Origin of the sequence: Ruegeria sp. TM1040 (assembly GCF_000014065.1) — a bacterium.
Lineage (GTDB): Bacteria > Pseudomonadota > Alphaproteobacteria > Rhodobacterales > Rhodobacteraceae > Epibacterium.
On the sequence record NC_008044.1, the window covers coordinates 1,959,697 to 2,015,502 of the forward strand.

Below are 55,806 nucleotides of genomic sequence, written 5' to 3' on the forward strand. Positions count from 1 at the left end.
GCTGGCGCTGCTGCATCGCTATCGCAACAAGCGTCAGGGCACCCATTTTGAGCATCTCTATGATCTGCTGCCGTCCGAAAAGCAGAAAGAGGCGGAAATTCTAGGCAAGGCGATGCGCTTTGGCGCGATGCTGATGGTGGGCGAGGATCAGGACATTGGCCGCCTGCGCTGGCAGCCGCGCAAACGCACGCTGCATGTGGAACTCCCCGCAGAGAGCGCGGCGCTCTTTGGGGAGGTGGCGCAGTCGCGGCTGATGTCCCTCGTCAACACACTCAAGGCCGAAGTCCGTGTGAGCGTTGCAGGCCGACGCGGCGCGCTGCTGGAAAAAGACGCGCGCGACTGAGCGCGCCCTTTGCACCCCGCACGCTCCTGAGTTTCACGCAACGGAGTTTCACGCAACAGAGCGCTGTTCAGAGCTCGATACTGTCGTCGGGCTGAGGGGCTGGCGCGGGCTCGGGTTTGGGGTCCTTGCGGCGGATGATGATGTCGCCATTGGGCAGGATTTCGGGCATCTCGTAGACGCTCCAATCCTCCACCTGATCCGCAATCTCCGCCAGCGCGGGGCCCATTTCGGCCAGAAAGCTGCGCATCGAGGGGCCGACCTCCGAAAGGAGGCGCGCGGCCTCTTCGAGGGTCGGCTCCATCTCGCGCCGCAGCCCCTCAAAGAACAGCTCCATCCCGCGCTCCATCAAACTGGGGCCGTCAGCCCCGTTGTTCTCTGTCGGCGCCTCCTGCGCCGAGAGCGGCGGACCCGCAAGCGCGAGACAGACCCCAAGCGCAAGGCCCAGGCGAGAGGTGATATGTCGATGCTGTATCATGAGCCAAGTATAGCGCGCCCGCACGAGCGTCATAGGTGAGAGTTTCCAGACCTGCGTCAGATCTGCAAATCCCCGCCATCCTCGGGGCGGCTGGCCTGCGTGAGGTCCAGATCCAGCGTGACCGGAAAGTGATCCGAGGCCGTCAGAAGTGCGTGGCACAGGCTCGGCGTGCCATAGCAGGCGGCATCCTCGAACGGGTGCCAGATGCGCCAGCGCGGCGCGCAGGCCTGCAGCGGCGGCGAGATCATGATGTAATCCAGAAGCGCCTGAAAATAGCGCCCTTCCAGATGGTTATAAAAGCGGGCTGATGTGGGCAGACCTTGCTGGTTGGGCCGCAGGAGATGCCGCGCGTGCGGGTCGAACAGTTCTTGTCCCATGATGATCTCTACCGAAGAGCGGCCAAAGAGCGCCTCATAGGCGTCAAGGCCGGGCCCGTCGTTCAAGTCCCCCATCACCACCAGCGGCGCGCCCGCCTCCAGACGGTCCTCCACCCGCGCACGCAGCCAGACCGCCTGCGCCAGTTGCTTGCGACGGTTGGCGATGGACATGGCGCGGGCCTCCTCCGGGGTGCGCGCGCCATGCGGGGCCTTGGATTTCAGATGCGCGCCGATAAGGTGAAAGGGCGGACCTGTGCGCGGCGTCACCAGAAGTTCCATCGGGGGTTTGGAGAACCGCACCAGATCGGCCTTGGCGTCCACGTCGAGATCCATTTCAAACGTGCCGTCAAAACGCGGCGCGCGTGCTGTGTCCAATGGGGCATGTTCGGCCGTCAGCACATTGGAATCAAACAGGAACGCGATTTCCTGACGGGTGTCATTGGCAAAGCCCATAACCACGTCGCGGGTGCGCAGACCGGCCCATTCGGCAAAGCGCACAAGGGCACGTTCGGTGCTTTGGTGTTTGCCGCTGTTGGGGGCTTCGATGATGACAATGCCATCGGCGTCGATGGCGCGCAGCACATCCGCGATCGCTTCGGCCTGCGCGCCGCGGCTGATCTCGTGTCGGGCCGAGGGCGCGCTGTCGAGCTGCAATTGGTCCTGCGCGTCAAAGAGCGCTTCGAACCACTCGATGTTATACGTGCTGAGGCGCATGATCGCGGGCCTGTGCCTTGCCGCTGATCTCTTCCCAGGCGCGGTTGATGTCGATCATGCGTTTCTCGGCCAGCTGCACCGCCTCCGGGGGCACGCCCCGTGCCATCATCGCATCGGGGTGGTTGTCGCGCACCAGGCGACGCCAAATGCGGCGGATGTCCTCAAGCGGGGTGCCGGGCGAGACGCCGAGCACCTCGTGGGGGTCCTTGGGCGCATCCTCGACAAAGCGCGCCCGAAGCGAGCGAAACTGCGCATCGGTCTGCCCGAAGATACGGCTGACTTCTTCGAGGAACACATCCTCGTTGGGGTGGTAGAACCCATCGGCAATGGCGATGTGGAACAGCCCCTCCATCAGGTCGCAGAGCGTTTCAGGATCGTCCGAGAACATCGCGCGGATGCGGCGGGCATAATCGTCGTAGCCCGCGATGTCCTGCCGCGCGAGGTTGAAGACCCGCGCCGCCTGCGCCTCATCCTCGGCTGCGATCTGGAACACCTCGCGAAAGGCGGCCACCTCGTCGCGCGTGACCTGCCCGTCGGCCTTGGCCATCTTCGCGCCCAGCGCGATCACGGCAATGGTAAAGCCGACGGTGCGTTCAGGTGGCGTGCGCAAACGGTCAAAGACCTGCGCAAGGCTTTCCCCCTGCGTCAGCGCCGCAAGCGCTTCGGTTATGCGAGTCCAGATCGACATATCTGCAGTCTAGCGGGAACGCTGCGCGCTGTCAGGCGGCGCAGTCCCCTGCTCACGCAGAATTTTCTGCATCAGGATCAGATCCAGCCATTGATCCCATTTGCGCCCTACCTGCGGCATCCGCCCTACCTCGGCGTAACCGCAGCGCGCATGAAACCGCGCGGCGGCGGGATTGGCGCTGCTGATGGCGGCGACCATGACGTGAATACCGGCGGCGCGGGCACGGTTTTCAAGCTCTGAGAGCAGCTTATGCCCCACGCCCTGTCCACGCGCGGCCTCGGTCAGATAGATCGAATGCTCGCCCGTGTGGCGATAGCCCTCGCTGGAGCGAAAGCCCGAGTAGGTCGCATAGCCGAGGAATTGCCCGTCCTCAGCCTCTGCCACCAAAATGGGCGGATCCCCATAAAGGATGTCGTCCTGCCAATCGCTGAGCGAGCGCCCCTCGGTGGCAAAGGTCGCAAGGGTGGTGTCGATGATGTGGCGCTGCAGGTGGGTGATCGCCTCGGTGTCGCCGTCACGCGCAGCCCTGATCCGGGGTGCCATCAGAGGTGACGCAGCCCATGCGGCGTGTCGATCTCTGCCCGGAGCGCGGCGGGGCCCAGTTCAAACACCACGCGCGCGTCCCGAAGCGGCAGCATCTCGGCGAGCGCGCGGGCCTCGGGGTGGGCCACCACAAGGCGGCGCAGGCTGCAGCCCTGTTGCGTGAGGCGCGGCGCGGGATGTGGCCCCTGCCACCGCATCAGCGCAGGAAAGACATTGTCAAAGGGCAGGCACCCGGTGGCCGGCACGGCCATCTGCCACGCGAGATCCCCGCGCGTAAGTGCAACCGGCGTGCCCGCCTCCACGGGAAGCGCCGCCAGATCGGCCTCCAGATCGGTGCTGCGGCAGATCCAGTTGGAAATCCGCGCCGCGCCCTCAAAGCGGTCGAGATCAAACCAGCGCGGCTGACGCTCCGGCGTGGCCTCCGGGTCGATGGCGATGGCCTCCAGATAGAGCCCTTCGGCAAGCCCAAGGAGCCGGTTGTGGGTGCCAAAGACCTGATGCGCGCCCCCCGGCTGCAGGGGCACGCCAAGCGCCTCCTCGACATAGGCCGTGGCCTCTGAAAGTGTGGGGGCGGCAATGGCAAAGTGATCAAGTTCCATGGCGATGTCCTTGTGGCGCGGCGCATATCTCGGCGACACCCTAGCAAATCCCGCCACAATGAAAAGCACGGACCTGCCAATATCGTCAGTTCAAGTCGCTAGCCTAACCCGATGCCGTGTCGCGATATTTTACGCTTGATCTAAAGTGAGCTTGAGGAATTACGGTGTTCCTGCCGCCCCGCGTGTGACCCGCAGAGCCGGGGCGGGCAGATCTGAGACTGGAGCAGAGCGATGAATACCCCCCAAACGCCCGAGGATTGGGCCGCTGAGCATATCCTTGGCATATACGAGACCCACCTGCCCGTGCGCGACCTCGACCGTTCGCTGGCGTTTTACACCGGGCAGCTGGGGCTGAAGCTCGCTCGCCGCCTACCCGAACGCGACGTCGCATTTCTGTGGACCGGCCCCAAGGAGGTGGGGATGCTGGGGCTATGGGGTGCGGGCAGTGCGCCCCTTGGGATGTCCCTGCATTTTGCCTTTCGCGCCACCAAGGCGGCAGTGCTTGGCGCCTGCACGCAGTTGCCGGCGCAGGGCATCACACCGCTGGGGTTCACCGGAGATCCGATCACAGAGCCGGTGGTGCTGGGCTGGATGCCCGCGATCTCGGTCTATTTCAAGGATCCTGACGGCCACTCGATCGAGATGCTGCATATGCTGGAGGACGCGGCGGATCCGGCCTTTGGCGTCCAAAGCTATAGTGATTGGCAAAACCGGGCGTCACAGGCGTAAATCTTGGGCTGATCTCTCGGCGCGAGACTGCTGGGCAATACCCGGTACGGCTCCCGCCCGCCCTGGTGGCATGGCACATGCCACTACGCCCGTTGGGCGTGGCGCGTCGCACCCATAGGGTGCGACGCGCGCAGCCGACCCTCGCAAGGAGGGTCGGCTGCCACCGCCAAGATGAGACCCAGCGCCTAATCTTCGGTGACTTTATACTCGCGGCGTATGCCCTGCGTTTTCTGCCCCCAGAGGGAGGCCCCTGCCCGCAGCTGATGCGCATCAAACGCCGCGCGGTCGGCAAACCATTCCTCCACCCGCCAGACGGAGGGATCATCGGTCTACGTCACCTCAAAGGACAGACACCCCGGCTCCGCCCGCGTGAGGCGGATGTGCTCCGGCAGATATTGCTCCACCAGGGCCTGCTCCTGCGCCGAAGCGCAGAAGAGGTGACCCGAGAGGTACACGCGGCCTTTGAAGGCTGGATCGCGCATCTTGCGGCCCTCGCCTTAGCTGCGCGCTTCGCGGATGAGTTCGAGAATATCCTGTGCCGCGGTGGAGATATTGGTGCCGGGACCAAAGATCGCTTTGACACCCGCCTTGTAGAGGAAGTCATAATCCTGCTGCGGGATCACCCCGCCACAGATCACGATGATGTCCTCCGCCCCGGCGGCTTTGAGTTCGGCGATCAGCTGGGGGGCGAGCGTCTTGTGACCCGCCGCCTGGCTGGAGATACCGACCACATGCACATCATTGTCGATGGCATCCTGCGCGGCCTCTGCCGGGGTCTGGAACAGCGGTCCCACATCCACGTCAAAGCCAATGTCAGCAAAGGCGGTGGCGATCACCTTGGCGCCCCGGTCGTGACCGTCCTGCCCCATCTTGACCACCAGAAGACGCGGGCGGCGGCCCTCTTCCTCGGCAAAGGACTCGATGGATTTCTGGATCGCGGCAAAGCCCTCGTCGCCCTCGTATGCGGCGCCGTAGACGCCTGCGAGGGTTTTGACCTCGGCGCGGTGACGACCGAATTCTTTTTCCATTGCCATGCTGATTTCCCCCACAGTGGCGCGCGCGCGGGCGGCCTCGACGGCTGCTTCCAGAAGATTGCCGCCCTCAGACGCGCGGCGGGTGAGTTCGGCCAGCGCCGCCTCGCAGGCCGCCGCATCGCGGCTGGCGCGGATCTGTTCAAGCCGGGCGATCTGACTCTCGCGCACCTTGACGTTGTCCACATCGAGGATGTCGATGGGGTCTTCCTTGTCCTTGCGGTATTTGTTGACGCCGACGATCACCTCTTCGCCGCGGTCGATCATCGCCTGACGGCGGGCGGCAGTTTCCTCGATGCGCAGTTTCGGCATGCCGGAGGCCACGGCCTTGGTCATGCCGCCCATCTCCTCCACTTCCTGCATCATCGCCCAGGCCTTGTCGACGAGCTCTGCGGTGAGGCTCTCGACATAATAGCTGCCGGCAAGCGGATCGACGACATTGGTGACGCCGGTTTCTTCTTGCAAGATCAACTGGGTATTGCGCGCAATTCGGGCAGAGAAATCGGTGGGCAGCGCAATCGCCTCATCCAAAGCGTTGGTGTGCAGACTTTGCGTGCCGCCCAGAACCGCGCTCATCGCCTCATAGGCGGTGCGGATCACGTTGTTGTAAGGATCCTGCTCCTGCAGGCTCACGCCCGAGGTCTGGCAATGGGTGCGCAGCATCTTGGAGCGGTCGGATTTGGCGCCGAATTCCGTCATCACCCGATGCCAGAGCGTACGCGCGGCGCGCAGCTTGGCCGCCTCCATGAAGAAGTTCATGCCAATGGCAAAGAAGAACGACAAACGGCCTGCGAATTTGTCCACGTCCATGCCCGCCTCGATGGCGGCTTTGACGTATTCGCGCCCATCCGCCAGCGTATAGGCGAGTTCCTGAACGAGGTTCGCGCCCGCCTCCTGCATGTGGTAGCCGGAGATCGAGATGGAGTTGAACTTCGGCATCTCGTTCGAGGTGTATTCAATGATGTCCGCGATGATCCGCATCGAGGGTTCTGGCGGATAGATATAGGTGTTGCGGACCATGAACTCCTTGAGGATGTCGTTCTGGATGGTCCCGGAGAGGAGCGCCTTGTCGTGGCCCTGTTCTTCACCTGCGACGATGAAGCTCGCCAGGATCGGGATCACCGCGCCATTCATGGTCATGGAGACCGAAACCTGATCGAGCGGGATGCCGTCAAACAGGATCTTCATATCCTCGACACTGTCGATGGCAACGCCCGCCTTGCCGACATCACCGACGACGCGCTCGTGATCGCTGTCATAGCCGCGGTGGGTGGCGAGATCGAAAGCCACCGAGACCCCCTGCTGACCAGCGGCAAGGTTGCGGCGGTAAAAGGCGTTGGATTCTTCGGCCGTGGAGAAGCCCGCGTATTGGCGGATGGTCCAGCGGCGGCCTGCATACATGGTGGCCTTCACCCCACGGGTGAACGGGCCAAAGCCCGGCAGTGTGCCCATATGGCCAAGCTCTGCGGTGTCCTCGGCCGTATAAAGCGGTTTGACGTCAATGCCCTCGAGGGTCTGCCAGGTGAGATCCTCGAGCGGGCGTCCGCGCAGTTCTTTTTCAGCCAGTGCCCGCCAATCGTCCGGTGTCTGGGTCATGCATTCGTCCTCTTGTCAGATCTTCCTGCACCACAAGATCGGGCGCAGGGGGAGTTGCGGTCGCGTCCGCTTTGTTTGGATCTTCGACCAGTTCAGCGAGGCCATCGGCACCGCCGACCAGCCACATCATGTCGTCATAGTAACTCTCGCGCAGGCGCGCGGCCTCGGCCTCCGAGAAAGGCATCCAGCGCCCTTCGTCCTCGGGCAGAAGCTTGGCAAGCCGCGGGGGCAGTTCGGCGCGCAGTTCCGGCAGGCGTGCAGAAGCATTGAGACGGAACGCCCCGCGCGCATGGGGGCAGTCCACCCCGGTCACCGCCGAGAGCTGCGCCTCGGGCTGGGTGGCAAACACCTCGTAGGGGAACACCCGGATGCGGGCACCGGGCATGGCGCAATAGATGTCCTGGATAACATCGCGCCAGCTGCGCGTCGCCTCTGCGATCCGCGAAAGCGTGGCGGCATTGGGCATCCGCAAGGAATGTTCGAGCCGCACCGCCAAGGCAGAGGCCCAGAACATCTCCGGGCTGCGAATATTGAGCATCACATCGCTGACCGCCCCGTCAAAAGCATGATCGAGCCGCGCCAGATGTTCGCCAGCGGCGGGATAGAGCGCGCCAAGGGCAAAACACTGCTCGAGCGGTTGCAGCATGGACGCATCCGAGATCACCACCGAGGCCGTGCCCGCGTTCTGCAGACCCGCAAGCTGCAGCGCGATCCGGCCCCGCGCGCGCGCCATCGGGTCGCGTCCGGTGACCGAAATGGCGCCCGGCTGGATCCCGTGCAAGAGCCCGTTGCGGGTGCGCTCCGGCCCCATGAAGGCGATGCCATATTGCGATAGCGTATCGCTTTTGCGGGTCATGTAATTCTGGAAGCTGCGGGTGGCGCAGCGGTGGGCACCGATGTGCAGAATGACTTTCATCGCAGGTTCTCCTTGCGCAGGCGTGAAGCTCTGCCCAAAACCATGCGCGAAAGGGGTTCCCTCACGCTTAACGAAAGGTGATTTTTTTGTGGCCGCAGGGTTTCAGCGGTCGCTTTTACGTCGAGAGCACATATATTTACGCTCAAAGGAGTGCCCATGAACAGATTGCAACGTCTTACGCTGCTCGCCGCCCTGACCGCCTTGCCGTTGGCCCAGTCCGTTTCTGCGCAAGAGGCCGAGGGCCAAAGCCCTGCCCCGGATGCCACCTTGAGCGAAGATGCCGCGCCTGCGGATCTGAGCGCCGAAGAGGCCGCACCCGCGTTTGAAATCCGCGACGGATATGACGTGGATATTGCCGAGTACCAATGGACCCACCGCCCGGTGGTGGTCTTTGCCGACAGCCCCGCAGACCCGCGATACCAGGAGCAGATCGACGAGCTGTTGCAGGACATCCCGGCGTTGATGACGCGGGATGTGGTGGTCTTTGTCGACACCGACCCGAAGGCGCGCTCGGCGCTGCGCAAAAAGCTGCGCCCGCGGGGGTTTATGCTGGTGCTGCTCGGCAAGGACGGCGGCGTGAAACTGCGCAAACCGCTGCCCTGGAGCGTGCGCGAATTGAGCCGTACCATCGACAAGATGCCCATGCGCCAGCGGGAGATCGAAGCGCGCCGGGAAGGGTAAGCCTCGGCGCTGCCGCGTGTATGTCGCGCCGCACGCCGCCCGCAGCAAGCCACGTCATGTGTCGCGACACTGTCCTGTTTCGCGCCACTCTCTTGTGTCGCACCTCTTGGTGCGCCTCCTAGGAGGTGCGCCCGCGAGAATAGAAGATGCGCCGGTTGCGCCGGTCGAAGACCACGGTGAATTTGGCGGTCGGGTGATAGATCAGCGCCGATGTGGGATCCAGAAGCGCGTTGAAATAGGCCTCTTCCATTTCGATCGCCATGCAGTCCTTGCCGCCGGTGCCAGAAGAAAGAACCCCGATCCCCATCGGCAGATCCCGGTTCATGATTTCTTCCGTGACCTCGGTGGGCGACAAACCCTCCACCTCGAAGGCAACGGCGATCTCCTCGGAGATTGCGCGCATGCCCGCTTCGACGTCGCGGACCTTCTTGACCTTGGAGCTGATCCGGCTCGCCTTTACCTCGAAGAGGGCGGCGGTGCAGTTGACCCGCGAGAAGAAATAATAGGTCTCGCCGAGTTTCACCCAATCCTGCACCTGCGCGCGCACCTGTTCCTCCTGGTCGAGACTGCAGGAGCCTGTCACAACCGCGGCCAGAGCCACCCCGGCGAAGGCACGCAGCAGACGGCGTGGACGAGACGGAGGGTGAGGCAAGGACACGAAAAATCTCTCCGGCAGGATCGGCACAATGAGCACATTCGCAGGCCAAAGCCTGCAACAAAGCATATGGTTCAGCTTTATGTGCGGCCCCTTCAGAAAGCCTTAACGCTGCTGATTCAAAACCGAAATTTTGCTGCAAATTTGGCCCGCTCTCCCATAGCAGCCCACCGCCGCGAGGCGGCGGGCTGTCAGGGGAGGATATGCGGGCCAATCGGGTCACAGGATCATTCGAATTCGATGATCACATCGTCCACCGCGAGGCTGTCGCCTGCCGCCGCATTGATTTTGGAGACCACGGATTTTTTCTCGGCGCGCAGGATGTTTTCCATCTTCATCGCCTCGATGGTGCAGAGCGCCTGCCCCTCCTGCACTTCTTCGCCCACCTCGACGTTGATCTTCACAACAAGACCGGGCATTGGGCACAGAAGCATCTTGGAGGTATCGGGCGGCAGTTTTTCGGGCATCAAGGCGGCCAGTTCGGCCTGACGCGGACGGCGCACATGCACCTTGAGGTCCGCGCCCCGGCTGCGCACGCGGAAGCCTTGGGTGATCTTGTCGACCTTCAGCACCAGAGGCGTGCCATCCGCATCCACATGGGCAAGGCTGTCACCCGGCGTCCAATCGGAACTCACGCGGATCTCGCTTTGATCCTCAAAGCGCACGGTTGCGCCTTCGGGATCGGCGGCAACACGCAGCTCATAGGTCTGCCCGCCAATGGCCACCACCCAGGTGTTGCCCACCCGGCGTTCGTGGTTGTCCATGCGGCCCGAGACCTGCGTGCGGCGGATTTCGGCAACCCGGTGCATGGCCGCACAAGAGGCCGCGATGCGCTTCAGATCGCTTTCCGGCAGATCGACGCCGTCAAACCCCTCGGGGTATTCCTCGGCGATAAAGGCGGTGGTCATCTCGCCCGAAACAAACTTCGGATGATCCATCACCGCCGAAAGGAACGGCAGGTTGTGACCGATGCCTTCGACCTCGAAACTGTCAAGCGCCGCGCGCATCGCCTCGATCGCCGCATCACGGGTCGGTGCCCAGGTGCAGAGCTTGGCGATCATCGGGTCGTAATACATTGAAATCTCACCGCCTTCATAGACGCCGGTGTCGTTACGCACGACCACATCGCCCGCATCTCCGGGCGCGACGCCGGGCGTGTAGGCCGCGGTTTCTGCCGGGGGACGATAGCGGGTGAGACGCCCGATGGAGGGCAGGAAGTTGCGATAGGGATCTTCGGCATAAAGGCGGTTTTCAATCGCCCAGCCGGTAAGTTTGACATCATTCTGAGTGATCGACAGCTCCTTGCCGGCGGCCACGCGGATCATCTGCTCCACAAGGTCCACACCAGTGATGAGTTCGGTCACGGGATGTTCCACCTGCAGGCGGGTGTTCATCTCGAGGAAGTAGAAGTTCTTGTCGCCGTCGACGATGAATTCCACGGTGCCCGCAGAGGCATAGCCCACGGCCTTGGCCAGCGCGACGGATTGCTCGCCCATGGCGCGGCGGGTCTCTTCATCGAGGAAGGGGCTCGGCGCCTCTTCGACGACCTTCTGGTTGCGGCGCTGGATGGAGCATTCGCGCTCGCCCAAGTAAACGCCGTTGCCATGGGCATCGCAGAGCACCTGAATTTCGATGTGGCGCGGTTGCGTCACGAATTTCTCAATGAAGATCCGGTCATCGCCAAAGGAGTTCGCGGCCTCGTTTTTGGAGGACTGAAAGCCCTCGCGGGCCTCTTCGTCGGTCCAGGCAATCCGCATGCCCTTGCCGCCGCCCCCGGCAGAGGCCTTGATCATCACCGGATAGCCGATCTCGTTGGAGATCTTCACCGCCTCATCGGCGTCCGCGATCAGGCCCATGTAGCCGGGCACGGTCGACACGCCTGCTTCCTGGGCGATTTTCTTCGAGGTGATCTTGTCCCCCATCGCCTCAATCGCGCCTTTGGGCGGGCCAACAAAGGCGACGCCTGCGGCCTCCAGCGCCTCGGCGAATTTGGCGTTTTCCGACAGGAAGCCATAGCCCGGATGCACCGCCTGCGCGCCCGAGGATTTGATCGCGGCCATCACATTGTCGATGACGATGTAGGATTGGTTGGCAGGCGCAGGGCCCACATGCACGGCCTCATCCGCCATCTGCACATGCAGCGCCTGACGGTCGGCGTCGGAATAAATGGCGACGGTCTTGATGCCCATCTTGCGCGCGGTCTTGATGACGCGACAGGCAATTTCCCCCCGGTTGGCGATCAGGATCTTCTCAAACATGGGCTGTCCCTTGTGGTCCGTGTTGATGTGTCAGACGCGCGCACAAAAAACCGCCGCGCACGGGGATGTCCCGTGGCGACGGTGCGCCCGCATCAAAGCGAGATGTCATAGCGGCGCGGAAGGCCCGCGCGCCCGAGGCCGGATTAGCAGCGGCCTGGGTTTTCCTTGCAGTAGATGAGGTTGCCCGCAGCGCCAACGGCCGCGCCGGTGACAAGGCTGCCGTTGAGCAAGGCCGCCCCTGCGGCCCCTGCCCCAGCACCATAGAGCACTTGTTCGCCGGTGGTGTCGCCACAGGCTGCAAGCGCCGCGGTGCCCGCAAGCAGGGCAGAAATGAGTGTTTTACGCATCGGGATGCTCCTTTGGGTCTTTCAGCACGTTTGGCTGCAAATGTGCCAATACGACGCAGATCGTCCAGATCCGTTGAGCACATATCATCCGCATGGGCGAGAGATCGCCCGTCACATCCGCGTGAAAGGCGAGCTTTCGCGCAAATCCGGGGCGCATCTGCGCGCTGCTGGCGGGACAAATATGTCGTCGCAAGCGCAGGCGCTGCGCGCAGGGGATAGGAGCGAGGAAGCCGAGACGGTCTGAGCCCAAAAGCGGGCAGCTGGCGCGGGGGGGCGCACAGCTGCCCAGTCAGGTTTTGGGGCCAGAACAGCAGCCAGAAGGGACGAAAAGGCTGCGTAGGCCGGTCCAAGGTGACAGCACCGGCGGCCCGTGCAAATGGCTGCGTTGCCGCCTCGGGATTTTTGGCAGCAGGCCGCGCAAATTCCCAAGCCGGTAGCAAAAAGACGCCGACACACGCCTGACGTGTCCATCCGCACGCGGATTTCCGCTGCCCTGACGGAGCCGTATCGGTGATATGACGCTCTTTTTGCAGCATTTACCCCTCAAAGGCCTCGGGGAAGGAACGCCGCGCCACCTCAACGTCGATCACCAGGAGCGACTCATAGCTTTCGGGATCAAAGGGATCGTCGACCGCAACCACCTCGCGCCCGAAGAGCCAGCTAAGCCGCCCTGCGTCGAGATTGCCGCGCTCAAACGGCTGATCGCCAAAATTCTCCCACAGCGCCTTCATAAAGCCCGCATCAGCACGCCGATCGGCAGGCTTGCGGTCCCGAAAGCGTTCGCGCCGGGTGATCGGCGTGACCCCTTTGGGATTGGGGCGACGGATGACGAATTGGAAATCGGTGCCGGGTAAACGGCCGGGAAAGCCGCGATGTTTCAACATGAGAGTGCCTCCGGTCCGGCACCCCGCAGGTCGGAAAGGTCCGGCCACAGGGCCGGACCCCTGAAGTGTTTACTTGTACTTGCCGGTGTAGACCGGCTCTTGCGAGATCGGCTCGGGCTCAACCACGACGAACTCTTCCTCGCGCTGACCGGCACATGCGGCGACGGCGGCCAGAAGACCTGCAAGGGTGATGAATTTGATGCTCTTGGACATGTCTGTCTCCTAAGATCATAATTGAAACCTGCGCGGGCATGCGCCCGCACCTCTGCCAGCCCAAAGGAGACACCCCCAAAGGGCCGAGGCGCATATTTGCGTCCCGTGCGCAGCATAGCGCCATTGGTTTCAAGGATATATGTATATTCTGCGCTGCAAACGCCCTGTGGCGCGAAAATCGCAGAAAAATGCCGATATCTGGGGGCTGCCATCCTCAAAACCCCTCCCAGACGCAGGCGGCGTCCTCGATGCGGTAGGTTTCAAAGTATTGGGTCACATCCGGGGCGCGCTGGCCAAAGGGCAGGTTCTGATCCGAAAAGGACACCACCACGCGCTCGGCCTTGATGTCATGATAGCTGAGATAGGGCACGGCAACGGCGGTACAGAGATGCTCCATATCCGCAAGGCTTGTGGTCTGGTCGGCCATCTGCGCCATTTCAGGCGCGACAAAGCGAAAGCGGGCCCAGAGCGCGCCGGGCGCATCGTCCAAGAGCACCTCGGAGAGTGTCACAGGCTGCCCAGAGGGCACCGGGAGGCTGGCCTGCGCCTCATCGGACGCTGTCGCCCCGCCGTCCGCCCCTTCAGCCCCCTCGGAGGCTGCATGCGCCTGCGACAACGGGGAGGCGCAGACCAAGGCAAGCAGGAGTGCGCATTGCAAACGCGCCGTAAAAAGACCGACGCCTGCGCGGCGCAGAGCACGGGTCGTGACAGGCGCTGGTTTCGCGCCGCCAAATGTCCCGAAGACGGACCCCAAAACTGACCGGGGCGTTGCTGCGGTCCCATGTCCTGACGACTGAGCAAGCACCGACTTCACAACCCGAAGATGTATGAAAGCCCGGACCAAATTGCCGCAGCCCCGACCCCAATCAGATTGGGCTCCTCCTGCCGGGGCTGCGGGCGCAGCGCCTAGGGCGCGCGCTATACTCGGTCTGGATGAGCCGGAGCATGCAACTGATTCGGCCTCTGTGTCAAATACTGTTAGATTTTTGTGCAGCAGCAGCGCGCAGCGCCCGTTCTGCGCGCAGACTGCGAACTTGCGGTCTCCATCCGGCGCGATCCCTGCGAAAGCGCTGGAGTTTTGACGCAAGTGCCCCGTGGTTTTACGCAAGCCTGTGATTTTACGCAGGATCGAGGTCATCAGAGCCGCCTCCCAGACCGCGTGGCCTGTGCCACCCACCGGGCGCGATGCGCCGGGCACGCCAAGAGATCTGCGATTTCACCGCTCAGACCCGGCGCCACCGGCGCGGCGACTCGCCCGCCCGCCTCAACGCGAATCACGTCACCCTCTCGGGTGAGCTGCACCACCGGGGAAAACCCCCGCACCTTCTGCAGCTTGCGCCACATATCCTGCCGGATCTGGTGCGCCAGCCGCAGGGGATCGCCCTGAGGTAGAGTGGTGCTGGCCACCACATCAAAGCGCGCGGGCATTTGACGCGACAGCGTCAGCCCCCCCGCCCCGCGCGTGATATGCCAGCGCGCACTCATGCCTGCCCCCGATCGGACGCCGACAAGGCGAAGGCGCGCGCACGGCCCTGCGGCGCGCGCCTCCAGTGATATGTGGCACCTGCCACCATTACCGCGAGCGCACCCCGAAATGGCGCAGCGCGCTGCATTTCTTTGTCATCGCCGCCGCTTGATTGGGAAAGCGGTGGTCCAGGTTCGACAGACCTTCTGCCGCTGCTTTTTCGGGCCAAAGCATGCTGACAATGATGTTTCTGTCGCGTGTTCGGCCCGCAAAGAGGTCCGGGGATTTTGAACGCATCACCTGACAAATCTCTTTCATCCGCTTTTCGCTGGTCCCCATGCGCTTGGAAAAAGCACCATTCATGGCGACCACAAAAATATGCGCCTGACTGGAATTCGATTTCGAGTTTCCATCATCCCGCGACAGCGTCGAGGTCAGTGTGGTTTTATCAGAGTGCAGCAAGCACCAGCTGCTTCCATCCGACAGCGCGTAAGACTGCTGCCCCTTGCAGGCTGCCGAAGGCTGTGCGGCAGCGGCAGGCAAGGCCGCCGCTATCAAAAGACACGCGAAAAGATAACGCATAAATCGCTCCTTGGTTGAATAGAGCTTTTGCCTAGCGCAAAATGGCTCAGAGCGGAATATTGTCGTGCTTTTTCCACGGGTTCGCGAGCTTTTTGCCACGCAGGCTGGCAAAGGCGCGCGCCACGCGGCGGCGGGTGGATTTGGGCTGGATCACCTCATCAATGAACCCGCGCTCGGCCGCCACAAAGGGATTGGCAAAGCGGTCCTCGTAGTCGGCCGTATGGGCGGCGATCTTCTCGGGATCATTGAGATCGGCGCGGTGGATGATCTCGGTTGCGCCCTTGGCGCCCATCACCGCGATCTCGGCAGTGGGCCAGGCATAGTTGAAATCACCGCGCAGGTGTTTGGAGGCCATCACGTCATAGGCACCGCCATAGGCCTTGCGAGTGATGACCGTGACCTTTGGCACCGTCGCCTCACCATAGGCAAACAGGAGCTTGGCGCCGTGCTTGATGACGCCGCCGTATTCCTGTGCGGTCCCCGGCAGGAAGCCCGGCACATCCACAAAGGTCAGGATCGGAATTTCAAAGGCGTCGCAGAAGCGCACAAAGCGTGCCGCCTTGCGAGAGCTGTCAATATCAAGACAGCCTGCGAGCACCATCGGCTGATTGGCCACCACGCCCACGGTCTGCCCCTCAAGGCGCACAAACCCGGTGATGATGTTCTTGGCGAAGTCTTCCTGGATCTCGTAGAAATCGCCCTCATCCGCCACTTTGGTGATGAGTTCCTTCATATCATACGGCGTGTTGGCGTTTTCCGGGATCAGCGTATCGAGGCTGTCCTCAATCCGCGCGGGGTCGTCAAAGAACGGGCGCACGGGCGGCTTTTCACGATTGTTGGCGGGCAGGAAGTCCACCAGACGGCGCACTTCGGCCAGCGCCTCGACGTCGTTTTCAAAGGCACCATCGGCGACGGAGGATTTCTTGGTATGGGTGGAGGCCCCGCCCAGCTCCTCGGCGGTAACCTGTTCGTTGGTCACGGTTTTTACAACATCCGGGCCGGTCACGAACATGTAGGAGGTGTCCTTCACCATAAAGATAAAGTCGGTCATCGCGGGGCTGTAGACCGCACCACCGGCGCAGGGCCCCATGATGACGGAGATCTGCGGGATCACGCCGGAGGCCATGATATTGCGCTGGAAAATCTCGGCATAGCCCGCCAGCGCGTCGACGCCTTCTTGAATACGGGCGCCGCCAGAGTCGTTGAGCCCGATGATCGGCGCGCCGTTCTGGATCGCCATGTCCTGAATTTTACAGATCTTTTGCGCGTGGGTTGCGGACACCGAGCCGCCCAGCACGGTGAAATCCTGCGAGAACACATAGACCTGACGGCCATTGATGGTGCCCCAGCCGGTGATCACACCGTCGCCTGCGGGCTTGTTGTTCTCCATGCCAAAATCCGTGCAGCGATGGCTGATGAACATGTCGAACTCTTCAAAGCTGCCTTCGTCCAGCAGCAGTTCGATCCGCTCGCGGGCGGTGAGTTTGCCGCGTGCGTGCTGCGCATCAATACGTTTCTGTCCCCCTCCGAGGCGCGCGTTTTCGCGGCGTTCCTCGAGCTCGGCAAGAATATCCTTCATGGCAAATGCCCCCTGATCAGTTTGGGCCCACGGTTTCAAACGGGTTGAACCGGGTTCTTTGTGTGCGACCCTAGCCTGACGCAGGCTGGCACCCAAGGCAAATGTGGCAAATTTGCAAATACAATGCATAACCCTCGTGCAAAATGGCAAATCTGCTAATTACCCGTCACGAACCGGGCGGGCACCGGGCAGGCACCGGGCAGGCACCGGGCAGGCAGCAGCGCGAAAGCCGGAAGAAACGTGCCACTCCGTGATCTGCAACACAGACGTGCTAGGTGAAGCGCGTCTAGATTGTACCCTTCGGGCAGCAATGTTGGACAAGCCGCCCGCCGCAGCCTAAACGGTTAACACGCAAACTAAACCGAGACGTATAGTGACACGCAGCACCCCACCGACCATCTGGACCCTGATCCTGCTCTCCGGCCTCTCTGCCCTTGGCATGAACATCTTTCAGCCGTCCCTGCCTGGTATGGCGGCCTATTTTGGGGTCGAGTATCGCCTGATCGCGCTTTCGGTGCCGTTTTACCTGGCCGCAAGCACGGTGATCCAGATCGTTGTCGGGCCGATTTCGGACAAGATGGGCCGCCGTCCGGTGATGATGGTCTCCTTGCTGCTGTTTCTGCTGGCCACGCTGGGCTGTATTTTTGCAACCACGGCCGAGGTGTTTCTCGCTTTTCGGATGGCGCAGGCGGTGGTGGCCACCTGTATGGTATTGAGCCGCGCCGCGGTGCGCGACATGTATGAAGGGCCCAAGGCCGCGAGCATGATCGGCTATGTCACCATGGGGATGACGGTGGTACCGATGGTGGGTCCGGCACTTGGCGGGATCTTGGATCAGGCCTTTGGCTGGCACGCAAACTTCTGGCTGCTCTTTGCCACCGCGGCGGTGACGCTGGTGATTTTCTACGCCGATTTCGGCGAGACCGCGACGGCGAGCGGCAAGCCGTTGATCGCACAGTTTCGCGAATACCCAGCACTGCTGCGCTCGCCCCGCTTCTGGGGCTACTCGCTCGCGGCGGGCCTGTCGTCAGGTAGCTTCTTTGCCTACCTCGGCGGCAGCCCTTTTGTGGGCACCAATGTCTATGGGCTCAACAGTGCAGAACTCGGGATCTATTTCTCCGCGCCTGCGGTGGGCTATTTCCTCGGCAATTTCCTCTCCGGACGGTACTCGGAGCGCTTTGGCATCAACACGATGGTGTTCTGGGGCGCGATCGTGAACATCTTTGGCGTCGGGCTTTCGCTCAGCATTACGCTTGCGGGCATGGACACGGTGTGGACCTTCTTTGGACTGATGTGTTTTGTCGGCCTTGGCAACGGCATGGCGATCCCCAATGGCACCACCGGTGCGATCAGCGTCCGCCCGCATCTGGCCGGCACAGCGGCGGGACTGTCCTCGGCGATCATGATCGGCGCCGGTGCGGCGCTGTCGGCCACGGCCAGCTGGCTCCTGGTGCCCGGCTCCAATGCCGCACCTCTGCTTGAGATCATGTTTGCCAGCGGTTGCCTTGGGTTGGTGGCCATTCTTTACGTGATGCGGCGCGAACGCCAGCTTGGGCTTGCGGCCTGAGATCGGAACGCCCCGACTGAACATAAAGTGTTTCGCTTCGGGCTTTGCCCGAAGCGACCCGCGCGCAAGCGCGCCCCGGTAGGGGCGCGCTTGCGCGCTTGGCCCAACTGCGGGCCTTGCTTTTTCAAAGCAGGGGCCGTGGGCGGGAGGTCTCCCCTCGCCCTTTCGGGGAGCTCAATATGGGCACGGTTATAACCAGTGCGGCTTGCCAGAGTGAGTTTGCAGTTATACAAATGAACTCAGCTCAATTTGCAAAGGCAAGCCACATGGCCACCCAAAAGCTCTATGCCGGGGCGAAGCTGCGCGAGATGCGCAATCGGATCGGCCTCACGCAAAAGGACTTTGCCGCCAAGCTCGGCGTCTCGCTGCCCTATCTGAACCAGATGGAGAACAACAACCGGCCTGTGTCCACCACGGTCGTCCTGGCGCTGGCGCAGGAGTTCGGGCTGGATGTGACAGAGCTGTCGTCTGGAGATAGCGAACGGTTGATCTCTGACATGCGCGAGGCCATGGCCGATCCGGTCTTTGCCGATGATGTGCCGCCCCTGGCCGATCTGCGCCTCACTGCGTCAAACGCCCCCGCCCTCGCCCGCGCTTTCCTGAGCCTGCACCGCGCTTACCGTCAAACCCACGAGCGGCTTGCCTCGCTGGATGAGGCGCTGGGGCGTGCCGATGCGCGCATTCAGGCCAGCCCCTGGGAAGAGGTGCGCGACTTCTTTCATTACTGCGACAACTATATCGACGCCGTGGACCGCGCGGCCGAGCGGTTCTCGGGCAGTGGCGACACCCGCCAAAACGCGGAGACCGCCCTGCAAGAGATCGGCGTGACCCTGACCCTGCGCGACATGGAGGGGTTGCGCGCCTATGATCCCGACACCAAAGTGCTGGCGCTGTCGCATCGCTCCGCGCCGCAAACGCGGCTGTTTCAGATGCTCTTGCAACTGGCGCTTTTGCGCTACGGCGATCTTCTGGAGGCGACGCTCGATTTTGCAAAATTCCAGACCGATGAGGCCCGTTCGATTGCAAAGATCGGCCTTGCAAATTACTTCGCCGGCGCAGCCCTGATGCCCTACACAAGGTTTCTGGAGGCGGCACAGGCCTGCCGGCATGACCTGGAGCTGTTGTCGATCCGCTTTGGGGCCTCGATCGAGCAGGTGGCGCATCGCCTGTCGACCCTGCAACGTCCCGGCGCCAAGGGCATTCCGTTTTTCTTTGTGCGCGTCGATCAGGCGGGCACGATCACCAAGCGCCATTCGGCCACACGGTTGCAGTTTGCCCGTTTTGGCGGCGCGTGTCCTTTGTGGAACGTCCACCGCGCCTTTGAAACACCGGGGCGGTTTTTGCGACAGCTCGCCGAGACTCCCGACGGGGTGCGCTATATCTCGCTGGCGCGGGATGTCTCCAAACCGGGCGGATCCTTCGGCGCACCGGTGCGGCGCTATGCGATCTCGCTGGGCTGCGAAGTCAGCCACGCGGATGCGTTGGTCTTTGCGGATGGGCTTGATGTGACGCAGGCCTCGGCCTTTGAACCCATCGGCATCTCCTGCCGGATTTGCGAGCGCCAGCATTGTCACCAGCGCTCGGTGCCGCCGCTGGAGCGACGACTTTCGGTGGACACCAACGAGCGCAGCGTGTTGCCCTACCGGGTCAATTGAACGCAAAAAGGCCACCCCGCGTGAGGGCGGCCCGTGATGCGTCATCGCCTGAGATCAGGCTTTGGCCAGAATGCCCCAGATCTCATCCTTGAGAGCAGCGCGTTTTTTGCGCATGTCGTTCTCGGCCTGCTCGGACACCGGTTCCACATTGGTTTCGGCCCGGTGCACGGCGCGGTTCACCTCGTGGTACTCATCCGCAAGCTTGGCAAAATGCGCGTCCGACTGCTTGAGTTCGCTCATCAGAGCGGCTTTTTCGGGGAATTCCTCGGCCAGTTCATGAGGGGTATGGGACATCTTGTTTGCTCCTTCAATGCGTTGTTTGACAGGAGCTTAGAAGATGACTCGCAGACGAACTTTGACCGGGATCAAGTTTTTGGGGAATTCCAAACCCCAAATGACGTGCGGCCAGCATCGCTGCGATATCCGGGCCTCAAGTCAAGGTGCCGCACCAGCGCCCGATTTGAAGCACCGCAACATATTATTCCCTGTGGTGGCAAAGGTTGCAGCCGTGTGAAGAGCTGTGCAGCTGCTCCACCCCACTCCGACAAGGAGCAGATCTCTGATCGGGCACAGGGAGAGGAGTAAAAGGACAGCTTTCAAATCGGGGTGGTCTGCTTTGAGCCCTTCACAGCTATAAAGCGTTGTTCGCTGGCTCGGATTATGCGAGCCGTTTCTTCCATGACAGACCTGTATTTGACCGAGCCTGACTTCGAAGCTGAGATTACGATCCTTACCGAAGAGCAGCGAGGGCGCCAAACGCCGCCACACAACTACATTCGCTGGGATTTCGGCTATGCAGAGGACAATCCTCTAGAGCCAGAGCGCAATCTGGATGCAGAAATCTACATGATTTGGCCAAATTTTCTGGATACCGAAGGCACACCTATTCAGAAGGGCATCCCGCTTGTAGGAACATACAAGGCTTGGATGCACATCTTGGTGAGAGAAATGGTGTGCTACCACCGGAAACGGATATCGGTTGGTCTAAAATTCAATTGCTATGAAGGCGGCCAGATCGTGGCAAGAGGGGTCGTAACAGAGCTTCGGGCCATTTCGCTCAACGGCAACTAAATACCGCTTTCCGACCACAATGACTTTCAGGCATGTCTATAAAAAACCGCCCCTCTGCGGATGCAGGGGGCGGCTAGGCGTGACTAACAGTGCAGGGTTCAACGCTGCGAGGTCTGCCAGTTCGGGTTGAACCACGGCTCGGCATTCGACGAAGGCAGACGGCGCCCCAGAATGTGATCGGAGGCTTTCTCGCCGGTCATGATCGAGGGCCCGTTGAGGTTGCCGTTGGTGATGCGCGGGAAGATCGAACTATCCGCCACCCGCAGCCCCTCGACGCCAATCACCCGGCATTCGGGGTCAACCACCGCCATCGGATCATCCACCGCACCCATCTTGCAGGTGCCGCAGGGGTGATAGGCGCTCTCGACATGTTCGCGCAGGAATCCGTCGATCTCCTCGTCCGTTTGCAGGTCGGTGCCCGGCTGGATCTCGTGTTTCACAAAAGGCTTCATCGCATCCTGTGCAAAGATCTCACGCGTGAGGCGGACGCATTTGCGGAAATCGATCCAGTCCTGCTCGGTAGACATGTAGTTGAACAGGATCTTTGGCGCGGCGTTGGGATCGGCGCTGGCCAGCGTTACCTCGCCGCGCGACTGCGAGCGCATCGGGCCGACATGGGCCTGAAAGCCGTGGCCCTCGGCCGCCGCCTGCCCGTCATAGCGCACGGCGATCGGCAGGAAGTGATACTGGATGTCGGGATAGTCGATCCCCTTGTCCGAGCGAATGAAGGCCGCGCTCTCGAACTGGTTCGAGGCCCCGAGCCCGGTCTTGGTAAAGAGCCACTGCGCCCCGACCAAGGCCTTGCCGAAGAGGTTCCAGTATTTATAGAGCGTGATCGGCTTCTTGGAGGCAAACTGGAAATAGAACTCCAGATGGTCCTGCAGGTTCTGGCCAACGCCGGGCCGGTCCGCGATGACGTCGATGCCATGTTCGGCCAGATGTGCGGCGGGGCCAATGCCCGAGAGCATCAGGAGCTTGGGCGAGTTGAGCGAAGACGCCGCGAGGATCACCTCGATATTGGCGCGGATGACTTCGATCTTGCCGCCGCGCTCGACTTCGACACCGACGGCGCGGCCATCCTCGATCACCACCTTGCGGGCCAGCGCGCGGATCAGATCGCAATTGTCGCGCTTGAGCGCAGGTTTCAGATAGGCATTGGCGGCAGACCAGCGGCGGCCCTTGTGGACGGTCATCTCCATCGGGCCAAAGCCCTCTTGCTGCTGGCCGTTATAATCCTTGGTGACCGGATACCCCGCCTGCTGCCCGGACTTCACAAAGGCATCATGTAGCGGGTTGTCGCGGGGGCCACGGGTGACATGCAGCGGGCCGTCGGTGCCGCGCCAGTCGGGATCGCCGCCATGGCCGCGATCATCCCAGGTTTCCATACGTTTGAAATAGGGCAGCACGTCGGCATAGGACCAGCCGGTCGCGCCCGTTTCGGCCCAGTGGTTATAGTCGCCCGCGTGGCCGCGCACATAGACCATGCCGTTGATCGAAGAGGATCCGCCAATGACCTTGCCGCGCGGCGTCACCAGCTCGCGCCCGCCCAGATGCGGCTCGGGCTGGGATTTGTAACCCCAGTCATACATCGACATGTTCATGGGGTAGCTCAATGCGCCGGGCATCTGGATGAAGGGGCCCGCATCCGTGCCACCATGCTCGATCACCAGCACCGATTTGCCCGCCTCGCTCAGACGGTAGGCCATGGCGCAGCCTGCGCTGCCCGCCCCAACAATCACATAATCCGCGTTCATCGCGTCTCTTCTCCTATCACCGGCTGAGACCCTGCCCTGCCCCGCCTCACGGCGCCGCAGGACATAACCTCTCTGGTCGCCCGCGTCCTTTTGGGGGACGGGGCGGGTGGGTGGGCGGCGCCCAAAAGGACGCGCCCTTACAGTTGTGTGTCGCCTTTAGAAGGCTGCTTCGCAGTCGCCCATGCGCACGTAGACCGACTTCACCTGGCTGAAGTGCTTGATCGCTTCCTTGGAATTTTCACGCCCCACGCCAGAGGCTTTGACGCCACCAAAGGGCGCCTCGACGGGTGCGTCATTGTAGGAATTGATAAAGCAGCTGCCGGCCTCAAGCTGACCGATCACCCGGTGCGCGCGGGTGAAATCCTTGGTGAAGACCCCTGCCGAGAGACCAAATTCGGTATCATTGGCGCGGGCGATCACCTCGTCTTCGCTCTCGAAATCCAAAACGCACATGACCGGGCCAAAGATCTCTTCGCGGGCGATCACCATATCGTCTTTGACATCGGCAAAGACCGTGGGCTCCACAAAAAAGCCATCCATATCAGCGCGGTTGCCACCACAAATCAGGCGCGCGCCCTCGGATTTGCCCTTCTCGATATAACCGAGCACGATCTCCATCTGGCGCTCGCTGACCATCGGGCCAAAGTTCACGCTCTCATCCATCGGATCGCCCAGTTTGGCTGTCGCAGTGCGCTCGGCCAGACGGGCGAGGAACTTCTCCTTGATGTCCTTGTGAACAAAGACGCGGGTGCCGTTCGAGCAGACCTGACCCGAGGAATAGAAGTTGCCGTTGATGGCACCGGAGATGGCGCTCTCGATGTCGGCGTCTTCAAAGACGATCATCGGGGATTTGCCACCCAGCTCCATGGTTACATGTTTCATGCCCTCAGCCGCAGCCGCATAGACCTTTTTGCCGGTCGGAACGGAGCCGGTGAGCGAGACCTTGTCGACGCGCGGGTCCGTGACCAGTTTGCCGCCCACTTCGCCCATGCCCTGAATGACGTTGTAAAGCCCGGCTGGCGCGCCGGCCTCCATCAGGATCTCGGCCACCTTGAGCGCGCAGAGCGGCGTGGTCTCGGAAGGTTTGAACACCATGGCGTTGCCACAGGCCAATGCCGGTGCGCCCTTCCAGCAGGCGATCTGGGTGGGGTAGTTCCACGCGCCGATCCCCACACAGAGGCCAAGCGGCTCGCGCACGGTATAGACCCAGTCTTCGCCAAGCTGGATGTGCTCGCCGGTGAGGCTGCCCGCGAGGCCCCCGAAATATTCAAGTGCATCCGCACCAGAGGTGGCATCCGCGACCAGGGTTTCCTGCAGGGGCTTGCCGGTGTCATAGGTTTCCAGCACCGACAGTTCGTGATTGCGTTCACGCATGATGTCGGCGGCGCGGCGCAGCACCCGGCCGCGCTCGGTGCCGGACATCTTGGCCCATTCTTTCTGCGCAGCCTCAGCGGCGGTCAGCGCCTGCTCGACGATTGCAGGTGTGGCCGCGTAAACGGTGGCGATGGTCTCGCCAGTGGCAGCATAGATCACCGGGATCGGGGTGCCGGAGGTGTCTTCGACATATTCGCCATTGATGAAATGGCTGGCTTTGGGCTGGGCCGGATGTGTCATGTCTTTCGCCTCATTCATGTTCGAGGTCAACGGAATGCCCCGCGAGGGTGCGGAGCGCTGTCAATAGGCCTTCGCGGACCTCTCGGGCACGCGAAGCTGTGCGGTTTCTTTCGGGGACCGGCACATGCAGGAAAGCCGCCGCGGCGTCTCTCGTGAATGGGTCGGACGGCAGCGCCCCACATGCGGGGACGCTGCCAGCGTGTTTAGTGTACGGTCTCGATCTTGGAGAAATCGAGGTCGTTTTCTTCGGGGCTGGCTTTGATCGCCATGACCTCTTCGCGCTTGTTGACGAAGATATAGATCAGACAGGCCACATAAAGACCGATCACCACGGCACCGATCCACTGGATCTGCAGCCACTGGCTCTGGAAGGCGACGGTCAGCGCAAAGAGCACAACCGCATTGCCCAGGATATAGGGCAGCTTGCCAAAGCGTTTGCTGGTGAGGTTCAGGTTGTCGGTATAGAGGCGGATCAACGAGTCAAACGAGTTGATCACAAAGATCACGCCCACAACCACCATGGAGATATTGATGACGAGCGTCGTCGGGATCTCGTTGAGGTGGTAGTAGTAGAGCACCGAGAACCACACGCCGAGCGGGATCGACGGGAAGATCAGCAGCGCGGCCAGCACCTGCCAGGTCTTCAGACCACCCACAAAGCGCGAGGTAAACTGACCGATCATGATCGACCATGCAAACCACCAGAACAGGTAGAACTCATGGTAGTCGGTGAGTGGCAGCACGAACTTGTGGATATTGGCGAAATAGCCGCCGATGTTGGAGGCGGTGCCCGCAAACTCGCCCAGCCCCATGCCGGAATAGGCCCACATCCCGAGGATCAGCAGCGCAAAAAGGCCGGTGGAGCCCAGCGACAGGATGCGCACATATTTGATGTCGGTCGAGGAGAAGGCCGCAAACAGGATCACCAGGAAGGTGATGACGTAGAAGGCCGGGATCACCGTCTCGCCGTCGCCCATGAAGGTGGCGTAATAGGGCAGATAGATCAGGAACAGCGCACCGGTAAAGGCACAGGTGCCGATGATGACGATGTTGTTGATCCACTTGACCACCGGGATCTCGAAGAACTTCACGCGCGGTTCGATCACGCAGAAGTAGAAGGTGGTCAGGAAATAAAAGCCCCAGATCAGGAAGCCCCAGAACCCGAATTCAAGCGCCAGCGGGTTTGTGAACCCATAGGCGGGCTCGGTTGCGGTGTCGGCATAAAGCGGGAAATCCCACGCCAGCGGAAACATCACGAGCCCGACGTCGAGGCCGGATGTGAACAGGATTGCGATGAAAGTGAACAGCGGCACGGGCGTGACACCGACCACCTCCAGGTTCCACCACTTGATGACGCAGAATGCCACCAGCGCAAAGGCCAGCAGAATGCCTGCGGAGATCAAATAGGTCATTCGTTTTTCACCTCCCAGTGAAGTTTGTCGCAGGCGGTCCCTCTGGTGCCCGCGTTGAGCGATGTTATTGTTATTGGCAGCGACGGCCTGGAACGCCCTCGCCTGAATAAACTAACCAAATTTTGAATGGTCATTCAAGTTTTGGTTTTTCGAGGACAAATATTGAATAATCCGCCGCAGTGGCGCAGTCTGATTTTATGGCACGTAAACGCATTCGCGACATCCGCAACGAAGAGCTTATTGAAGCAACGATCATCACCGTCCACAAACGTGGCTACGGGACTGTAACCATGGCGGAAATCGCGCGTGAAGCCGGGGCTTCGGCAGCGTCGATCAGCTATTATTTCGGCTCCAAGGAAGGGCTGATGGAAGCCACAATGCGACATCTGTTGCGCAAGCTGCGCAAGGCGATGGTCGAGGGCTATGCGCAGGCCCGATCACCACTGGAGCGGCTCTATGCAGTGATGGATGCGAACTTTGCAGATTCGCTGTATAGCGTGCCGCAATGCAGCATCTGGATGCAGTTCTGGGCCAATGCGCCCTACTCTCCCAGTCTTGCCCGGCTGCACCGGATCAACCGCGCGCGGGTGCGCAGCCATTTTGTCGCCGAGTTGAGCCAATTGGTGCCCGCCGATCAGGTGGAAACCGCGCGCCAGGCCCTGCAGAGCTATATGGATGGCGTCTGGCTGCAGGCCGCGCAATCGGAACAGCCGCTGGACACTGAGGCGGCCCGCACTGCGGCGCATCGGGTGGTGGATCTCGTCACCTCGCGCGCGCTGGCGGCCTAAGCGCAGGGCGCAGCCCATGCGCCGGGGCGCTGCCCCGGACCCCGGGATATTTGAGGTTAGAAGAAGGCCGCGGGCTCAGCCCTCGCGGCGGTAGACCAGTTCGGTCCCGCGCGGAAGGTAGATCAGCGCCAGTTCGGTGTCAGTGAGGCGGGCAATGGCGTAGCACAGGCTGGTGCCGGAATTGTTGTCCCAGGTAAAAAGGAAGGGACCCACGTCGCCCGCCTCGGCGCAGGGTTTGTGCAATGAGAGGTATTCGACCGATGTTTCCGCCCCGGCATAGGCGTTTATGCGCTCGGCCCCGCTGACGCGAAAGCTGTCATTGGGATCGATGGTGGAGCGCCAGAGACCCTGCAGGCTGGCCAAGAGCTGATCCGAGCGATCCTCGGGCTCTGGTCGGATGGCGCGCAGAACCAGTTCTGACGTGGTGTCAAAAAGATCCTCTCGCAAACCCTCGAGCGTGTAGCGTCGCCCGCGGATGGCTTGCTGGATCTCCTGCCAGAGCGCGGCGGAGGTGCGCCCGTCGTCATAAACCAGATAGCGCCGCCCGGCGCCGATGAAGGTGCAAAAGCTGGCATAGGCGGTGGTTTCCGCATCACAGCCTTGAAACACGGCTTTGGTGCTGAACCCGGACTGAACCACATGGCGCGCCGGGACGTCGGATTTGATCGGAGTGAGATGGGCGCTGAGGTGGTGTGTAAAAGTCCTGCGCGCGGCGTCGGACCCAGTGTCCGGATCTGCGGCTGGCCGCGTCTGGGCTGTTGGGTCGGGTGCAGCGGCGCCCCTGGTGTCGATCCGTGCGAAATTCTCCTGGCGAAAGCCACGGCGCGCGCACCCATCTTCGCCCTTGATTTCAAAATCCGTGTCAGCAACGCAAAACCCAAGCCTGTCATCGGTGAAGGCCCAGCCCTCGGTCTCTACCCGCAGATAATAAAACCGGCTTGTCGACGCGGAAGAGAGCACCTCTGTACAGCTGCCAGCAGGCAGATCCCACCAGCCTTTTGAGGTCCAGTCGCCCGCCTCCTGAAAGCCGATTGCCACCCGCTGCGCCGCGGTGGTGTCGTTGCACAGGTCAAGCGCCGCCTGCCCCGCAGACGGCAAGGCGAGCGTAGCGGCCAGCAGGCACAGGCGCCTAACAGCCGGGAACGACATGAGGGATCATTTTGTACATCACGATGCAAACATCTATGACAGAAGTGTAACACTCTGACGACAGGTGCAGCGGCCCTTAACGGGCTTTTTCCATGATATTACGGTGATATATCGTGATCAGGACTTTGTGGCATGCGGGGCGGGGGTGATGGCGCGCCGCTTTACCATCGCCTCGCGCCAGGTGATGAAGGTCACCGCGCCAAGGATCATGGTGCCGCCCACGACCACCCAGACATCGACGCTTTCGCCAAAGGCCAGCGCGCCAAGAAGCGTGGCCCAGATCAGCTGCAGGAAGGTCACCGGCTGTGTCACCGTCAGCGGCGCCGAGGCAAAGGCCAGCGTCATCGTATAGTGGCCAGCGGTGGCAAAACAGGCGACCCCAAAGAGCAGCGCCAGTTCAAAGAGGGTCGGCGTGACCCAGTTGGCCAGTGCAAAGGGCGCAAGTCCGATGGTCACCCAGATCGACAGCATCGCCACCACAACGGTGGGATTGGTGCGCCCGACCATGGTTTTGGCCAAGAGGTATGAGAGTCCGAAGGCAAAGCCAGTGATGAGCATTGCCAGATGCCCCGGCGACACCTCGCGAAAGCCCGGGCGCAGGATCACCACCACCCCAAGAAGCGCCACCCCGACGGCTGCAATGCGGCGAAAGGCGAGTTTTTCGCCCATAAAGATCGCCGCTCCCAGTGTCACATAGACGGGCGAGAGGTAATTCATCGCTGTGACCTCGGCCAGCGGGATGCGGGTCATGGCAAAAAACCACATGATCACACCGAGCGCATGGACCGCGCCGCGCAGCGCAAAGAGACCATGCAATTGGGACGTCCACTCCACCGCCTTGATCGAGCGGATCATCGGGATCAGGAACACCAGCCCCAGCAGATAGCGCAGAAAGGCACTCTCGGCGGGGGGAATGCGTGGGCCCATGTATTTGACGAGCGCCGTGACCGCGACAAAGTTCAGCCCCGTCACCAGCATCCAGAACACGCCGCGCATCGGATTGGAGGTGGGCTCTGTGGCCGGGGCTTTGGTCTGGGATACATCGCTCATGCGCGCAAAAAGACACCTATTGCGGCGGCAAGACAACCCTTCACTTGTGAAATATTGTACCCCTTTCAGGGATGCAATTGTGCGTCGGCCTGACCGGCAGCTGCGCGGGGCCCAGCACTGACGGCGCCCTGGCAGGCGGCTTTCTGCCTGACGTGATGTTGCATCGATGGGTGCTTGCCTTTGCGAAAGAGGCGCATATAGTTCTGGTCGTAACCAGCAGAGGAAGACCCGATCCATGATCCAGACCCTTGCCGCATTCGCCCTGTTTGTGTCGCTGCACGTGGTCCTTTGTCATGTCCTCTCCCTCCGCTTGCGTCCTGCTCGACGGGTTGCGCTGGTCCGCCGCTGACGCGCGACCGCTTTTCTCTGATCTTACCCTTCATCTGCAATCCGGACGGATGGGTCTTGTCGGCCGAAACGGCTCTGGCAAGACAACACTTCTGCGTCTGATTGCAGGCGACCTGCCCCCTGAGGGCGGGCGCGTACAGGTCTCTGGCCGTCTGGGATGGATGCGACAGGAGGTGGCCAGCGCGGCGCATCTCACGGTGGCTGATCTCTTTGGGGTAGCCCCTGCCCTTGCGCGGTTGCGGCGTATCGAGCGCGGCGTGGCCACGGACACCGACCTGGCCGAGGCAGATTGGACGCTGCCCGCGCGCATTGAGGCAGCCTTGCAACGCTGCGGGGTGTCCGTCGCGCCAGAAGAGCCGCTCGCGCCGCTTTCGGGAGGGCAGCGCACGCGTGTGGCGCTGGCCGCGCAGATCTTTCAGGCACCCGATATTCTGCTTCTGGATGAGCCCACAAACACGCTTGATGCCGAGGGGCGCGCCATGGTGCGGAGGCTGCTGCGCGACTGGCGCGGCCTTGCGCTGGTGGTGAGCCATGATCGCGCTGTTTTGGAAGAGATGGACGCGATCGTGGAGCTGCGGGCGGGTGGCGCCCAGCGCTATGCAGGCCCTTACAGCCAGTATCGCGCCGAGCGGGACATGGAGCTGGCTGCGGCCTATCAGGACCTTCATGAGGCCGAGAAGACCCGCAAGGAAACCATGCGCCGCGCCCAGGACGCCACAGAGCGCAAGGCCCGGCGCGACAGCCAAGGCCGGGCGGCGCGGGCGTCAGGAAGTCAGCCCAAGGTGTTGCTGGACAAGGCAAAAGAACGTGCCGAGGCCTCCAAGGGAGCGGGCGTTCGGCTGCGCGAGGCCCGGCGCACCGAGGCCGAGGCCGCCCTTGCTGATGCGCGTGAGCGCATAGAGGTGCTTGAACCGATCCAGATGGAGATCCCCGCAACCGGCCTGCGGAACCAGACGCGCCTCGTCGCGCTGCAGCACATCACCGCGGGCTATGGCCCCCATACGGTTTTGCGGGATTTTTCACTGGAGATCACCGGGCCGGAGCGGATCGCCGTGATGGGCCCCAATGGCTGTGGCAAGACCACGCTGTTGTCACTGATCCTCGGACATCTTGAGCCACACGCCGGGCACATCACGCGCCCGGCAGAGGCGGCACTGCTGGATCAGCATCTGAGCCTCTTGAAGAGCGACGAGACGCTCTTGGAAAATTACCTTCGGCTCAACCCCGGTGTGGGAGCGCAGGATGCCCATGCGGCGCTGGCGCGGTTTCGGTTTCGCGCCTCCGAGGCGCTGTGGCAGGCCGCGGCGCTCAGTAGCGGGCAGCGGCTTCGGGCGGGGCTCGCCTGCACGCTGGCACGTCCAACTCCGCCGCCGCTTCTGGTGCTGGACGAGCCGACCAATCACCTTGATTTTGAGGGGCTGGAGGCACTGGAGGCGGCGCTTTTGGGGTATGACGGTGCGCTCATCGTGGTGAGCCACGACAGCGCGTTCCTTGACCGGATCGCTCTCACCCGCCGCCTCGTGCTGCCGTCTCAGCGCTCGGGCAGCGGGATAAATTCACTGTCATCGCCCGGTGGCAGCTGAAAGCGGGGATTGCTGGCAAAATCGCCGCGCGCCCAGGCCTGTTTGGCCTCTTCGATCTTCTCCTTGGAGGAGGCGACGAAGTTCCACCAGATGTGGCGCGGCCCGCCCATGGTCTCACCGCCGAGCGCCATCAGCCGCGCGCCTTCGGGACCTGCGGTGACCGTGATCGCATCACCGGGGCGAAAGACCATCATCTGCCCGGCGCCAAAGGTCTGGCCTGCGATCTCGACTGCACCACGGGTGATATACAGCCCGCGGTCCTCGTGGTTGTCGGGCATCGGCAGCTTTGCCCCCGCCTCCAGGATCACGTCCGCGTAGAAGGTTTCCGAGTGCATGGTGACAGGCGCGGTCTCTCCCCAGGCGGTGCCGAGGATCAGGCGCACCTCTTTGCCTTCCCCCAGCAGATGCGGCAGGGCTTCTTTGCCGTGATGCTCAAACACTGGCGCCATGTCTTCCTTGTTTTCCGGCAGCGCGATCCAGGTCTGGATGCCAAAGAGGCTGCTCTGGCCCTTGCGGGTGGCTTCCGAGGTGCGCTCGGAATGGGTGACGCCGTTGCCAGCCACCATCCAGTTCACCTCGCCCGGATAGATCATCTGATGGGTGCCGAGGCTGTCGCGATGCTCAAACTCACCCTGATAGAGGTAGGTTACGGTGCCAAGGCCGATGTGAGGGTGCGGGCGCACGTCGATGCCCGCGCCGGTGAGGAATTCTGCCGGACCCATCTGATCAAAGAAGATGAACGGCCCCACCATCTGCCGCCGGGGCGCAGGCAGGGCGCGGCGCACTTCGAAACCACCGATGTCGCGCGCGCGGGGCACCACCAGCGTCTCGATACTGTCGAGATTGCCCGCTTCGGGGCACATGGGTTCAAGTGTCGGGTTCCAGCTCATGGATCTGTCCTTTCCTCGCCGCTTTCCTTCAAGCTAGGCGAAAGACAGCGTTCTGGCAGCCCTTTGCTTTTGCACAGGGTCTGCGCAGGGTCTCACATCAGCGCGAGCTTGACCGCAAGCGCCAGCATGACCACGCCGATCAGCGCGTCCAGCACCTGCCACGCGCGGGGGCGGGCAAAGATCGGTGCCAGCAGCCGCGCTCCATACCCGAGCGTGAAAAAGAACACAAAAGAGGCCGTCACCGCACCAAGGCCAAAGACCCAGGCCGGCGTATATTGCGCCGAGATCGCGCCCAGCAGCACAACCGTGTCGAGATAGACATGCGGATTGAGCCAGGTGAAGGCGAGGCAGGTCAGAACCGCTGGCCAGAGCGCGGTCTGAACCCCCTGCCCCTCGGTCGAAAGCGCAGCCCCGCCCGTCCACGCCGAGCGCAGCGACCGCAGCCCGTAGCCGGTCAGGAACAGCGCGCCGCCGATGCGCATCACGGGCTCGAACCACGGCAACGCAGAGGTCAGCGTCCCAAAGCCCGCAACCCCCGCCGTGATCAGCAGCGCATCCGACAGAGCGCAGGTCAGCACGATTGGCAAGACATGCTGGCCGCGTATCCCCTGCCGCAGCACAAAAGCGTTCTGCGCGCCAATCGCAAGGATGAGGCTGAAGCCAAGGCCAAAGCCTGCCATCAGAATTGGCAGCATGTCTGGGGTCATCGGGAGGGGCTGCATGGCGTCTGTCCTTTGGGCTGTGTGCGCCGCAGTCCTGCGGCTGCCTTTGACTAACCAGCCGGGGTGGCGTAATCAAATTAAAGATACTGTGGCATATTAAGACTGGCTAATGCGATACGATCCCCTTCAACTGGCGGCTCTTTCGGCGGTGCTCGACCTTGGCAGCTTTGATGCGGCCTCGGCGGCGCTTGGGGTGACACCCTCGGCGATCTCACAGCGGATCAAGGCGCTGGAGGATCGCATCGGCACGCCCCTCGTCAATCGCTCAAGCCCTTGCACTGGCACAGAAACCGGGCTTCGGATTGCCAAACATGCAGAGGATGTCGCGCTCCTTGAGCGTCGCCTTAGCCGGGACTTGTCGCTCGAGGGCGCCGAAACACCCGCGCGGCTCAAGCTGGCGGTCAATGCGGACAGTCTTGCGACCTGGTTTGTCGAGGCGATGGTAGCGGCGGGGGATGTGCTGTTTGATCTTGTGATCGACGATCAGGACCACAGCACCGACTGGCTGCGCCGCGGGGTGGTCTCGGCGGCGGTCAGCGCCGAGCCGCGTCCGGTTGCGGGCTGCGATGTGCATGCGCTTGGGCATCTGCGCTATGTCGCAACGGCCAGCCCCGCCTATATGGCGCGCTGGTTTCCGGGTGGCGTGACGCCAGAGACCGCAAGCGTCGCGCCCTGCATGGTGTTCAACGCAAAGGATCGGCTGCAACACCGCTGGCTTGCGCGCCATGTCGCCCCCGGCCTCACACCGCCCTCACATGCGTTGTCATCGACGCAGGCCTTTCTCGATGCGGCGGCCGCGGGGCTCGGCTGGGGCATGAACCCCGAGACACTGGCCGAACCGCATCTGGCCTCTGGTGCCCTGGTCGAACTGATCCCACAGAGCCCGCTTGAAACACCACTCTATTGGCATGTGAGTCGGATCATGGCCCCCGCGCTTGTAGAGATCACCCAAGCCGTGCGCCGTGCTGCCAGCGCCAATCTGCATCCGCCCCCAAAGGCCTCCAACGCGCGTGCTGGCCGTGGCGGGTGAGTTGATGCTAGGCTTGGCCTATGCTGTCAGTGCCCCACCTCCCCAAAGGATCGTTTGCCCATAGCGTCTGGCTGCATCTGGTGTTGCCGCGTGCCGCAGTTCTTGCCGCGCTCTGGGCCATGAATCAGAGCCTGCAGCTGCCGATCTGGCTGGTCTACCCGGCAGCGGTTCTGGATGCGGGGTTTCTGGTCTGGCAGCTCTGGCGTTATCATCAGGCCGCCGAAGCCCATATCCGCGACACCGGCGCAATGGCGCCGAGTTGGGGCGGGTATCTGCTGTGTCTGCTGGCGCTGTTATCAAGCGCAACCCTCTGGTGGGACACGGTTTTGATCGCCAACATGCCGCCCCCCGAGGAACAGCACAGCGAACAGATGCGCCGGGCGCGCGAAGCGCTGTATCAACTCACCCTCAGCGCCGATGGGCGCACAGTGCAATTTGAGGGCGAGATCACCTATGGGCTGAAGGCGCGGCTGGCGCAGATCGTAGAGAACGCTCCGGATCTGCGCGTGATCCATCTCGGCAGTCCGGGTGGGCATGTCTTTGAAGCGCGCGGTGCGGCGCAGGTGATCATGGGCGCGGGTCTCGAGACAACGGTGAGTGAAGCCTGCAGTTCGGCCTGCACGCTTTTGTTCATGGCCGGAACACGGCGCCACCTCGACCCGCAGGCGCGGCTCGGGTTTCACGGCTACGGCCTCAGTGAATGGGTGCATTTACCCGGCTATGACATTGATGCGGCGCAGGAAAAAGACCGCGTCTTCTTTTTGGCGCAGGGAATGCAGCCCGGGTTTGCGGCGCGGATCTTTGACCGCCCCCCCGAAGAGATGTGGTACCCCGATCATGCTGAACTGCGCGCCGCAGGGGTTCTAACGTCCCCGTAGAACACCGCTGCGCGAGCGAAACAACCACGCATGAAGGGCCCCTTAGGAGGATCCAGAGGCAGATCTGCGGGGACGCGGTTCCGTCCCCCACCCCGCGAGGCGCGCGTCTTTTCACTCGTGCCTGTTCACTCAAGGCAAGGATCGCGATGCCCCCGACCGGCACAGGCCACCCAGAAAAGAAAACGGCCCCACGCCTGAAAACGTGGGGCCGGTATCACAAGCCTGCCTGATCCCAAGATCAGAGCTGGGCCATCACCTCGTCGGAGGCCTCAAAGTTGGTGGTCACGCGCTGCACATCATCGTCGTCTTCCAGCGCATCCACCAGTTTCATCAGCTTTTGCATGCCTTCGAGATCAAGCTCGGTGGTGGTGGTGGGCTTCCAGATCAGCTTGGTGCTCTCGGATTCGCCAAGCTCCGCCTCAAGCGCGTTGGACACCTCGTTGAGGTCGGTATCCGCGCAGAAAATCACATGCCCGTCTTCAGAACTTTCCACATCCTCGGCGCCCGCTTCGATTGCGGCCATCATCACCGTGTCCGCATCGCCCACAGAGGCTGGATAGGTCACTTCGCCCTTGCGTTCGAACATGAAGCCGACAGAGCCGGTTTCACCGAGGTTGCCGCCGTTCTTGGAGAAGGTCGAGCGCACGGTGGAGGCGGTGCGGTTCTTGTTGTCGGTCATGGTCTCGACGATCACTGCGACACCATTGGGGCCGTAACCCTCGTAGCGGATCTCGTCGTAGTTCTCCGCATCGCCCCCGGTCGCCTTCTTGATGGCGCGGTCGATCACGTCCTTGGGCACGGAGTTCGACTTGGCTTCCTTCACAGCAAGGCGCAGGCGCGGGTTCTTTTCAGGGTCCGGGTCGCCCATTTTGGCGGCGACGGTGATTTCTTTGGAAAGTTTGGAGAAGAGCTTGGACCGCGCAGCATCCTGGCGACCTTTACGGTGCTGGATGTTTGCCCATTTGGAATGGCCTGCCATGGTGCATCCTGTGTTTTGATTTCAGAAACTGGCGCTCATATAGCCTCTGAGAGCGCAGGCTTTCAAGCGCGGGCTGTTTTTCTTCTGCGCGCATCCCGATTTCCGGCCCCATAGACGGGCCGCGACACTGCTGCGTCCAGGGCTCAAGCCCCGTCGGTCGCATCGTGCAGGGACCACTGCCTCTTTCACGCAGAGTATCGTCGGCGATGCGATCTTTCTCCGCCCCCCTACCGAACGCCGCCTCAGCCGCATGGCGTGGATCAAGGGGCGCGCCGCGACATACCAAGGCGAGAGCGTTCCAGAGATTTTGGGCGCGACGCATCGGGCCAGTCAGATCATGCCCTAGAGGGAAGCCACCAGAGTAAACTATTGATTTTCCATGCATGAGGCTGCACTTCTGTTCTGAGACACGCGACATCCGAGCTTCTTCGGTGGCGTATCACGATGCGGCGGAGCCCCGAATGACATTGGATCAAACCCTGCTTTTTGGCCTCTTTGCGACCGTGTTCGGCCTGCTGCTCTGGGGCAGGTTTCGCTATGATCTGGTGGCCTTTGGCGCACTGATGGTGGCGGTGGTCCTGGGGCTGGTGAAGGCCGAAGATGCCTTTGCGGGCTTTGGTCATCCGGCCACCCTGGTGGTGGCGCTGGTGCTTGTGGTGTCGGCCGGGCTGGTGAAATCCGGGGCCGTGCATCTTATCACCCGGACACTGGTGGACCAGAGCCGGGCGCTTGGCGCGCATATTGCGCTGATGGGCAGCGTGGGCGCGGTCTTGTCGGCCTTTATGAACAATGTGGCCGCTCTTGCGCTCTTGATGCCAGTGGACATCCAGACGGCACGCAAGGCAGGGCGCACGCCAGGTCAGAGCCTCATGCCCTTGTCCTTTGCCACCATTCTTGGCGGCATGGCGACGCTGATCGGCACCCCGCCCAATATCATCATCGCCAGCATCCGCCATGACACGTTGGGCGAACCGTTCAAGATGTTCGATTTTGCCCCCGTGGGGTTGGCGGCGGCAGCGGCGGGGCTGGCCTTTGTGGCGCTGGTGGGCTGGCGGCTGATCCCGGATCGTTCGGGCGCGGCGGGCGCCACCGAGAGCCAGCTTGCCCCCTATATCGCAGAGCTGACAGTGCCAGAAGACAGCGATCTGATTGGCCAGCGGCTTGGCAGTCTGGATCCGGAAGCCGAGAAGGCCGATGTGGCCATCCTGGGGCTGATCCGCGGCGGGCAACGTCGCTATGGCCGGGCAGCGGGGGCGCTACTGCAGGCGGGCGATACCATCGTGCTGGAGGCCACCCCGGATGCGCTGGATGAATTCCGCGCCACGCTCAAACTCGATTTTTCCGATGCCGCGCGCGAAGAAAAGCTGAAGGCTGCGGGCGAAGGGCTCGAGCTGATCGAGGTGGTGGTGCCAGAATATTCCCGTATTGCGGGCCGCAGCGCGCAGGGCGTCGGACTCGCCTGGCGCCAGAGCGCGGTACTCCTTGGCATTGCGCGTCAGGGCGAGCGGCTGACCAAACATTTGCGCCAGACCGAAGTGGCGCCCGGAGACATCCTGCTGATCCTCTGCCCGCGCGATCGCGGGGCAGAGGTTGCAGAGTGGTTGGGCTGTCTGCCACTCGCGGCACGCGGTCTTTCGGTGACGGCCAATGACAAGACCTGGTGGGCAATCGGGCTCTTTGCCGCGGCGGTTCTGGCGGCGTCGGTGGGGCTGGTCTATCTGCCGGTGGCGCTGGGACTGGTTGCGATTGGCTATGTCTTGCTAAAGATCCTGCCTGTGGCAGAGATCTATGACCATGTGGAATGGCCTGTGGTGGTGCTCTTGGGGTCGATGATCCCGCTGGGACAAGCACTCGAAACGTCAGGCGGCACCGAGCTTCTGGCCCATGGGCTTGTTGAGCTGACCACAGGGCTGCCCGCCTGGGCGATCCTGACAGTGCTGATGGTGGTGACAATGACGCTGTCGGATGTGCTCAACAACACGGCGACCGCGATTGTGGCGGCGCCGGTGGGGATCTCCATGGCTCAGGCGCTGAATGTGTCGCCCGACCCCTTCCTGATGGCGGTTGCGGTGGCGGCCTCGGCGGCTTTCCTCACCCCCATCGGCCATAAGAACAACACGTTGGTGCTTGGCCCCGGCGGCTATAAGTTCGGCGATTACTGGCGGATGGGGCTGCCGCTCGAGATCCTTGTGATCGCGGTCTCGATCCCAGCGATCCTGTTCTTCTGGCCCCTCTGAAGCGCCCCAAGCACGCCGCGCGATGCGCGCCCCGCTGCCGAGGGTCTGAGGCACGCCTCACGACCGGCGACGGCGTGCCCTTGGCCGGGGTGTCCCATCACACCATGCGTTGCCCTTGCGGCAGCCCCACACGCAAAGATTGCGCGACTGGCCGCCTTGCGCCTAGGCTCTGGAGGAAAGGCACGCCACTGAAGGAGGAGCGCCATGGCCGCCGCACAGCGCGACAACCACGCCGATGTCATCGTGATCGGGGCCGGTCTGGCAGGTCTGGTTGCGGCCAATGAGCTGGCGGATCGCGGCAAGCGGGTGATCCTGCTGGAACAGGAGCCGGCTCATTTCATCGGCGGGCAAGCCCATTGGAGCCTTGGCGGCCTCTTTATGGTGGACACCCCCGAGCAGCGCCGCATGGGCATCCGCGACAGTCTGGATCTTGCGCAGCGCGACTGGGCGGGCAGCGCGCAGTTCGACCGTCCCGAGGATCAGAGCCCGCGTCAATGGGCCAAGGCCTATCTCGAGTTTGCCGCAGGCGATATGCGCGCGTGGCTGCATGATCTGGGCCTGCGCTGGTTTCCAGTCGTGGGCTGGGCCGAGCGCGGCGATGGGCGCGCCGAAGGGCATGGCAACTCCGTGCCGCGGTTCCATATCACATGGGGCACCGGGCCGGGCGTAGTCGCCCCATTTGCCCAGCGCGTGCATGCCCATGTTGCGACGGGACGGATCGACGCGCGCTTTCGCCATCAGGTCAGCCATATCATCCAGCAGGGCGGTCACATCAAAGGGGTTTCGGGCGAGGTGCTGGCCGATGACCAGGGCCCGATCGGCGCACAAACCAACCGGCATGAGGTCGGCGAGTTCGAAGTCTACGCGCCCTCGCTCATTGTGGCCTCGGGGGGGATCGGCGGCAATCTGGAGATGGTCCGCGAAAACTGGCCGACAGAGCGGCTTGGCCCGGCGCCCAGCCGGATGGTGTCGGGCGTGCCGGCCCATGTGGACGGGCGCATGCTGAAGGTCGCGCAGGCGGCGGGCGGCCATATCATCAACGGCGACCGCATGTGGCACTATTGCGAGGGGCTGAGAAACTGGGACCCGATCTGGCCCAACCACGGCATCCGCATCCTGCCCGGCCCGTCGTCGCTCTGGTTTGACGCACATGGCACCCGCTTGCCCGATCCGGCGCTGCCGGGGTTTGACACGCTTGGGACGCTCAAGGCAATCTTGGCCAGCGGGCAGGACTACAGCTGGTTCATCCTCAGTCAGAAGATCATCCAGAAGGAATTTGCACTGTCGGGCTCGGAACAGAACCCAGACCTCACGTCCGGCACATGGGCCGAAGTGCTCCGGGCGCGGATCTTTTCCGGCGGCAAGGCCCCCGTCCCGGTCGAAGCCTTCAAGAAACATGGCGCGGATTTTGTGGTGGCCGAGACGCTCTCGGACCTTGTGCGCGGCATGAATGAGATCGCGGATGTGCCGCTTGACGAGGCACATATCCGCGCCCAGATCGAGGCGCGCGATGCGCAGGTCGACAATCCCTTTGCCAAGGACCGCCAGATCCAGGCGATCCACGCGGCGCGCAATTATCGCGGTGACCGGCTTATTCGCACGGCGAAACCGCATCGGTTGCTGGACCGCGCCAATGGGCCGCTGATCGCGGTGCGGCTCAGTATCCTCACCCGCAAGACATTGGGCGGGCTGCACACCACACTGGAGAGTCAGATGATCGGCGCAGACGGGGCGCCCCTGCCCGGCCTCTTTGCGGTGGGCGAAGCGGCTGGCTTTGGCGGGGGTGGGTATCACGGCTACAATGCGCTTGAGGGCACGTTTCTGGGGGGCTGCCTCTTTTCGGGGCGTCAGGCTGGGCGTTCGGATCAGATCGCGTGATCTGGGCGGAAACGTGTGCTAGGCAGCCGCGATGACACCGCCCTCTCCAGATACGATCTATTTTTACGCGCAAACGGACCCTTATGCGGAGTTTTCAAACTTCGCGCCCTATGGGGTGTGCTTTGAGGACATTTGGTGGCCGACGGTGGAACACTATTTTCAGGCGATGAAATTTCACGATGCAGCCTATCGCACACGCATTCGCCGGTGCCAAAAACCCAAGGATGCCAAAGCCCTTGGCATGACGCGCAAGATCCCCCTGCGTGCCGACTGGGAGGAGGTCAAGGATGACATCATGTATGCGGCGGTCTTGTGCAAGTTTCGCACCCATGGCGCGCCGCGGCAGTTGCTTCTTGGCACCGGCGATGCCCCATTGGTGGAGAACGCGCCTATGGATGCCTATTGGGGCTGCGGCCCGGATGGGCTGGGTCTCAACAAGCTGGGCCGGATCCTGATGCGGGTTCGGGGTGAACTGGCTGAGGATGCGGCGGCGCTGAATCGCTGATGAGGCGGCGCTGGCGGTCCAAATCAGGGACGGGCGAGGACCGCTGAGACCAACGCTCCCCGGGGTATTTCGTCTCGGATGTGCCCGCCAACATCAGCCACTGGTCTCAACCAGACCTTCTTCTTCGACCTCTCGGCTGTAACGCAGAAGCGCCTGCCCGTCGCTGTCCATCAGGATCAGCGCGTCTGGCTCGATCTGGTAATGCGTCACCTCGGAAAGGAGCGACAGCAGCTTTTCTTCCTGTTCTGCAAGGCCCTCCGGGCAGGCCATCATGGTGCCGGCGATCTTGTCGGGAAAGGTGATTTCATCGCCTTCGATCTCCACCTCGCCCATGAACCGGTTGCAGCCCGCGCTGGTACCAAAACGACCATCCTCAAAAAAGATGAGGTCGAGATCACGACCTTCGAGCGGGGCTTTGCCCTCAATCTCGCTCAGGGTCCATTGCGTATCGGTCAGCGGCGGAGTGGCTGGCTCGGTCGCGCGGGTCTGCGCGCCCATCACGATGGCGGAGGCTGCTACCAGAACGGCGGCGATAAAAGCTCTTCGGGTTGTCATCATGGGTCCCATTCCCAATTCTGTCTCTATCGAAAACAAAAGTGGGAAGCGGGACGCTCTACCACAAGGGGAATTGCATCCAACGCAGGTGGGATGCGCGAAAAGGCGCGCATCCCGATGTCAGAGTGGCCAGAGCAGCGGGATCACGGCCGAGGCCAAAAGCCCCATCGAGAGATTGAGCGGAATGCCCACCCGGAGGAAGTCCGAGAACTTGTAGCCCCCCGGACCATAGACCAGCATATTGGTCTGATAGCCGATGGGCGTGGCAAATGAGGCCGAGGCTGCAATCATCACCGCTATCACCAGCGGGCGCGGATCAAGCCCCATGGCCTGCGCCAGCCCCACCGCAATCGGCGTGACCACCACGGCAACGGCATTGTTGGACACAAGCTCGGTGAGCACCGACGTCAGAAGATATACCGCCCAGACCAGAAAGAAGGGCGGCAGATCCACCAAGGCCGGGGAGATCGCGTTGACAATGAGTTCGACCGCGCCGGAGCTTTCAAGCGCCGCGCCAATGGCCAGCATGGAAAAGATCAGCGCCAGAAGCCGCCCATCCACAAAGGAAAACGCCTCATCCGCGTCGATACAGCGGGTCGCCAGCACCAGCGCCACCGCAAGGATCGACAGCATCAGGATCGGTGCCAGACCAAAGGCGGCGGCGATCACGATGCCGACCATGGCGGCCACTGCAACCGGCGCGTGGCTGCGGCGATAGGCACGCTGCGTGGGCTGGGACACATCGGCCATGTCCGTCTCTGCCGCAAGGCGCTGGATATCGCCCGGCGCGCCCTCCAGCAGCAGCGTATCCCCCACGCGCACCACCAGATCATCAAGCTGCACGCCGATGTTCTGGTTGCGCCGGTGTACCGCCAGCACATAGACGCCATAACGCCGACGCAGGCGCATTGCCCCAAGGCTGCGCCCCACCATGCGACAGCCAGGCGTGATGAGCACCTCGACCGTCTTGGTTTCCACAGCCGAGACCTGATCGACGCGCTTCAGCTCCTTGTTGCGCTGCAGGCTCAGAAGCTCTGTCATCTGGGTGCGCAGCACAACCCGGTCGCCCACCTGAAGCTCCACGCCCTGCAGGTTGCGCCGCAGCGAGTCATCGCCGCGGATCACGTCGATCAGCCGCACGCCCGGGCGTTTGAAGAGCTGCACGCCCGTGACTTCGCGGCCGATGAGGTTGCTGTCAGGCGGGATCACCGCTTCGGTAAAGAATTTCATCTTCGAGCGATCCGAGAGCATCATCGCCATACTGTCCCGTTCCGGCAGCAGGCGCGGCGCGATAAAGCGCAGATAAATCAGCCCCCAGACCACAACCACGATGCCCAAGGGCGTGACCTCGAAGATAGAGAATGGCGCAAGACCCTGCGCGCGGGCCACCCCATCGACCAGCAGGTTGGTAGAGGTCCCGATCAAGGTGAGCGTGCCGCCCAGAACCGCTGCATAAGAGAGCGGAATCAGCATCTTGGAGGGCGAAACATTGAGCGTGCGCGAGATCTGGATAAAGACCGGGATCATCACCACCACCACCGGCGTGTTGGACACAAAGGCCGAGGCGATCACCACAAAGCCCATCAGGAGCGCGATTGCCATTTTCGGGCTCACTTCGGCCTTTTTGCGGGCCACAGAGGTAAAGGCATCAAGCGCCCCGGTGCGCACCAGGGCCCCCATGATGAGGAACATCGCCGCAATGGTCCAGGGCGCCGGGTTCGCCAGCACCGGCAGCGCCTCGGCATAGGGCAGCACCCCGGTGATCAGCATCAAGGAGACGCCACAGATCGCCACCACCTCGGTCGGATAGGTTTCGCGCAAAAAGGCCACGAACATCGCAAGAACGATCAACAACGCGATAATGGCGCTTGTGGTGTCACCCGATTGAAAGAGAAACATTCAAATCCACACTGTTTGGGGTGCTCCCGCCGCATTTTGGGGCGAGGCTTCAGCCAACGGACATATTCACCGATCAAAGGCCGTGCAGCAAGCAATTGTATCAGCAAAATTCGGCAGATGCGGCGAGATTGGCACCTGCGTCACAGGTGGATGCGCAGATCCCCGCATCACCCCCCGAAACCGCAGGCCCTTCACCCCGTGCAGGTATCAGGTCCTATCTGCTGGCCTCTCAATTCATTGCGGGAGATTGCGCTCGCTCCGCGAGGTCTTATGGTGGCCGAATGACCCCGGATCGACCTGTTTTCACCCATCGTCTCTCTGCCTCGGGATCGGACAGCCCGCGTGCTGACGCGGGAGAGATTTTCCCCTATTGGAGCTTTACAAAGACGGTGATCGCAATCTGCGCCCTGCGGATGGTGCAGGACGGTCGGCTCGACCTCGACGCCCCTCTGGCGGGCTTTGATTTCTCGTTGCGACACCTGCTTGATCATACTGCGGGGCTGCCGGATTATTTCACCCTGCCCGCGTATGGGGCGGCTGTGGCGCAAAATGAGGAGCCCTGGTCTGCCGAGGCTCTGCGCGCGGCCACCATGGCGCAAGGCCGGCTGTTTGCCCCCGGCACGGGCTGGTCCTATTCCAATCTTGGGTTCATGGTGGCGCGGGACCTGCTTGAGGAGGTGGCCGGGCAATCATTCTCAGATCTCCTCCAGCAGTTGATCTGCGCCCCGCTTGAACTGCGTTCGATCACGCTTGCCCAGACCCGCCGCGATTTTGAGCGCGTCCATTGGGCTGCCGCAAAGCGCTATCATCCTGGCTGGGTCTATCATGGCTGCCTGACGGGCACAGCCGCAGATGCGGCGCGGCTCCTGCAGGGGCTCTTTGAGGGGACGCTGCTTGATGCGGAGATGCTGCGCGAGATGCGCAAGAGCCATCCCCTCGGCGGGGTAATCGAGGGGCGCCCCTGGACCGAATGCGGCTATGCGCTGGGGCTCATGAGTGGGCGCGCAGGGGAGGCCGGGCGCATGATCGGCCATTCCGGCGCAGGCCCCTTCAGCGTCAACGCAGTCTATCATTTCCCCGACCTGTCACCGCCTGTTACCGTGGCCAGTTTCACCGACGGCACCCTTGAAGGGGTTGCAGAACATGCGGCGGTTGCGGCGGCCCTGTCAGCCTGACCGCACCACTTGCGGGCGTCCTCGCAGGAGGCGTGGCGCATGAGGATGTTCCGCCGCTTGGTATTGCGCGTGCAAACCTGCTGGCTGTCACATTCCACTTTGAAGATCGCAAAGCCGCGCCTGCAGATCCAAGGCATTCACGTTGCTTCGGTCCGGTTGCGGCCAAGTGATGATCCAGTGACGATCCAGTGGCGATCCAGTGGCGGCCGGTCGGAACGCGCCTCTCAAACGAGGGGACGCTCCCGCCCAAGACACGCTGCTCTGGCCTGCGCCAGAGAAACGGTCTCAGATGGGCCGGGCCGCGCACGCAAAGCGTGCGCGGCCCGGCCCAACGGGAGGAGGGCTTTTTTCAAAAAGCATGACGACGGGCGGGAGCGCCCCGGTTTTGCGTGGCGGGCGCGCGGTTAGGGCGCGGCTTGTTGCAAGAGGCCACCCTGACGCACCATCTCGATGCGTTTGGCGGCGCCGGTGCGGTCATCGGTTTCCACATAGACGCCCGAAAGCGTTGCCGCCCCGGTTGCCGGGGTGAAGCGGCTTTTGGGCATGCCAGTGAGGAACCGACGCATCGGTTCCGCCTTATCCATGCCAATCACGGAATTATAGTCGCCGCACATGCCCGCGTCCGTCAGATAGGCAGTGCCGCCTTCAAGGATCTGTGCATCCCCGGTTGGCACATGCGTATGGGTGCCCACCACAAGCGAGGCCTTGCCATTGCAGAAATGCCCCATCGCCATTTTCTCCGAGGTGGCTTCGCAATGCATATCGACAATGATCGCCTGCGCCAGCCCACCGCGAGGATGGGATTTCAGCACGCCTTCGACCGCTCCAAAAGGATCATCAAAGGCGCGTTTCATAAACACCTGCCCCAGCGCCTGCAGCACCAGAACCTTCTGCCCGCCGCGCGCGGTGAACAGCCGATGTCCCCGCCCCGGCGCCCCCTTGGCAAAGTTCAATGGGCGCACGATACGGCTGTCCTGTTCGATATACTGGAGCATGTCTTTCTGGTCGAACGCATGATCGCCAAGCGTCACGCAATCCGCCCCTGCTTCGAACAGGATCTTGGCGTGCTCGCCAGACAGCCCCATGCCGTTGGAGGCGTTTTCGCCGTTCACCACGACAAAATCGAGCCGCCATTCGTCGCGCAGACGCGGCAGGGTTTCGGTTATCGCCGCACGCCCCGCGCGGCCCATGACATCGCCAAGAAACAGTATACGCATGTCCCCGCAATAGGCGCAGAGACCGCCCGCCACAAGGGGCAATGCCGCTGAGACGGCGCAAACACATCGCCTCTGCGCCCTGACCAGAGCGAAGACCTCGCGCCGGGACGCCTAACGCCCGGATCATGCGAAGGCCACGCCATATCGTGTATGCCAAGGCACGTCAGGGCATGTCACGCCGAGGGCGCGACTGTTCCAGCGCGGCAAACAATTTCCCCGATTGCCTCCGATTGCATGCGGTTTTGAGGATATATCCCCGCCAGCGTCGCCTTTTTTAATAAAAGAGTTGCGATCAGGCCGGCAGCCGACAAGTCTGGACACAGAGCCGCGCCCGACCCGATGGGGCGCCTCACGCCATTTCAGACGAGTCCTCATCATGTCCACACCCGTATTGAACCTTGATCCCGACACGCTTTTGATGTCCTCAAAAGACGCCCGCGCTGCAGCCGCACCCTATGCGGCAGAGTATCAGGGCCGCGGCCCCTTCAACTACGGTGGCTATGACAACTTCCTGAACCCAGAGATCCTCGAGCGTGTCCGCGAGGAGCTGAAGCAACTGCCCGAAGCAGCCAACAGCTATGATCGCCCGCAGGAGCGACTAAAGACCTCTTATGTGCCCGAACGCCTGCCGATGTATACGCGGCAACTGTTTTACGCGCTGAACTCGCGCCCGATGCTGGCGTTCATCGAGGAACTCACCGGTATCAAGGGGCTGATCCCCGATCCCTATTTTGCAGGTGGCGGCGTTCATGTGGTGGCCAATGGCGGGCATCTGGATATTCACGCAGATTTCAATCACCACGCGGGCCTGAACCTCGAGCGTCGCGTGAACCTGCTGATCTACCTCAACAAGGACTGGCGCGAGGAATATGGCGGTTCCTTCGAGGTCTGGGACGAGAATATGGCTGGAAAGCTTGCCAGTTACGTGCCGCTCTTTAACCGGATGTGCATGTTCTCCACCTCCTCCGAGAGCTGGCATGGCAACCCCGAGCCGGTGAACCACCCCGATGGCGAGCCGCGCATGTCGATTGCGCTCTATTACTACACCGCGACATGGGACAGCACCCGCAAGAGCCACACCACGCTCTTTAAACCGCGCCCCGGCACCAAGGACCAGCGCGACCGGCAGGTGGCGCGGCGTGAGCTCTTGCAAGACCTCTTGCCGCCGGTGCTCCACCGCAAGCTTGCGTGGCGTCTGGAGAAGCTGGGGTTTTGAGCCCGCCCTGCCCCTGAGGCCCGCCTGCCCTGACGAACCCTCTGGGATCCGCCGGATCTGCGTGATCCGGCATGCTCAAGATCGGCGCGCAATGGGGGCCTGAGAAAAACGTCCCCACAGCGGGAAAAGCGCCTGTGCCAGAGGCGTCAGTCGCGTCAGTCGCATCAGGGGCGTTTGAAATCCAGCACCCGGCTCTCGGTCACGATCATGTCGAGCGGCTGATCGGTAGGCTCGAGCGGCAGGCCTTCGGCTTCTTGGGCGTCAAAGGCGAACCCGATCGCCAGCGTCGCACGCTGCGCCCGAAGCCGGTCCAGCGTCCGGTCATAAAACCCGCCGCCATAGCCCAGGCGATTGCCCGCCGCATCAAAGGCCACCAGCGGCACAATGAGGATTTCGGGATCGAAGTAATCGTCTACTTCCGGAACCTTAGCGCCAAAAGGACCGTCGCGCAGCGCGCCTTCGGGCTGCCAGCGGCTGAATTTGAGCGGCAGGCCTGCGCCCTGGATCACCGGCACCCCCACGGGTCCGTGGGCGGCGGCTTCGGCCATCACACCCAGCGGGTCAATCTCGGTGCGAATGGGCATATATCCCGCAAGAGGCACGCCGCGATATCCTGCGAGCACCTCGGCCAGATGGCCCGCCGCTCCGGGGCGCTGCGTCTCAAAGGCGCCTTTGCGCCGCACGAAGGCGGCCTTGCGCGCCGCTGCCTTGATGGCGGTCAAATCGCCTGCGTCCCGATCCGTGTCACTCATGCGCTGATGTCCCTGCGTCGCGTTAGATCAAGACCGCCCCCGCAAGGCCCAGGAAGGCAAAAAATCCCACAACATCCGTCACCGTGGTCACAAATGCCCCCGAGGCGAGCGCCGGGTCGATCCCAATTCGGTCCAGAATAACCGGGATCACGGTCCCTGCGAGCCCGGCGACGACAAGGTTGATCACCATTGCGGCAGCGATCACCACACCGAGCATCGGCGTGCCGAACCACACAACGCCGATGACGCCCATTACCACGGCAAAGATCCCGCCATTGATGAGCCCCACCAGTACCTCGCGTCGGATCACACGCCAGACGTTTGATCCGGTCAAATCTCGTGTGGCAAGCGCGCGCACCGCCACCGTAAGAGACTGCGTGCCTGCATTGCCGCCCATCGAGGCCACGATGGGCATAAGCACCGCCAGCGCCACAAATTGCGCAATCGTCGCCTCGAACTGCGCAATCACCAGAGAGGCAAAGATCGCCGTCACCAGATTGACCGCCAGCCACGGGAAGCGCTGCTTGGTGGTCTCGGAGACCCGATCCGACAGGCTCCCCTCGCCGACACCGGCCAGACGCAGGATGTCTTCTTCGTGTTCCTCGTCCAGAACCGCCATCGCATCGTCGATGGTGATGGCGCCGACCAGACGGCCGCCCTCGTCCACCACCGGCGCCGATATCAGGTGATACTGGTTGAAGGCATAGGCCACGTCCTCTTCGTCCTGGCCCACGGGAATGACCTGAAAGGTCTCCTCGAGGATCTCGATCAGCGGTTTGGTGCGGCGCGAACTCATCAATCGCCCAAGAGTGACCTGCCCGATCGGATGCATGCGCGGATCCACGATCACCACATGATAGAACTGTTCGGGCAGCTCCTCGGCCTCGCGCATGTGGTCAATGGCCTGCCCAACGGTCCAATGCTCGGGTGCGGTGACCACCTCACGCTGCATCAGACGCCCGGCAGAGTTTTCAGGGTAGGACAGAGATTGCTCGATCGCGACGCGGTCGCTGTCTTCCAGCGCGTCGAGAATCGCCTCTTGCTGGGGCTCTTCGAGATCTTCGAGCAGATCGACCACATCGTCACTGTCGAGATCGCGCACCGCATCGGCCAGAACCTCGGGGTTCAGCGCCGCAATGACCTCCTCGCGGATGGATTCATCCAGCTCCGACAGGATGTCGCCGTCAAACTCCTTGTCATAGAGGCGGATCAGTCGGCCCCGGTCGTAAGCGTTGATCTGTTCCAGAAGGTCCGCAATATCAGCCGGGTGCAGTGGATCCATCAGTTCCACAAGCGCATCGCGGTCGTCGCGATCCAGCGCAAAGAGGATCTGCGCGACCCGCTTTCTGTCCAACTCGTAGGCGTCCTCGCCCATGGTTTCTGCTTCGGGGGTGTTCTCGCCTGTGGTCATTCGCCGCCCTCCGGTTTACCTGAGTTCCCTGTCTAAAGGATGCGGAAGGGCAAAAACAACGGCCCATCAGCAATTTACCCCTGCCGCCCCACGCCCTATCCTGTGCAGAGCTGATTTGACAACGAATGTGACATCGCAATGAAACAAGATCTCATTCTTCTGGGCCGAGTGCTGTCTTTTTGCGCCTCCCCTTTCGCGCCCGATGGGCCCGAGGCGGCCGTCGAGGAACACGAAGCCATTGCCCTGCGCGCGGGCAAGATCGTGGCGCTTGGCAGCCGGGCAGCGCTCAGCAAGGTGCTGCCAGAGGCAGAGATCGTCGATCACGGGCAGAAGCTGATCGTGCCGGGCTTTGTCGATGCCCATGTGCATTATCCGCAGACCGCGATCATCGCCAGCTGGGGCAAGCGGCTGATCGACTGGCTCAACACCTATACCTTTCCCGAGGAGATGCGGTTTGGCAACCCGGCCTATGCCGCAGAGATCGCAGCGCGCTACCTGGATCTGACCACCGCCTGCGGCACCACGACGGTTGCGAGCTACTGCACCATCCATCCCGAGAGCGTTGATGCGTTGTTCGAGGCGGCGCAGGCCCGCGGGCAGCGCGTGGTGGCCGGCAAGACCTGCATGGACCGCAACGCGCCCGAAGGCCTGCGCGATACGCCGCAATCCGCCTATGACGACAGCGCCGCGCTGATCCAGCGCTGGCATGGGAGGGAGCGGCTCATCTATGCGATTACGCCACGGTTTTCACCAACCTCCACCCCAGAACAACTCGAAGCGCTCGGCGCACTCTGGACGGCGCATCCTACCTGCCTGATGCAGACCCATCTGAGCGAGCAACTGGACGAGATCGAATGGGTCCGAACCCTCTTTCCCGAGGCGCGCGACTACCTTGACACCTACGAGCGCTACGGTCTTCTGCGCGAAGGCGCGCTCTTTGGCCATGCCATCCATCTTGAACCCCGCGAACGCGCCCGCCTCCTGGAGGCCCGCGCCAGCCTGATCCACTGCCCCACCTCCAATACCTTCATCGGTTCAGGGCTTTTTGACATGAACGGCCTCATGCGCGAGGGCCACCGGATCGGCCTTGCCACCGACACCGGCGGCGGGTCGAGTTTTTCGATGCTGCGTACCATGGCCGCCGCCTATGAGGTCGCCCAGCTGCGGGGCACGCCTTTGCACGCGGCACAGCTCCTGTGGCTTGCAACCCTCGGGTCGGCCACGGCACTTGGGCTTCAGGACAAGGTCGGTAATCTCGCCGTGGGACGGGAGGCCGACCTTGTGGTGCTTGATCTTGCCTCGACCCCGGCCATTGCCCAGCGTGCGACACGCGCAGAGACCCTCTGGGAGGCCCTCTTTCCCACGCTGATGATGGGCGATGACCGCGCCATTGCCGAGGTCCGCATCAACGGGCAGAAAGCGGTCTAGCAAAAAGGGGCGCAGCCGCGCGCCCCTCTTCTTCTAACCAAAATATCCCGGAGCGCGAGGCAGAGCCTCGCATCCCCGCTCGCGCCCAACCGCGACGCTTAGTCTCCGTTCGCCAAGGCCTGCGCCAAGGCACCGTGACGGCGGATCACCGCCGCCGTATCAACCGTGGTCAACCGACCAGAGGCCACCACCTGGCGCCCCTCGACAAAGAGATCCCGCACCTGGCGCGGACCGGCCAGAACCAGCGCCGCTGGATCCCAGCTGCCGCTGGACGCCAGCCCGGAGACATCCCAGACCGCGATATCGGCGCGTTTTCCGACCGCAATCCGGCCGCAGTCCGGCCGCCCCAGTACGTCGGCCCCGCCGCGTGTCGCGATCTCCAGCGCCTCATAGGCGGACATGGCGTCGGCGCCATTGGCAACCCGCTGGAGCAGCAGTGCCTGACGGGCTTCATCCCAGAGGCTGGCCATGTCATTGCTGGCCGAGCCATCGACGCCGAGCCCCACCTTGACGCCCGCATCGCGCATCTGGCGCACGGGTGCGATGCCGCTACCGAGGCGACAGTTGGAACAGGGACAATGCGCCACGCCGGTACGGGTTTTGGCAAAGAGGTCAATCTCTTCCACGTCCAGCTTCACGCAATGCGCGTGCCAGACGTCATCGCCGGTCCAGCCGAGATCCTCCGCATATTGTCCGGGGCGACAGCCAAACTGGGCCTCGCTATAGGCGATGTCCTCGTCATTCTCGGCCAGATGCGTATGCAGCATCACCCCCTTGTCCCGTGCCAGAAGCGCCGTGTCGCGCATCAGTTCCCGGCTCACCGAAAAGGGCGAACAGGGCGCAAGTCCGACCCGGCACATCGCCCCATCGCTCGGGTCGTGATAGGCGTCAACCAACCGGATCATGTCCGCGAGAATGTCCGCCTCGCGCTCCACCAGACTGTCGGGCGGCAAACCGCCATCGCTTTCGCCGATGCTCATGGCGCCGCGGGTGGGATGAAACCGCAAGCCCACCTCCGCCGCCGCGTGAATGGTATCCTCGAGCCGGCCCCCATTGGGAAAGAGATAGAGATGATCCGATGTAAGGCTACACCCCGAAAGCGCAAGCTCCGCCAGACCAAGCTGGGTGGAGACCTCAAGATGCTCCGGCCCCATGCGCGCCCAGATCGGATAGAGCGTCTGCAGCCAACCAAAGAGTAGCGCATCCTGCCCCCCCGGCACCGCCCGCGTGAGGTTCTGATAGAGATGGTGATGCGTATTCACGAGCCCCGGTGTCACCACCGCACCGCTCACATCCACCTTGGTTTCAGCGCCCCCGAGCGTGGGGCCGATCTCGGCAATCACCCCCGCGCGTACCCGGATGTCGACCGCGTGAAGCACGCGTCGGTCGTCGTCCATGGTCAAGACGGTTTGGGCATTTTTCAAAAGAAAGTCAGTCACAGCTTCACGCTCCCCATTCTGCCCGTTTCATATGGTGGAGGTGAAGGATCGCCGACGGAAGACGGGCAAAGGACTCGGCGCGGGTGTATTGCTAGCTCAGCCCGCGCCCTCAGGGCAAGTCAGCCAATGGCAAAAACTGTTTCTGCGATTGCCATCAAGTCCTTGCCCTGCGCCCTTCATGCCAGCCCCCGGAACGGGCAATGCGAGGTCTCAAGCCTCGCGCAACAGCTCCAGCGCCGCGGCGTGGATGGTCGGATTGGACGCAGCCAAGGCGCGCCCACCCTCATGGGCCGCCCCGCCCTGCCAGTTGGTCACCAGACCGCCTGCGGCTTCGATCACGGCAATCGGTGCCTGGATATCATAAGCATTGAGCCCCGCCTCGATCACAAGATCCACGGTCCCCGCCGCCAAGAGCGCATAGGCGTAACAATCCATGCCATAGCGCGTGAGTTTCACATGCTGTGCCACCTGTTCAAAGCCCGTGCGCTCTGCCTCTGTTCCAACCTCGGGGAATGTGGTGAACAAAATCGCCTCGGAGAGCGCTTCGGTCTTGCGTGTCAGGAGCGGGCGGGTGCCATGCGGCCCCACCACCTGCGCGTGACCGCGGCAGCCTTCGAACCGCTCGCCGATATAGGGCTGATCAATGATCCCCAGCATTGGACCTTTTGCGTCCGAGAGCGCAATCAGAACACCCCATGTGGGGGTGCCACTGATAAATCCACGTGTGCCATCAATAGGATCGAGCACCCATGTCCGCCCGCTGGTGCCGGTGGTGGCCGCAAACTCTTCGCCCAGCACGCCGTCGTCCGGGCGCAGCTTGCGCAGGACCGCGCGCATTGCTTCTTCGGCAGCGCGATCTGCAACCGTCACCGGATCGAAGCCTGCCTCCAGCTTGTTGTCTGCTGCCGTGGCGCTGTTGCGAAAATGCGGAAGGATTGCTGCACGGGCAGCCTCGGCAAGGCGGCGGGCAACGTCCAGATCAGACAGCGTCGAAGGATGTGTCATAAAAAGCCCCGATGATTGAGGTGGCAGGCCCGGATCGGGTGCCACGCCACGCAGTCGCTTTCAAGCCAAATCTGCCCACCGGGCTTGGTTGCGCGGCCTGCGCCCCTGCCAATTGGTCCGGGATCTGTGGTCGGGCGCTCTTCGCGTGAAAGCCCTTCCGCCTGCTCCGCAGAGGGCCGTGTGAGGCGCAGTTACGCAAAGCAAAAGGCCGCCCAAAGGCGACCTCTGTATAGTAAGCAGGAAACACCGCGCAGATCGCGGTCACCCGGACTTGGGCCAGCCCGTGCTCAGGCGACGTCGCTCAGCACCCGAGCGAGTTCAAAGAGACGGCGACGCTGATTTTCCGGGATCGCATAGTAGGACCGCACGAGATCCAGCGCTTCTTTATCGCCCATCAGATCGGCTGGGACACGGGCTTTGTCAGGGACCGATTTGGTCTCGTCCTGCAGGCCCTCAAAAAAGAAGCTGATATTCACATCGAGTGCGTCGGAAATATCCCAAAGGCGCGACGCGCTCACACGGTTGGCACCGGTTTCATATTTCTGGATCTGCTGAAACTTAATTCCGACTTTCTCAGCCAATTGTTGCTGCGTCATGCCGATCAGCCAGCGACGGTGCCGGATGCGTTTGCCAACGTGAATGTCGACGGGATGTGCCATATGTAGTATCTCCCAGCTACGGCCTCCGAAATCGGGTGGATGACGCGCCCAAAGGCGTCGAAAACCCTTGTCCCGGACCCGCAATCCGATGGCGTGACATCCGTCATCGGTATCGTTTGGTTAGGGTGAGAAGTTCAGTTATGTGGAAAGTGTACGCCCTTCGTAGTTGAATACAAGTTACCCAACACGCGCCCTGCGATCCTCTGGAGGCAAATATATGATTTCATGCATCAAAAATTATCGCGAAAGGCGATCAGAATACGGTTTGCAGCCACTCACCATAAATGGTGAGGCATGAAATCGGTATTGAACCACCCGTACATGATTCGAATCATACAGGCCACAGACTGAGAGAATAACCATAATGCTATCCTTTCGTATAGTAAAACATGGAACAAATGGGACTCTTTGCGACACGCCTTTCGCGCCCCCCGGACCAGGTCAAATCGAAATTGAAATACATGCCTGCGCTTTGAACTTTGCCGATTTGCTGATGATCAAGGGGAATTACCAGGATACGCCGTCCCTTCCGTTTACCCCGGGGCTGGAATGCGCAGGACGGATCACCGCTGTTGGCCCGCAAATTTCGAATTTCCGAATTGGCGACCGTGTTGCGGTTTTTGGCGGACAAGGCGGATTGGCCGAAATCGGCGTTTTTGATGCCGCTCGTGCGGTGCCGATCCCGGACACTGTCAGTTACGAGGATGCAGCGGCCGCGTTGATTGCGCATGGCACCAGCCTTCTGGCGCTGGAGCATCTGGCCCGGCTCCAGCCCGGCGAGCGCCTGCTTGTCACCGGAGCCGCCGGTGGCGTGGGCCTGACCGCAGTCGAAATCGGCAAGCTCATGGGCGCAGAGGTGATCGCGCAGGCGCGTGGGGCAGAAAAGCTCGCGGTGGCCAAGGCAGCCGGAGCGGATCACCTGATTGACGCCTCAGACGACCTGCGCCAGCGCGTCAAGGATCTGGGCGGTGCGGATGTGGTCTATGATGCGGTGGGAGGCGACACGTGGGAGGCTGCCTTTCGCGCCACCAATCCGGGGGGGCGTTTGTTGCCGATCGGCTTTGCCGGTGGAGCGGTGCCGCAAATCCCCGCCAACCACCTGCTCGTCAAAAACCTCACTGTGTTCGGCTTTTATATCGGTGGCTTGATCAAACTGCGCCCTGAGCTGGGGCAGCAGACGTTCGAGACCCTGATGCGCTGGCTGGCGGAGGGGCGGATCACGCCTCACATCAGCCACCGCCTCCCCCTGAGCGAGACGGACGCCGGGCTCGAGCTGATCCGCAGCCGCGCCGCCACCGGCAAGGTGATCATACAACCCCAAGCTGGACGGGTGCGCTGACCATTTCTGTGCCCACGGCGCGCAACCCCGGCTGAGACAGCCCGGCAAAACCCTGACGGATCAGGCTTGCGAGGTGGTCGACATATTGCGCCCTTGACCGTTCAGCGCCGTAGAGGTTGATGTGTTGCACCGGCAGCTGCGGCAGGCTGCCCCCGTGGTCGATCACCTGCTGATGCGCGGGCTGCGTGCCTTCCAGCAAGACGCCCACTGCAAGATCGGCGCTGACCGTGGCCTCCACGGTACGGTCGGATTCGCTGTCCACGGCCATCTCCCACGGGATGCCCGCATCATCAAGCGCCGCTGTCGCCAGTCCGCGAAAGATACAATTGCGACAGAACCCGATCCGGAGCGGGCGCTGCCGCCAGGTCTGCCCACCAAGCGCGCCAATCCAGCGCAGCGGCATCTGGTGAATGACCTCGCCGCCCTCGCTTGCGGTGGTTTCAGTGGTCACGATGAGATCAAACCGCCCCTGGGCAAAATCCATCTTGAGATCGCGCGTATTGGACGTGCAGAGGTTCACCTTCACCCGTGGGAACTGCACATTAAAGCGCTGCATCACCATCGGGATCACCGGATGCACCACATCATGAGGCACACCAAGTGTCACTTCGCCCTCAAAGGCCTGATCGGTCAGGCGGGTGATGATCTCGTCATTGAGGCTGAGCATCTTGCGCGCAAAGCCCAAGAGCTGCTCTCCGGCCGAGGTCAGGCCGATGTTGCGCCCTGAACGGTCCAGAAGCTCCACACCCAACATTTCCTCAAGACGCTTGAGCTGCATGGAAACCGCCGATTGCGTCAGGTGCAGGAATGACGCCGCACGGGTGACACCGCCGGTGTCTGCAACCGCCACAAACGAGCGCAGGGTGGTTATGTCCAAGTTCCGCATCATCACACCTCTTGATGGGTTAGTTCAAAATCATTCGTTTTGAGAATGAGCCCGCCCAACGTATATCAAGATCAGTGATGCAATCAAGCGCATCCATCACAATTCAAATTATGGAGCTCCTCATGGCCAACTGCATTGAACACAGCCGTCCCATTCCCCTGCGGCGTCCCTCCCTCCTGTCCACGATCACCCAGATGATCGCCTTGCGCCGCCAGCGGCAGCATCTCGATCGTCTGAGCGATGAACAGCTCAAGGATATTGGTGTGACCCGCGATCAGGCCGAGGCCGAAGCCCGCCGCAAAGCCTGGGATGCACCGAACTTCTGGCTGAGCTGAGGTCACCTCTGTGCCGATCCAGACCCTTGTCAAAACCGAACCGGCCCCGCCCTGCCCTGATGTGGCGCAGCGGGTCCGGTAAAAACTTGTAAATCTGCTGTCCATTTTCGCCCTCCTGCGTCCCGGAACCCCTTGAACCTGCGGGCTCAAACGCCAATATTTGACGCAACAGGCATATTCGCGTCGCGGATGTGCTCTGAGGGAGAATCTAGACGGAGACCATGACTCATGGCACAGTTTGACAGCATTCGGTCTGCTGCCGGCGCACGCAGCGCCGAGATCGACGCAGGGCTTCGCGCCCACATGAACAAAGTCTACGGCACCATGTCCGTAGGTACACTGATCACATTCCTTGCGGCCTGGGCGATTGCCGGTCTGTCGGTCACCTCTGACCCGGCCAATGCCGTCGCGCAGCTGAGCTCTGACAGCTACCTGACCAACTTCGGTTACGCGATCTATGCCTCGCCGCTGAAGTGGGTGATCATGTTCGCACCGCTGGCCTTTGTGTTCTTTGGCTTTGGCGCCGCCGTGAACCGCCTCTCCGCCGCGGGCGTCCAGGTCGTGTTCTACGCCTTTGCTGCGCTGATGGGTCTGTCGATCTCTTCGATCTTCGTGACCTTCACCGGTGAAAGCATCGCGCAGGTGTTTCTTGTGACCTCCATCGCCTTTGCGGGTCTGTCGCTGGTGGGCTACACCACCAAGAAA

General features: G+C 62.3%; 54 protein-coding genes and 1 pseudogene (2 of these 55 cut by a window edge). 20 read left to right on the plus strand and 35 right to left on the minus strand.

Features of this window, described 5'->3' with window-relative positions; all coding sequences use genetic code 11:
- Positions 1-343: the 3' portion of a Ppx/GppA family phosphatase gene (locus tag TM1040_RS13715; protein WP_011539185.1), read on the plus strand. It extends 1,304 nt beyond the left edge of the window; only the last 343 of its 1,647 coding nucleotides appear in the window; its start codon lies off the left edge, out of view; it ends in the stop codon at positions 341-343.
- Positions 344-410: 67 nt separating this feature from the next.
- Here TM1040_RS13715 and TM1040_RS13720 read toward each other — a convergent pair whose 3' ends face one another.
- The 5 genes from TM1040_RS13720 to TM1040_RS13740 are packed head-to-tail and all read right to left on the minus strand — an operon-like array spanning position 411 to position 3,739.
- Positions 411-818 carry a hypothetical protein gene (locus TM1040_RS13720; protein WP_044027196.1) on the minus strand — a complete coding sequence of 136 codons (408 nt, stop codon included), beginning with the start codon at positions 816-818 and terminating at the stop codon, positions 411-413.
- Between the two features lie 56 nt (positions 819-874).
- A complete protein-coding gene (locus tag TM1040_RS13725) occupies positions 875-1,909 on the minus strand; it encodes an endonuclease/exonuclease/phosphatase family protein (RefSeq protein WP_011539187.1) in 1,035 nt (344 codons plus the stop codon).
- Positions 1,890-2,597, minus strand: a complete 708-nt coding sequence (locus TM1040_RS13730) for a molecular chaperone DjiA (protein ID WP_011539188.1) — start codon at positions 2,595-2,597, stop codon at positions 1,890-1,892. Before TM1040_RS13730 ends, TM1040_RS13725 begins: the two co-directional genes overlap by 20 nt.
- 9 nt (positions 2,598-2,606) lie before the next feature.
- Complete coding sequence (locus TM1040_RS13735) at positions 2,607-3,140, minus strand: GNAT family N-acetyltransferase (protein ID WP_011539189.1); 534 nt, start codon at positions 3,138-3,140, stop codon at positions 2,607-2,609.
- Positions 3,140-3,739 carry a VOC family protein gene (locus tag TM1040_RS13740; protein WP_044026815.1) on the minus strand — a complete coding sequence of 200 codons (600 nt, stop codon included), beginning with the start codon at positions 3,737-3,739 and terminating at the stop codon, positions 3,140-3,142. The genes TM1040_RS13735 and TM1040_RS13740 overlap by 1 nt, the downstream gene beginning before the upstream one ends.
- Before the next feature lie 231 nt (positions 3,740-3,970).
- On the opposite strand from TM1040_RS13740, the gene TM1040_RS13745 reads away from it, so the two are divergent.
- Positions 3,971-4,468, plus strand: coding sequence for a VOC family protein (locus tag TM1040_RS13745; protein ID WP_011539191.1), 498 nt, complete (start codon positions 3,971-3,973; stop codon positions 4,466-4,468).
- 185 nt (positions 4,469-4,653) lie between these two features.
- Here TM1040_RS13745 and TM1040_RS13750 read toward each other — a convergent pair.
- The 3 genes and pseudogenes from TM1040_RS13750 to TM1040_RS13760 form a co-directional block, all read right to left on the minus strand.
- Positions 4,654-4,950 (minus strand): annotated as a pseudogene (locus TM1040_RS13750) (putative quinol monooxygenase).
- A gap of 15 nt (positions 4,951-4,965) precedes the next feature.
- Positions 4,966-7,095 (minus strand): methylmalonyl-CoA mutase, encoded by a 2,130-nt coding sequence (gene scpA, locus TM1040_RS13755; protein ID WP_044026817.1) that lies wholly within the window; start codon positions 7,093-7,095, stop codon positions 4,966-4,968.
- Positions 7,058-8,011 (minus strand): hypothetical protein, encoded by a 954-nt coding sequence (locus TM1040_RS13760; protein WP_011539194.1) that lies wholly within the window; start codon positions 8,009-8,011, stop codon positions 7,058-7,060. The genes scpA and TM1040_RS13760 overlap by 38 nt, the downstream gene beginning before the upstream one ends.
- 156 nt (positions 8,012-8,167) lie before the next feature.
- Here TM1040_RS13760 and TM1040_RS13765 point away from each other — a divergent pair, with 156 nt between their 5' ends.
- Positions 8,168-8,692: a DUF4174 domain-containing protein gene (locus tag TM1040_RS13765; protein ID WP_011539195.1), complete on the plus strand. Its 525-nt coding sequence runs from the start codon at positions 8,168-8,170 to the stop codon at positions 8,690-8,692.
- Between the two features lie 118 nt (positions 8,693-8,810).
- On the opposite strand, the gene TM1040_RS13770 is transcribed toward TM1040_RS13765, so the two are convergent.
- The 3 genes from TM1040_RS13770 to TM1040_RS13780 form a co-directional block, all read right to left on the minus strand.
- Positions 8,811-9,350 carry a hypothetical protein gene (locus tag TM1040_RS13770; RefSeq protein ID WP_254658825.1) on the minus strand — a complete coding sequence of 180 codons (540 nt, stop codon included), beginning with the start codon at positions 9,348-9,350 and terminating at the stop codon, positions 8,811-8,813.
- Positions 9,351-9,574: 224 nt separating this feature from the next.
- Positions 9,575-11,605, minus strand: coding sequence for an acetyl-CoA carboxylase biotin carboxylase subunit (locus tag TM1040_RS13775; protein WP_011539197.1), 2,031 nt, complete (start codon positions 11,603-11,605; stop codon positions 9,575-9,577).
- A gap of 143 nt (positions 11,606-11,748) precedes the next feature.
- Positions 11,749-11,952 (minus strand): hypothetical protein, encoded by a 204-nt coding sequence (locus TM1040_RS13780; RefSeq protein ID WP_011539198.1) that lies wholly within the window; start codon positions 11,950-11,952, stop codon positions 11,749-11,751.
- Between TM1040_RS13780 and TM1040_RS20365 the strand changes: the two genes are divergently transcribed.
- Positions 11,936-12,196 carry a hypothetical protein gene (locus TM1040_RS20365; protein ID WP_166485559.1) on the plus strand — a complete coding sequence of 87 codons (261 nt, stop codon included), beginning with the start codon at positions 11,936-11,938 and terminating at the stop codon, positions 12,194-12,196. The two genes, TM1040_RS13780 and TM1040_RS20365, sit on opposite strands and share 17 nt — an antisense overlap.
- Before the next feature lie 292 nt (positions 12,197-12,488).
- Here the strand turns inward: TM1040_RS20365 and TM1040_RS13790 are convergent, their stop codons facing one another.
- From TM1040_RS13790 to TM1040_RS13810, 6 genes are all read right to left on the minus strand, one after another.
- Positions 12,489-12,836: a hypothetical protein gene (locus tag TM1040_RS13790; RefSeq protein ID WP_011539200.1), complete on the minus strand. Its 348-nt coding sequence runs from the start codon at positions 12,834-12,836 to the stop codon at positions 12,489-12,491.
- Positions 12,837-12,905: 69 nt separating this feature from the next.
- Entirely contained in the window at positions 12,906-13,049 is a 144-nt protein-coding gene (locus TM1040_RS20370) for a hypothetical protein (protein WP_011539201.1), read from the minus strand.
- 214 nt (positions 13,050-13,263) lie between these two features.
- Positions 13,264-13,665: a DUF6497 family protein gene (locus TM1040_RS13795; RefSeq protein ID WP_254658826.1), complete on the minus strand. Its 402-nt coding sequence runs from the start codon at positions 13,663-13,665 to the stop codon at positions 13,264-13,266.
- 521 nt (positions 13,666-14,186) lie between these two features.
- Complete coding sequence (locus TM1040_RS13800; protein WP_011539203.1) at positions 14,187-14,534, minus strand: hypothetical protein; 348 nt, start codon at positions 14,532-14,534, stop codon at positions 14,187-14,189.
- Positions 14,535-14,622: 88 nt separating this feature from the next.
- Positions 14,623-15,096, minus strand: coding sequence for a hypothetical protein (locus tag TM1040_RS13805; RefSeq protein WP_011539204.1), 474 nt, complete (start codon positions 15,094-15,096; stop codon positions 14,623-14,625).
- A 46-nt stretch (positions 15,097-15,142) separates the two neighbouring features.
- Positions 15,143-16,675, minus strand: coding sequence for an acyl-CoA carboxylase subunit beta (locus tag TM1040_RS13810; RefSeq protein WP_011539205.1), 1,533 nt, complete (start codon positions 16,673-16,675; stop codon positions 15,143-15,145).
- Positions 16,676-17,048: 373 nt separating this feature from the next.
- Between TM1040_RS13810 and TM1040_RS13815 the strand changes: the two genes are divergently transcribed.
- Together TM1040_RS13815 and TM1040_RS13820 are read left to right on the plus strand one after the other, a co-directional pair.
- Positions 17,049-18,242, plus strand: a complete 1,194-nt coding sequence (locus TM1040_RS13815) for a multidrug effflux MFS transporter (protein WP_011539206.1) — start codon at positions 17,049-17,051, stop codon at positions 18,240-18,242.
- Between the two features lie 266 nt (positions 18,243-18,508).
- Positions 18,509-19,897: a helix-turn-helix domain-containing protein gene (locus TM1040_RS13820; protein WP_044026820.1), complete on the plus strand. Its 1,389-nt coding sequence runs from the start codon at positions 18,509-18,511 to the stop codon at positions 19,895-19,897.
- A gap of 54 nt (positions 19,898-19,951) precedes the next feature.
- On the opposite strand, the gene TM1040_RS13825 is transcribed toward TM1040_RS13820, so the two are convergent.
- Positions 19,952-20,191, minus strand: coding sequence for a YdcH family protein (locus tag TM1040_RS13825; RefSeq protein WP_011539208.1), 240 nt, complete (start codon positions 20,189-20,191; stop codon positions 19,952-19,954).
- A 384-nt stretch (positions 20,192-20,575) separates the two neighbouring features.
- Here TM1040_RS13825 and TM1040_RS13830 point away from each other — a divergent pair, with 384 nt between their 5' ends.
- Complete coding sequence (locus tag TM1040_RS13830; RefSeq protein WP_254658827.1) at positions 20,576-20,968, plus strand: hypothetical protein; 393 nt, start codon at positions 20,576-20,578, stop codon at positions 20,966-20,968.
- Positions 20,969-21,066: 98 nt separating this feature from the next.
- Here TM1040_RS13830 and betA read toward each other — a convergent pair whose 3' ends face one another.
- The 3 genes from betA to TM1040_RS13845 form a co-directional block, all read right to left on the minus strand.
- Positions 21,067-22,722: a choline dehydrogenase gene (gene betA / locus TM1040_RS13835; RefSeq protein ID WP_011539210.1), complete on the minus strand. Its 1,656-nt coding sequence runs from the start codon at positions 22,720-22,722 to the stop codon at positions 21,067-21,069.
- 156 nt (positions 22,723-22,878) lie between these two features.
- Positions 22,879-24,336, minus strand: a complete 1,458-nt coding sequence (betB, locus tag TM1040_RS13840) for a betaine-aldehyde dehydrogenase (RefSeq protein ID WP_011539211.1) — start codon at positions 24,334-24,336, stop codon at positions 22,879-22,881.
- 203 nt (positions 24,337-24,539) lie between these two features.
- A complete protein-coding gene (locus TM1040_RS13845; RefSeq protein ID WP_011539212.1) occupies positions 24,540-25,748 on the minus strand; it encodes a choline transporter in 1,209 nt (402 codons plus the stop codon).
- Between the two features lie 197 nt (positions 25,749-25,945).
- Here TM1040_RS13845 and betI point away from each other — a divergent pair, with 197 nt between their 5' ends.
- On the plus strand, positions 25,946-26,536 hold the full coding sequence (gene betI, locus TM1040_RS13850; protein ID WP_011539213.1) for a choline-binding transcriptional repressor BetI: 591 nt from the start codon (positions 25,946-25,948) through the stop codon (positions 26,534-26,536).
- A 75-nt stretch (positions 26,537-26,611) separates the two neighbouring features.
- Here betI and TM1040_RS13855 read toward each other — a convergent pair whose 3' ends face one another.
- Both TM1040_RS13855 and TM1040_RS13860 read right to left on the minus strand, forming a co-directional pair.
- The gene (locus TM1040_RS13855) at positions 26,612-27,685 is read right to left on the minus strand and encodes a DUF1036 domain-containing protein (protein WP_011539214.1); all 1,074 of its coding nucleotides are present in this window, start codon (positions 27,683-27,685) and stop codon (positions 26,612-26,614) included.
- Positions 27,686-27,802: 117 nt separating this feature from the next.
- On the minus strand, positions 27,803-28,735 hold the full coding sequence (locus TM1040_RS13860) for a DMT family transporter (RefSeq protein ID WP_011539215.1): 933 nt from the start codon (positions 28,733-28,735) through the stop codon (positions 27,803-27,805).
- 293 nt (positions 28,736-29,028) lie between these two features.
- On the opposite strand from TM1040_RS13860, the gene TM1040_RS13865 reads away from it, so the two are divergent.
- Entirely contained in the window at positions 29,029-30,666 is a 1,638-nt protein-coding gene (locus TM1040_RS13865) for an ABC-F family ATP-binding cassette domain-containing protein (protein WP_011539216.1), read from the plus strand.
- Here the strand turns inward: TM1040_RS13865 and TM1040_RS13870 are convergent.
- Both TM1040_RS13870 and TM1040_RS13875 read right to left on the minus strand, forming a co-directional pair.
- Positions 30,615-31,556, minus strand: coding sequence for a pirin family protein (locus tag TM1040_RS13870; RefSeq protein WP_011539217.1), 942 nt, complete (start codon positions 31,554-31,556; stop codon positions 30,615-30,617). The genes TM1040_RS13865 and TM1040_RS13870 overlap by 52 nt on opposite strands.
- 92 nt (positions 31,557-31,648) lie before the next feature.
- On the minus strand, positions 31,649-32,278 hold the full coding sequence (locus tag TM1040_RS13875; protein ID WP_011539218.1) for a LysE/ArgO family amino acid transporter: 630 nt from the start codon (positions 32,276-32,278) through the stop codon (positions 31,649-31,651).
- A gap of 109 nt (positions 32,279-32,387) precedes the next feature.
- On the opposite strand from TM1040_RS13875, the gene TM1040_RS13880 reads away from it, so the two are divergent.
- Positions 32,388-33,308 (plus strand): LysR family transcriptional regulator ArgP, encoded by a 921-nt coding sequence (locus TM1040_RS13880; protein WP_011539219.1) that lies wholly within the window; start codon positions 32,388-32,390, stop codon positions 33,306-33,308.
- 20 nt (positions 33,309-33,328) lie between these two features.
- The gene (locus tag TM1040_RS13885) at positions 33,329-34,186 is read left to right on the plus strand and encodes a hypothetical protein (RefSeq protein WP_011539220.1); all 858 of its coding nucleotides are present in this window, start codon (positions 33,329-33,331) and stop codon (positions 34,184-34,186) included.
- 238 nt (positions 34,187-34,424) lie between these two features.
- Here TM1040_RS13885 and TM1040_RS13890 read toward each other — a convergent pair whose 3' ends face one another.
- Positions 34,425-35,165, minus strand: a complete 741-nt coding sequence (locus TM1040_RS13890; RefSeq protein ID WP_011539221.1) for a YebC/PmpR family DNA-binding transcriptional regulator — start codon at positions 35,163-35,165, stop codon at positions 34,425-34,427.
- A 461-nt stretch (positions 35,166-35,626) separates the two neighbouring features.
- Here TM1040_RS13890 and TM1040_RS13895 point away from each other — a divergent pair, with 461 nt between their 5' ends.
- The 3 genes from TM1040_RS13895 (at position 35,627) to TM1040_RS13905 (ending at position 39,785) form a co-directional block, all read left to right on the plus strand.
- Positions 35,627-37,402 carry an SLC13 family permease gene (locus TM1040_RS13895; protein WP_011539223.1) on the plus strand — a complete coding sequence of 592 codons (1,776 nt, stop codon included), beginning with the start codon at positions 35,627-35,629 and terminating at the stop codon, positions 37,400-37,402.
- Positions 37,403-37,606: 204 nt separating this feature from the next.
- On the plus strand, positions 37,607-39,280 hold the full coding sequence (locus TM1040_RS13900) for an FAD-binding dehydrogenase (RefSeq protein ID WP_011539224.1): 1,674 nt from the start codon (positions 37,607-37,609) through the stop codon (positions 39,278-39,280).
- Between the two features lie 31 nt (positions 39,281-39,311).
- Positions 39,312-39,785 carry an NADAR family protein gene (locus TM1040_RS13905; RefSeq protein ID WP_011539225.1) on the plus strand — a complete coding sequence of 158 codons (474 nt, stop codon included), beginning with the start codon at positions 39,312-39,314 and terminating at the stop codon, positions 39,783-39,785.
- 93 nt (positions 39,786-39,878) lie between these two features.
- Here the strand turns inward: TM1040_RS13905 and TM1040_RS13910 are convergent, their stop codons facing one another.
- Both TM1040_RS13910 and TM1040_RS13915 read right to left on the minus strand, forming a co-directional pair.
- Complete coding sequence (locus TM1040_RS13910) at positions 39,879-40,343, minus strand: META domain-containing protein (RefSeq protein WP_011539226.1); 465 nt, start codon at positions 40,341-40,343, stop codon at positions 39,879-39,881.
- 117 nt (positions 40,344-40,460) lie between these two features.
- The gene (locus tag TM1040_RS13915) at positions 40,461-42,239 is read right to left on the minus strand and encodes an SLC13 family permease (protein WP_011539227.1); all 1,779 of its coding nucleotides are present in this window, start codon (positions 42,237-42,239) and stop codon (positions 40,461-40,463) included.
- A 281-nt stretch (positions 42,240-42,520) separates the two neighbouring features.
- Between TM1040_RS13915 and TM1040_RS13920 the strand changes: the two genes are divergently transcribed.
- Positions 42,521-43,414, plus strand: coding sequence for a serine hydrolase domain-containing protein (locus TM1040_RS13920; RefSeq protein ID WP_011539228.1), 894 nt, complete (start codon positions 42,521-42,523; stop codon positions 43,412-43,414).
- A gap of 404 nt (positions 43,415-43,818) precedes the next feature.
- Here TM1040_RS13920 and TM1040_RS13925 read toward each other — a convergent pair whose 3' ends face one another.
- On the minus strand, positions 43,819-44,631 hold the full coding sequence (locus TM1040_RS13925; protein ID WP_011539229.1) for a TIGR00282 family metallophosphoesterase: 813 nt from the start codon (positions 44,629-44,631) through the stop codon (positions 43,819-43,821).
- A 376-nt stretch (positions 44,632-45,007) separates the two neighbouring features.
- Here TM1040_RS13925 and TM1040_RS13930 point away from each other — a divergent pair, with 376 nt between their 5' ends.
- Positions 45,008-45,847 carry a 2OG-Fe(II) oxygenase gene (locus TM1040_RS13930; RefSeq protein WP_011539230.1) on the plus strand — a complete coding sequence of 280 codons (840 nt, stop codon included), beginning with the start codon at positions 45,008-45,010 and terminating at the stop codon, positions 45,845-45,847.
- 164 nt (positions 45,848-46,011) lie between these two features.
- On the opposite strand, the gene TM1040_RS13935 is transcribed toward TM1040_RS13930, so the two are convergent.
- Together TM1040_RS13935 and mgtE are read right to left on the minus strand one after the other, a co-directional pair.
- Positions 46,012-46,599: a 5-formyltetrahydrofolate cyclo-ligase gene (locus tag TM1040_RS13935; RefSeq protein ID WP_011539231.1), complete on the minus strand. Its 588-nt coding sequence runs from the start codon at positions 46,597-46,599 to the stop codon at positions 46,012-46,014.
- A gap of 22 nt (positions 46,600-46,621) precedes the next feature.
- On the minus strand, positions 46,622-48,010 hold the full coding sequence (mgtE, locus tag TM1040_RS13940; protein WP_011539232.1) for a magnesium transporter: 1,389 nt from the start codon (positions 48,008-48,010) through the stop codon (positions 46,622-46,624).
- Positions 48,011-48,148: 138 nt separating this feature from the next.
- Here mgtE and guaD point away from each other — a divergent pair, with 138 nt between their 5' ends.
- Positions 48,149-49,438, plus strand: coding sequence for a guanine deaminase (guaD, locus tag TM1040_RS13945; protein ID WP_011539233.1), 1,290 nt, complete (start codon positions 48,149-48,151; stop codon positions 49,436-49,438).
- Positions 49,439-49,536: 98 nt separating this feature from the next.
- Here guaD and TM1040_RS13950 read toward each other — a convergent pair whose 3' ends face one another.
- The 3 genes from TM1040_RS13950 to TM1040_RS13960 form a co-directional block, all read right to left on the minus strand.
- Positions 49,537-50,877 (minus strand): 8-oxoguanine deaminase, encoded by a 1,341-nt coding sequence (locus TM1040_RS13950; RefSeq protein ID WP_011539234.1) that lies wholly within the window; start codon positions 50,875-50,877, stop codon positions 49,537-49,539.
- A 210-nt stretch (positions 50,878-51,087) separates the two neighbouring features.
- A complete protein-coding gene (gene hisN, locus TM1040_RS13955) occupies positions 51,088-51,882 on the minus strand; it encodes a histidinol-phosphatase (RefSeq protein ID WP_011539235.1) in 795 nt (264 codons plus the stop codon).
- A gap of 287 nt (positions 51,883-52,169) precedes the next feature.
- The gene (locus tag TM1040_RS13960; protein ID WP_011539237.1) at positions 52,170-52,541 is read right to left on the minus strand and encodes a helix-turn-helix domain-containing protein; all 372 of its coding nucleotides are present in this window, start codon (positions 52,539-52,541) and stop codon (positions 52,170-52,172) included.
- Between the two features lie 364 nt (positions 52,542-52,905).
- Here TM1040_RS13960 and TM1040_RS13965 point away from each other — a divergent pair, with 364 nt between their 5' ends.
- Positions 52,906-53,880, plus strand: a complete 975-nt coding sequence (locus TM1040_RS13965) for an NADPH:quinone oxidoreductase family protein (protein ID WP_011539238.1) — start codon at positions 52,906-52,908, stop codon at positions 53,878-53,880.
- On the opposite strand, the gene TM1040_RS13970 is transcribed toward TM1040_RS13965, so the two are convergent.
- On the minus strand, positions 53,849-54,766 hold the full coding sequence (locus tag TM1040_RS13970) for a LysR family transcriptional regulator (protein WP_011539239.1): 918 nt from the start codon (positions 54,764-54,766) through the stop codon (positions 53,849-53,851). The genes TM1040_RS13965 and TM1040_RS13970 overlap by 32 nt on opposite strands.
- 122 nt (positions 54,767-54,888) lie before the next feature.
- Here TM1040_RS13970 and TM1040_RS13975 point away from each other — a divergent pair, with 122 nt between their 5' ends.
- Positions 54,889-55,101 (plus strand): DUF1127 domain-containing protein, encoded by a 213-nt coding sequence (locus TM1040_RS13975; protein ID WP_011539240.1) that lies wholly within the window; start codon positions 54,889-54,891, stop codon positions 55,099-55,101.
- A 228-nt stretch (positions 55,102-55,329) separates the two neighbouring features.
- Positions 55,330-55,806, plus strand: the 5' portion of a protein-coding gene (locus tag TM1040_RS13980) for a Bax inhibitor-1/YccA family protein (RefSeq protein WP_011539241.1). The gene runs 303 nt beyond the window's last position; 477 of the gene's 780 nt are visible here — the first part of the coding sequence; its start codon is at positions 55,330-55,332; the stop codon falls past the right edge of the window.

Bases quoted from the DNA above. Each gene is read 5' to 3' on its own strand.
- TM1040_RS13720 (WP_044027196.1), bottom strand. From the start codon at position 818: ATGATACAGCATCGACATATCACCTCTCGCCTGGGCCTTGCGCTTGGG.
- TM1040_RS13725 (WP_011539187.1), bottom strand. From the start codon at position 1,909: ATGCGCCTCAGCACGTATAACATCGAGTGGTTCGAAGCGCTCTTTGAC.
- TM1040_RS13730 (WP_011539188.1), bottom strand. From the start codon at position 2,597: ATGTCGATCTGGACTCGCATAACCGAAGCGCTTGCGGCGCTGACGCAG.
- TM1040_RS13735 (WP_011539189.1), bottom strand. From the start codon at position 3,140: ATGGCACCCCGGATCAGGGCTGCGCGTGACGGCGACACCGAGGCGATC.
- TM1040_RS13740 (WP_044026815.1), bottom strand. From the start codon at position 3,739: ATGGAACTTGATCACTTTGCCATTGCCGCCCCCACACTTTCAGAGGCC.
- TM1040_RS13745 (WP_011539191.1), top strand. From the start codon at position 3,971: ATGAATACCCCCCAAACGCCCGAGGATTGGGCCGCTGAGCATATCCTT.
- scpA (WP_044026817.1), bottom strand. From the start codon at position 7,095: ATGACCCAGACACCGGACGATTGGCGGGCACTGGCTGAAAAAGAACTG.
- TM1040_RS13760 (WP_011539194.1), bottom strand. From the start codon at position 8,011: ATGAAAGTCATTCTGCACATCGGTGCCCACCGCTGCGCCACCCGCAGC.
- TM1040_RS13765 (WP_011539195.1), top strand. From the start codon at position 8,168: ATGAACAGATTGCAACGTCTTACGCTGCTCGCCGCCCTGACCGCCTTG.
- TM1040_RS13775 (WP_011539197.1), bottom strand. From the start codon at position 11,605: ATGTTTGAGAAGATCCTGATCGCCAACCGGGGGGAAATTGCCTGTCGC.
- TM1040_RS20365 (WP_166485559.1), top strand. From the start codon at position 11,936: ATGAGTGTTTTACGCATCGGGATGCTCCTTTGGGTCTTTCAGCACGTT.
- TM1040_RS13780 (WP_011539198.1), bottom strand. From the start codon at position 11,952: ATGCGTAAAACACTCATTTCTGCCCTGCTTGCGGGCACCGCGGCGCTT.
- TM1040_RS13790 (WP_011539200.1), bottom strand. From the start codon at position 12,836: ATGTTGAAACATCGCGGCTTTCCCGGCCGTTTACCCGGCACCGATTTC.
- TM1040_RS20370 (WP_011539201.1), bottom strand. From the start codon at position 13,049: ATGTCCAAGAGCATCAAATTCATCACCCTTGCAGGTCTTCTGGCCGCC.
- TM1040_RS13800 (WP_011539203.1), bottom strand. From the start codon at position 14,534: ATGAGTGCGCGCTGGCATATCACGCGCGGGGCGGGGGGGCTGACGCTG.
- TM1040_RS13805 (WP_011539204.1), bottom strand. From the start codon at position 15,096: ATGCGTTATCTTTTCGCGTGTCTTTTGATAGCGGCGGCCTTGCCTGCC.
- TM1040_RS13810 (WP_011539205.1), bottom strand. From the start codon at position 16,675: ATGAAGGATATTCTTGCCGAGCTCGAGGAACGCCGCGAAAACGCGCGC.
- TM1040_RS13820 (WP_044026820.1), top strand. From the start codon at position 18,509: ATGGCCACCCAAAAGCTCTATGCCGGGGCGAAGCTGCGCGAGATGCGC.
- TM1040_RS13825 (WP_011539208.1), bottom strand. From the start codon at position 20,191: ATGTCCCATACCCCTCATGAACTGGCCGAGGAATTCCCCGAAAAAGCC.
- TM1040_RS13830 (WP_254658827.1), top strand. From the start codon at position 20,576: ATGACAGACCTGTATTTGACCGAGCCTGACTTCGAAGCTGAGATTACG.
- betA (WP_011539210.1), bottom strand. From the start codon at position 22,722: ATGAACGCGGATTATGTGATTGTTGGGGCGGGCAGCGCAGGCTGCGCC.
- betB (WP_011539211.1), bottom strand. From the start codon at position 24,336: ATGACACATCCGGCCCAGCCCAAAGCCAGCCATTTCATCAATGGCGAA.
- TM1040_RS13845 (WP_011539212.1), bottom strand. From the start codon at position 25,748: ATGACCTATTTGATCTCCGCAGGCATTCTGCTGGCCTTTGCGCTGGTG.
- betI (WP_011539213.1), top strand. From the start codon at position 25,946: ATGGCACGTAAACGCATTCGCGACATCCGCAACGAAGAGCTTATTGAA.
- TM1040_RS13855 (WP_011539214.1), bottom strand. From the start codon at position 27,685: ATGTCGTTCCCGGCTGTTAGGCGCCTGTGCCTGCTGGCCGCTACGCTC.
- TM1040_RS13860 (WP_011539215.1), bottom strand. From the start codon at position 28,735: ATGAGCGATGTATCCCAGACCAAAGCCCCGGCCACAGAGCCCACCTCC.
- TM1040_RS13865 (WP_011539216.1), top strand. From the start codon at position 29,029: ATGTCCTCTCCCTCCGCTTGCGTCCTGCTCGACGGGTTGCGCTGGTCC.
- TM1040_RS13870 (WP_011539217.1), bottom strand. From the start codon at position 31,556: ATGAGCTGGAACCCGACACTTGAACCCATGTGCCCCGAAGCGGGCAAT.
- TM1040_RS13875 (WP_011539218.1), bottom strand. From the start codon at position 32,278: ATGCAGCCCCTCCCGATGACCCCAGACATGCTGCCAATTCTGATGGCA.
- TM1040_RS13880 (WP_011539219.1), top strand. From the start codon at position 32,388: ATGCGATACGATCCCCTTCAACTGGCGGCTCTTTCGGCGGTGCTCGAC.
- TM1040_RS13885 (WP_011539220.1), top strand. From the start codon at position 33,329: ATGCTGTCAGTGCCCCACCTCCCCAAAGGATCGTTTGCCCATAGCGTC.
- TM1040_RS13890 (WP_011539221.1), bottom strand. From the start codon at position 35,165: ATGGCAGGCCATTCCAAATGGGCAAACATCCAGCACCGTAAAGGTCGC.
- TM1040_RS13895 (WP_011539223.1), top strand. From the start codon at position 35,627: ATGACATTGGATCAAACCCTGCTTTTTGGCCTCTTTGCGACCGTGTTC.
- TM1040_RS13900 (WP_011539224.1), top strand. From the start codon at position 37,607: ATGGCCGCCGCACAGCGCGACAACCACGCCGATGTCATCGTGATCGGG.
- TM1040_RS13905 (WP_011539225.1), top strand. From the start codon at position 39,312: ATGACACCGCCCTCTCCAGATACGATCTATTTTTACGCGCAAACGGAC.
- TM1040_RS13910 (WP_011539226.1), bottom strand. From the start codon at position 40,343: ATGATGACAACCCGAAGAGCTTTTATCGCCGCCGTTCTGGTAGCAGCC.
- TM1040_RS13915 (WP_011539227.1), bottom strand. From the start codon at position 42,239: ATGTTTCTCTTTCAATCGGGTGACACCACAAGCGCCATTATCGCGTTG.
- TM1040_RS13920 (WP_011539228.1), top strand. From the start codon at position 42,521: ATGACCCCGGATCGACCTGTTTTCACCCATCGTCTCTCTGCCTCGGGA.
- TM1040_RS13925 (WP_011539229.1), bottom strand. From the start codon at position 44,631: ATGCGTATACTGTTTCTTGGCGATGTCATGGGCCGCGCGGGGCGTGCG.
- TM1040_RS13930 (WP_011539230.1), top strand. From the start codon at position 45,008: ATGTCCACACCCGTATTGAACCTTGATCCCGACACGCTTTTGATGTCC.
- TM1040_RS13935 (WP_011539231.1), bottom strand. From the start codon at position 46,599: ATGAGTGACACGGATCGGGACGCAGGCGATTTGACCGCCATCAAGGCA.
- mgtE (WP_011539232.1), bottom strand. From the start codon at position 48,010: ATGACCACAGGCGAGAACACCCCCGAAGCAGAAACCATGGGCGAGGAC.
- guaD (WP_011539233.1), top strand. From the start codon at position 48,149: ATGAAACAAGATCTCATTCTTCTGGGCCGAGTGCTGTCTTTTTGCGCC.
- hisN (WP_011539235.1), bottom strand. From the start codon at position 51,882: ATGACACATCCTTCGACGCTGTCTGATCTGGACGTTGCCCGCCGCCTT.
- TM1040_RS13960 (WP_011539237.1), bottom strand. From the start codon at position 52,541: ATGGCACATCCCGTCGACATTCACGTTGGCAAACGCATCCGGCACCGT.
- TM1040_RS13965 (WP_011539238.1), top strand. From the start codon at position 52,906: ATGCTATCCTTTCGTATAGTAAAACATGGAACAAATGGGACTCTTTGC.
- TM1040_RS13970 (WP_011539239.1), bottom strand. From the start codon at position 54,766: ATGCGGAACTTGGACATAACCACCCTGCGCTCGTTTGTGGCGGTTGCA.
- TM1040_RS13975 (WP_011539240.1), top strand. From the start codon at position 54,889: ATGGCCAACTGCATTGAACACAGCCGTCCCATTCCCCTGCGGCGTCCC.